The 57,671-nt window shown below is 68.4% G+C and carries 40 protein-coding genes (2 of these 40 running past the window's edge); 11 read left to right on the forward strand and 29 right to left on the reverse strand.

The genetic code is table 11. From position 1 onward, the window contains the following. From ettA to BKE09_RS08080, 4 genes are all read left to right on the forward strand, one after another. Nucleotides 1–604 carry the end of an energy-dependent translational throttle protein EttA gene (gene ettA / locus BKE09_RS08065; protein WP_014035954.1) on the forward strand. It extends 1,061 nt beyond the left edge of the window, so only the last 604 of its 1,665 coding nucleotides appear in the window; its start codon lies beyond the left edge, outside the window; it ends in the stop codon at nucleotides 602–604. A 254-nt stretch (nucleotides 605–858) separates the two neighbouring features. Beyond that, a complete protein-coding gene (locus BKE09_RS08070) occupies nucleotides 859–1,548 on the forward strand; it encodes an outer membrane beta-barrel protein (protein ID WP_075675390.1) in 690 nt (229 codons plus the stop codon). A gap of 64 nt (nucleotides 1,549–1,612) precedes the next feature. Then, nucleotides 1,613–2,929, forward strand: coding sequence for an NCS2 family permease (locus BKE09_RS08075; protein WP_005408048.1), 1,317 nt, complete (start codon nucleotides 1,613–1,615; stop codon nucleotides 2,927–2,929). Nucleotides 2,930–3,032: 103 nt separating this feature from the next. After that, nucleotides 3,033–4,037 (forward strand): DUF4434 domain-containing protein, encoded by a 1,005-nt coding sequence (locus BKE09_RS08080; protein WP_240502888.1) that lies wholly within the window; start codon nucleotides 3,033–3,035, stop codon nucleotides 4,035–4,037. Here the strand turns inward: BKE09_RS08080 and BKE09_RS08085 are convergent. From BKE09_RS08085 to BKE09_RS08120, 8 genes are all read right to left on the reverse strand, one after another. Further along, on the reverse strand, nucleotides 4,031–6,865 hold the full coding sequence (locus BKE09_RS08085) for a hypothetical protein (protein ID WP_075675391.1): 2,835 nt from the start codon (nucleotides 6,863–6,865) through the stop codon (nucleotides 4,031–4,033). The genes BKE09_RS08080 and BKE09_RS08085 overlap by 7 nt on opposite strands. Beyond that, nucleotides 6,862–9,009: a glycosyl transferase family protein gene (locus BKE09_RS08090; protein WP_075675392.1), complete on the reverse strand. Its 2,148-nt coding sequence runs from the start codon at nucleotides 9,007–9,009 to the stop codon at nucleotides 6,862–6,864. Before BKE09_RS08090 ends, BKE09_RS08085 begins: the two co-directional genes overlap by 4 nt. Nucleotides 9,010–9,015: 6 nt before the next feature. Next, nucleotides 9,016–11,217, reverse strand: a complete 2,202-nt coding sequence (locus tag BKE09_RS08095; RefSeq protein WP_075675393.1) for a hypothetical protein — start codon at nucleotides 11,215–11,217, stop codon at nucleotides 9,016–9,018. Then, nucleotides 11,214–12,398, reverse strand: coding sequence for a UDP-N-acetylglucosamine 2-epimerase (non-hydrolyzing) (gene wecB / locus BKE09_RS08100; protein WP_075675394.1), 1,185 nt, complete (start codon nucleotides 12,396–12,398; stop codon nucleotides 11,214–11,216). Before wecB ends, BKE09_RS08095 begins: the two co-directional genes overlap by 4 nt. Nucleotides 12,399–12,664: 266 nt before the next feature. Beyond that, nucleotides 12,665–13,702 carry a fimbrial protein gene (locus BKE09_RS08105; RefSeq protein ID WP_014035948.1) on the reverse strand — a complete coding sequence of 346 codons (1,038 nt, stop codon included), beginning with the start codon at nucleotides 13,700–13,702 and terminating at the stop codon, nucleotides 12,665–12,667. Further along, nucleotides 13,693–16,257, reverse strand: coding sequence for a fimbria/pilus outer membrane usher protein (locus BKE09_RS08110; protein WP_075675395.1), 2,565 nt, complete (start codon nucleotides 16,255–16,257; stop codon nucleotides 13,693–13,695). The genes BKE09_RS08105 and BKE09_RS08110 overlap by 10 nt, the downstream gene beginning before the upstream one ends. Before the next feature lie 93 nt (nucleotides 16,258–16,350). Beyond that, nucleotides 16,351–17,079, reverse strand: a complete 729-nt coding sequence (locus tag BKE09_RS08115) for a molecular chaperone (RefSeq protein WP_075675396.1) — start codon at nucleotides 17,077–17,079, stop codon at nucleotides 16,351–16,353. Between the two features lie 85 nt (nucleotides 17,080–17,164). Then, entirely contained in the window at nucleotides 17,165–17,704 is a 540-nt protein-coding gene (locus BKE09_RS08120) for a fimbrial protein (RefSeq protein WP_049443116.1), read from the reverse strand. A gap of 459 nt (nucleotides 17,705–18,163) precedes the next feature. Here BKE09_RS08120 and BKE09_RS08125 point away from each other — a divergent pair, with 459 nt between their 5' ends. Continuing rightward, on the forward strand, nucleotides 18,164–18,529 hold the full coding sequence (locus BKE09_RS08125; protein ID WP_014645902.1) for a hypothetical protein: 366 nt from the start codon (nucleotides 18,164–18,166) through the stop codon (nucleotides 18,527–18,529). A gap of 16 nt (nucleotides 18,530–18,545) precedes the next feature. Here BKE09_RS08125 and pncB read toward each other — a convergent pair whose 3' ends face one another. The 17 genes from pncB to purL form a co-directional block, all read right to left on the reverse strand. Continuing rightward, nucleotides 18,546–19,727 carry a nicotinate phosphoribosyltransferase gene (gene pncB / locus BKE09_RS08130; protein WP_075675397.1) on the reverse strand — a complete coding sequence of 394 codons (1,182 nt, stop codon included), beginning with the start codon at nucleotides 19,725–19,727 and terminating at the stop codon, nucleotides 18,546–18,548. 95 nt (nucleotides 19,728–19,822) lie between these two features. Beyond that, nucleotides 19,823–20,662: a glycosyltransferase family 2 protein gene (locus BKE09_RS08135; RefSeq protein ID WP_075675398.1), complete on the reverse strand. Its 840-nt coding sequence runs from the start codon at nucleotides 20,660–20,662 to the stop codon at nucleotides 19,823–19,825. Beyond that, nucleotides 20,659–21,510, reverse strand: a complete 852-nt coding sequence (locus tag BKE09_RS08140; RefSeq protein WP_075675399.1) for a glycosyltransferase — start codon at nucleotides 21,508–21,510, stop codon at nucleotides 20,659–20,661. Before BKE09_RS08140 ends, BKE09_RS08135 begins: the two co-directional genes overlap by 4 nt. A 641-nt stretch (nucleotides 21,511–22,151) precedes the next feature. Further along, nucleotides 22,152–24,350 carry a type II secretion system secretin GspD gene (gspD, locus tag BKE09_RS08145; protein ID WP_075675400.1) on the reverse strand — a complete coding sequence of 733 codons (2,199 nt, stop codon included), beginning with the start codon at nucleotides 24,348–24,350 and terminating at the stop codon, nucleotides 22,152–22,154. A gap of 9 nt (nucleotides 24,351–24,359) precedes the next feature. Beyond that, nucleotides 24,360–25,148 (reverse strand): general secretion pathway protein GspN, encoded by a 789-nt coding sequence (locus tag BKE09_RS08150; protein WP_075675401.1) that lies wholly within the window; start codon nucleotides 25,146–25,148, stop codon nucleotides 24,360–24,362. Further along, complete coding sequence (gene gspM, locus BKE09_RS08155; RefSeq protein WP_240502934.1) at nucleotides 25,138–25,851, reverse strand: type II secretion system protein GspM; 714 nt, start codon at nucleotides 25,849–25,851, stop codon at nucleotides 25,138–25,140. The genes BKE09_RS08150 and gspM overlap by 11 nt, the downstream gene beginning before the upstream one ends. After that, on the reverse strand, nucleotides 25,832–26,977 hold the full coding sequence (locus tag BKE09_RS08160; protein WP_075675403.1) for a PilN domain-containing protein: 1,146 nt from the start codon (nucleotides 26,975–26,977) through the stop codon (nucleotides 25,832–25,834). The genes gspM and BKE09_RS08160 overlap by 20 nt, the downstream gene beginning before the upstream one ends. Further along, complete coding sequence (locus BKE09_RS08165) at nucleotides 26,974–27,837, reverse strand: general secretion pathway protein GspK (RefSeq protein WP_014035936.1); 864 nt, start codon at nucleotides 27,835–27,837, stop codon at nucleotides 26,974–26,976. The genes BKE09_RS08160 and BKE09_RS08165 overlap by 4 nt, the downstream gene beginning before the upstream one ends. Beyond that, on the reverse strand, nucleotides 27,834–28,466 hold the full coding sequence (locus BKE09_RS08170; RefSeq protein WP_075675404.1) for a type II secretion system protein J: 633 nt from the start codon (nucleotides 28,464–28,466) through the stop codon (nucleotides 27,834–27,836). The genes BKE09_RS08165 and BKE09_RS08170 overlap by 4 nt, the downstream gene beginning before the upstream one ends. Beyond that, nucleotides 28,463–28,882 (reverse strand): prepilin-type N-terminal cleavage/methylation domain-containing protein, encoded by a 420-nt coding sequence (locus tag BKE09_RS08175; protein WP_075675405.1) that lies wholly within the window; start codon nucleotides 28,880–28,882, stop codon nucleotides 28,463–28,465. The genes BKE09_RS08170 and BKE09_RS08175 overlap by 4 nt, the downstream gene beginning before the upstream one ends. Next, complete coding sequence (locus BKE09_RS08180) at nucleotides 28,879–29,373, reverse strand: GspH/FimT family pseudopilin (RefSeq protein WP_014035934.1); 495 nt, start codon at nucleotides 29,371–29,373, stop codon at nucleotides 28,879–28,881. The genes BKE09_RS08175 and BKE09_RS08180 overlap by 4 nt, the downstream gene beginning before the upstream one ends. A gap of 6 nt (nucleotides 29,374–29,379) precedes the next feature. Then, a complete protein-coding gene (gspG, locus tag BKE09_RS08185; RefSeq protein ID WP_014035933.1) occupies nucleotides 29,380–29,823 on the reverse strand; it encodes a type II secretion system major pseudopilin GspG in 444 nt (147 codons plus the stop codon). A 49-nt stretch (nucleotides 29,824–29,872) separates the two neighbouring features. Further along, the gene (locus BKE09_RS08190; RefSeq protein WP_075675406.1) at nucleotides 29,873–31,093 is read right to left on the reverse strand and encodes a type II secretion system F family protein; all 1,221 of its coding nucleotides are present in this window, start codon (nucleotides 31,091–31,093) and stop codon (nucleotides 29,873–29,875) included. A gap of 24 nt (nucleotides 31,094–31,117) precedes the next feature. Then, on the reverse strand, nucleotides 31,118–32,839 hold the full coding sequence (gspE, locus tag BKE09_RS08195; RefSeq protein WP_014035931.1) for a type II secretion system ATPase GspE: 1,722 nt from the start codon (nucleotides 32,837–32,839) through the stop codon (nucleotides 31,118–31,120). 136 nt (nucleotides 32,840–32,975) lie between these two features. Then, the gene (locus BKE09_RS08200) at nucleotides 32,976–34,829 is read right to left on the reverse strand and encodes a S8 family serine peptidase (protein ID WP_014035930.1); all 1,854 of its coding nucleotides are present in this window, start codon (nucleotides 34,827–34,829) and stop codon (nucleotides 32,976–32,978) included. 157 nt (nucleotides 34,830–34,986) lie between these two features. Beyond that, on the reverse strand, nucleotides 34,987–42,177 hold the full coding sequence (locus tag BKE09_RS08205; protein WP_075675407.1) for an ESPR-type extended signal peptide-containing protein: 7,191 nt from the start codon (nucleotides 42,175–42,177) through the stop codon (nucleotides 34,987–34,989). A 439-nt stretch (nucleotides 42,178–42,616) separates the two neighbouring features. Then, nucleotides 42,617–46,501, reverse strand: a complete 3,885-nt coding sequence (gene purL, locus BKE09_RS08210; protein WP_139319631.1) for a phosphoribosylformylglycinamidine synthase — start codon at nucleotides 46,499–46,501, stop codon at nucleotides 42,617–42,619. 816 nt (nucleotides 46,502–47,317) lie between these two features. On the opposite strand from purL, the gene BKE09_RS08215 reads away from it, so the two are divergent. Then, the gene (locus tag BKE09_RS08215) at nucleotides 47,318–49,417 is read left to right on the forward strand and encodes a glycosyl hydrolase family 18 protein (RefSeq protein ID WP_075675409.1); all 2,100 of its coding nucleotides are present in this window, start codon (nucleotides 47,318–47,320) and stop codon (nucleotides 49,415–49,417) included. A 115-nt stretch (nucleotides 49,418–49,532) separates the two neighbouring features. Here the strand turns inward: BKE09_RS08215 and BKE09_RS08220 are convergent, their stop codons facing one another. Further along, complete coding sequence (locus tag BKE09_RS08220; RefSeq protein ID WP_049443101.1) at nucleotides 49,533–50,315, reverse strand: thioredoxin fold domain-containing protein; 783 nt, start codon at nucleotides 50,313–50,315, stop codon at nucleotides 49,533–49,535. Nucleotides 50,316–50,415: 100 nt separating this feature from the next. After that, nucleotides 50,416–51,393, reverse strand: coding sequence for a site-specific tyrosine recombinase XerD (gene xerD / locus BKE09_RS08225; protein ID WP_075675410.1), 978 nt, complete (start codon nucleotides 51,391–51,393; stop codon nucleotides 50,416–50,418). A 56-nt stretch (nucleotides 51,394–51,449) separates the two neighbouring features. On the opposite strand from xerD, the gene BKE09_RS08230 reads away from it, so the two are divergent. After that, the gene (locus tag BKE09_RS08230) at nucleotides 51,450–51,941 is read left to right on the forward strand and encodes an RDD family protein (protein ID WP_075675411.1); all 492 of its coding nucleotides are present in this window, start codon (nucleotides 51,450–51,452) and stop codon (nucleotides 51,939–51,941) included. A gap of 52 nt (nucleotides 51,942–51,993) precedes the next feature. On the opposite strand, the gene lptG is transcribed toward BKE09_RS08230, so the two are convergent. Together lptG and lptF are read right to left on the reverse strand one after the other, a co-directional pair. Beyond that, complete coding sequence (gene lptG / locus BKE09_RS08235; protein ID WP_075675412.1) at nucleotides 51,994–53,100, reverse strand: LPS export ABC transporter permease LptG; 1,107 nt, start codon at nucleotides 53,098–53,100, stop codon at nucleotides 51,994–51,996. Further along, the gene (gene lptF, locus BKE09_RS08240) at nucleotides 53,097–54,179 is read right to left on the reverse strand and encodes an LPS export ABC transporter permease LptF (protein ID WP_014035922.1); all 1,083 of its coding nucleotides are present in this window, start codon (nucleotides 54,177–54,179) and stop codon (nucleotides 53,097–53,099) included. The genes lptG and lptF overlap by 4 nt, the downstream gene beginning before the upstream one ends. Nucleotides 54,180–54,283: 104 nt before the next feature. Here lptF and BKE09_RS08245 point away from each other — a divergent pair, with 104 nt between their 5' ends. The 4 genes from BKE09_RS08245 to BKE09_RS08260 form a co-directional block, all read left to right on the forward strand. Continuing rightward, nucleotides 54,284–55,762 carry a leucyl aminopeptidase gene (locus BKE09_RS08245; protein ID WP_075675413.1) on the forward strand — a complete coding sequence of 493 codons (1,479 nt, stop codon included), beginning with the start codon at nucleotides 54,284–54,286 and terminating at the stop codon, nucleotides 55,760–55,762. A gap of 82 nt (nucleotides 55,763–55,844) precedes the next feature. Further along, a complete protein-coding gene (locus BKE09_RS08250) occupies nucleotides 55,845–56,270 on the forward strand; it encodes a DNA polymerase III subunit chi (protein ID WP_005415211.1) in 426 nt (141 codons plus the stop codon). A 19-nt stretch (nucleotides 56,271–56,289) separates the two neighbouring features. Then, a complete protein-coding gene (locus BKE09_RS08255) occupies nucleotides 56,290–56,481 on the forward strand; it encodes a YqaE/Pmp3 family membrane protein (RefSeq protein ID WP_014035920.1) in 192 nt (63 codons plus the stop codon). Nucleotides 56,482–56,514: 33 nt separating this feature from the next. Further along, on the forward strand, nucleotides 56,515–57,671 hold the beginning of the coding sequence (locus BKE09_RS08260) for a valine--tRNA ligase (protein WP_075675414.1). The gene runs 1,672 nt beyond the window's last position; the window shows 1,157 of its 2,829 coding nt (coding positions 1–1,157); the start codon lies at nucleotides 56,515–56,517; its stop codon lies off the right edge, out of view.

A 57,671-nucleotide genomic window follows, 5' to 3' on the forward strand; every position in this document is an offset into this window, starting at 1 on the left:
CATCATCGGCCCGAACGGTGCCGGTAAGTCGACCCTGTTCAAGATGATCACCGGCCAGGAAAAGCCGGATACCGGCGAGATCGTGGTCGGCCCGACCGTGAAGCTGTCCTACGTGGACCAGAGCCGCGACGCGCTGGAAGGCAACCACAACGTCTTCCAGGAAATCGCTGGCGGCCTGGACATCCTCAACATCAACGGCATCGAGATCCAGTCGCGCGCCTACATCGGCCGCTTCAACTTCAAGGGCCAGGACCAGCAGAAGATGGTCGGCTCGCTGTCCGGTGGTGAGCGTGGCCGCCTGCACATGGCCAAGACCCTGCTGCAGGGTGGCAACGTGCTGCTGCTCGACGAACCGTCCAACGACCTGGACATCGAAACCCTGCGTGCGCTGGAAGATGCGCTGCTGGAGTTCCCGGGCAACACCTTCGTCATTTCGCATGACCGCTGGTTCCTGGATCGCATCGCGACCCACATCCTGGCGTTCGAAGGCGACTCGCACGTGGAGTTCTTCCAGGGCAACTACCGCGAGTACGAAGAAGACAAGCGCCGCCGCATGGGCGACGACGCAGCGCCGAAGCGCCTGCGCTTCAAGGCGCTGAAGTAAGGCAACCGGAAAGGCCGCGCTCGCGCGGCCTTTCTCCTTTCGGTAGGTCACCACCGTTGGTGGTGACTCGTTACCACTTTTCCCGCGCAGTCCGGCGCTTTTCCACGCTGCCGCCGCCATTTTCACGCCCATCAAGCACGCCTAACGCCTTGTCGCATATAGCCCATTGGCAGCTTGCAACTATTTGTATGTTCCCCCGCACCGACTTCGGTTTTCCTACGCCCCCGCTTCATCCCCCAACGTAGGAAACCGCAATGAAAGCACTGATCATCACCACGGCAGCCCTGCTGCTGTCGGGCACCGCAACAGCCGCGACCACCGACTGGGACGGCTTCTACCTGGGTGCCCAGGCCTCGCATGGCGAGGGCCACAGCAAGGACCGCAGCAATGCCAACGCCTCGGAAAAGAGCGTGCGCGGCTTCACCGGCGGCGTGCAGGGTGGCCGTCGCTGGCAGTTCGACAACAACGTCGTGGTCGGCGTTGAAGGCGCGCTGTCGTTCGGCGGCGTCACACGTGACTGGAAGGATCGCGAGCAGCACCGGTACAGCCCGTACTACGGCAAGGACGCGGTGACCCGATCCGGCACCTTCGATGTGACGCTGGGCCGCGCGATGGGCCGCTGGCTGCCCTACGTCGGTGCGGGCGTGACGGTGGCCCAGCAGGAATTCACCTTGGGCTGCGACAGGTCGCTGGTGGAAGCCACCAACGGCTGCCGCGTGGCCGAGTTCGAGACCCGCGCCTCGCACCTGTCCACCGGCGCCCACGCCACCGCAGGCGTGCTGTACCGCTTCAACGACCGCCTCTCGGCCGGTGCCGAGTACCGCTACACCCACCTGGGTTCCAGCCCGGTGACCCTGGAAGACCCCAACTACCCCGCTGCGGCCCGTCGCAGCTTCCATACCGACTACAGCAGCGTTACGCTGAAGTTGAACTACCACTTCTAACCGCCTGACGACGCACCCGCAGGTCCCCCGGGGCGGCAGGGCGCGCAGGCACGAGAGATCTGCGATGTCCCTGTTCGAGCGCCTGTTCCAGCTGCAGCAGCACGGCACCACCGTGCGTACCGAGCTGCTGGCCGGTGTCACCACCTTCCTGACGATGTCCTACATCGTCTTCGTGAACCCCGAGATCCTCGGCACCACCGGCATGGATGCGGGTGCGGTGTTCGTGGCCACCTGCCTGGCCGCTGCGCTGGGTTCGGCGGTGATGGCGCTGGCCGCCAATTTCCCGGTCGGCATGGCACCGGGCATGGGCCTGAATGCGTTCTTCGCCTTCACCGTGGTCGGTGCCGCCGGCCTGCCGTGGCAGCAGGCCCTGGGGGCGGTGTTCATCTCCGGCCTGGTGTTCCTGGTGCTGTCGCTGACTGGCGTGCGGGCGTGGCTGGTGTCGGGCATTCCTTCGTCGCTGCGCTCGGCGATCGTGGCCGGCATCGGCCTGTTCCTGGCGATCATCGCGCTGCAGAAATCCGGCGTGATCGTCGGCAATGAAGACACGCTGGTGGCGCTGGGCCCGTTGAACACCGCGCCACCACTGCTGGCGCTGGCCGGCTTCCTGCTGATCGCGGTGCTGGAAGCACGCCGGATCCGCGGTGCGATCCTGATCGGCATCCTGGCGGTGACCGGCGCTGGCTGGGCATTGGGCGACGTGCAGTACCAGGGCCTGGTCTCGCTGCCGCCGAGCCTGGCACCCACCTTCCTGCAGCTGGACCTGCCGGGCCTGCTGCACCATGACGGCGGCGCCCCCATCGCAGTGCTGCTGCAGGTGGTGCTGGTGTTCGTGCTGGTGGAAGTGTTCGATGCCACCGGCACCCTGTACGGCGTGGTCGGCCGCGCCGGCCTGCTGAAGCTGCCGGGCGCGCAGAAGCGCTTCGGCCGCGCGTTGCTGGCCGACAGCACGGCGATCGTGGCCGGTTCGATGCTCGGCACCAGCAGCACCACGGCCTTCGCTGAAAGCGCCTCGGGCGTTCAGGTGGGCGGCCGTACCGGCCTGACCGCGCTGGTGGTGTCGGCGTTGTTCCTGGCCGCGCTGCTGTTTTCGCCATTGGCGGCGATGGTGCCCAGCTATGCCACCGCGCCGGCGCTGCTGTTCGTGGCCGGCCTGATGCTGCGCGAACTGGTGGAAGTGGACTGGAGCGACCTGACCGAATCGGTGCCGGCCGCGCTGTGTGCGCTGGCGATGCCGTTCACCTACTCCATCGCCAACGGCCTGGCGTTCGGCTTCATCGCCTATGCCGCGCTGAAGGCCGGCACCGGCCGCTGGCGCGAAGTGCATCCGGCGGTATGGCTGGTGGCGGTGCTGTTCACCCTGCGCTACGCGTTGGAATAAGCGGTAGGCGATGCCGGCCAGCGGCCGGCACTACCAGAGCACGCTTCGGCCTGCGCCCGGTGTGGTTCACCTGCCGCGCACGGTGCTCTGGGATGATGCAGGCATGGTTCCGCCTGTCCTTCCCGCTGATCCGTCTTCGCCGTTGCGCCGCCGGTTGCTGCGCGCGGCAGTGCTGGCACCGCTCGCCGGTACGCTCGCCACCCTGCCCGGCTGTTCGCTGCCGGTGCAGGTGGATGGCACCTTCCTGCAGCCCTGGCGCAGCCACCTGCAATGGGGCCTGGCCGACTGGCAGCGCTCGTTGAAGCTGGCCCATACGCTGGGCTGCCGGCAGCTGGTGCTGCAGTGGACCGGCATCGTCGGTGGCAGCGACGGCGACTGGTCGTTGCCGGACAGCAGCCTGCAGCAACTGTTCACCGCCGCCAACGAGAACAGCCTCCGCATCCGCGTCGGCCTGCCCTTCCAGCAACGCTGGTGGCAGGCCATTGGTGCCGACGATGCCACGCTGCAGGCCTTCCTTGCCGACAGCCTGGCGCAGGCACGCCAGTGGTTGGCACAGGCGCCCTGGGCGCAGCAGCCGGCCTTCGGGGGCTGGTACCTGCCCTACGAACTGGAGCAGTACCACTGGGCCGATCCGGCACGCCAGCAGTGGCTGGCACAGTGGCTGCACGGGCTGGTGCAGGCCGCCGGCGCACGCGGCGGTGACTGTGCGATGTCCTGCTACTTCAGCCGCCTGCAGACCGACGGCGACCTGGTCGCACTGTGGCAGGCAGTGCTGGCACAGGCCGCGCTGCGGCCCATGGTGCAGGACGGCGTGGGGGTTGCCGGCGCCGGCAACGTGCAGCAGCTGCAACCGCTGCTCCATCATTTCCACGCGCACGGCATCGGCTTCGATGCGATCGTCGAACTGTTCCGCGAACTGCCCGGCACCGCCGCCGACGGCAGCGCGTTCAAGGGCGAAACCGCCGATGCCGCGCGCATCCAGCGGCAGCTGGCGTGGGCACGCGACAGCGGCGCGCAGCACGTGCTGGTCTATGCACTGGAGCCGTGGCTGACCCAGGACACGCCGCAGGCCGCGGCGCTGCGACGACGTTGGGGCCTGCCTCAGTAGTAGAGGATGGCGGTGGCGAACAGGCCCTTGGCGCGCTGCGTATCACCGCCGCCGATCGCGAAGCGGTACTGCACGGTCAGGTCCAGGTAGGAGCGCGGTGTGTTGTAGTGGTCCTCGCGAAACCAGTAGCGCACGCCCACGCCCGGGCCCGCGCCAAGGGACCAGCTGCGCTGCGTATCGTTGAGCGCGAACGACTGCGCCGGGAACAGCGGATAGCGGATGTCGCGCACGCGCGAGCGCTGGTCCAGCCAGTCCGCCCCCACCACCACGTACGGCGTGACCACCCAGTGGGTCCGCCCGGCACCAAAGCGGAAGCTGCGGCCGGCGCGCAGTTCACCGGCAGCGAACCACTGCTCGCGATGCAGGCGCCCGTTGGCATCGCCGATCCGCCGCACGGGCGTACCGTTGGCATCGAGCGCGTCGAGGGTGAAGTGGGCGCTGTTGTCGTCCCAGGTGTAGCCGCCCTGCGCGTAGCCGCTGACCATCCACCACTGGTTCACGTCGGTGCGCAGGTCGGTGCCGTGGTAATAGCCGTAGGTCAGGTAGGACATCCAGCCGCCGGAACCACTGGCCAAGCGGTAGCGGGCCAGTGTGCTGGCTTCCAGTGGTGGGTTCAGGGCCAGCTGCAGGCTGCATTGCACGGCCGCCGATGCGGGATAGACATCGCCCGTGCGGGTGGCGCTGCCGAGGAACTGGCGGCGCTCGATGCCGGCGCTCAGGCCGGTCTGGCCGAAGGCGTAGCGCATGCCGAACGAGGCGATGGTGGACGGCCAGCCGGTGGTGGAGCGCGAATGGCTGAGACGTTCAGCGCGTGCGCGTGCATCCGGGGTCGATTCACCAGTGCACGGATCCACCGCGCGGATCGATTCGTAGGTGCCGCCCTGGTCGTACAGGGTGTTGAGCAGGCGTGCATAGAGTTCCAGCGTGCCGTGCTGGTCGTTGAAGGCCGGGGGCCGCCAGAACGCCTCCAGCGTACTGAACACCGAATCACCCGGCGTGCTGATCGCCGCGCCGCCGACATTGGTCGCGGCCTGGCGCGCCCCCCGGAAACCGGCCGAGGCGATCACGCCCCACTCGCGCGAATAGTTGGCGATGGCATTGCGCACGTTGTAGCGTTGATGCTCATCCAGCGGCAGCTCACCGGCGTCGGCGCGGTCGACGGCGCTGCGCAGCAGTGACACCGCCTGTGGATGATCGCCGTTGGCCGCACTCGCGTATGCCTGGTCGAGCACCACGCTCTTCGGTGCCTTGCCGGTGGCCTCGGCGGCACGGAAGTCGGCCAGTGCCTGTGCCGGTTCGTGCGCTTTCTGATTGAGGTAGCCGCGCTGCATCAGCGCCTCCGCATCGTCAGGGCGCTGTGCCAGCGCCGCATCCAGGCGCTGCCGTGCTTCGTCCTGCTGGGCGCGGTTGCCCGACGCCAGCGTGGTGGTCAGCAGGCCTTGCAGCTTCGCGTCGTCCGGCGCGAGCTGCACGGCCTGCCGCGCCTCACCGATGGCCTCGGCGTAGTCCTGGCGCGCGTAGGCAGCGTAGGCACGCTGTGCGGCACCGCCATCGCCCTGCAGGTCGGCCGGCATCAGCTCGCAGCGGTTGCCGGTGTCGCCCGACTGGCAGTGCTGGAACGGCGCCGGGTAGGTCTGTGCGCTGATGCGGGGGAGCGCGCGACCGGAGCGGATCGCCCGGCCGCGCTGCTCGATGCCCTGCTGCAGCAGCTGCTGCGCGCGTGCATCGCCCGCATCCGTTGGCAATGCCGACTGCAGTGGTGCCAGCAGCGCCTCGGCGCGCGTGCGGTCGGCACTGGCCAGCGCCGCATCCACCGCCAGCAGGCGCACGTTGCGTTGCTGCGTTGTTGACCCCGGCGCAGCGAGTGCGGTGTCGAAGTCCTGATTGGCGAGCACGGTATTGCCCTGGCGCTGGCGCAGGTAGCCGCGCATCACCCGTGCATTGAGATCCTGGCCGTCGGCCTGCAACGCCTGGTCGGCACTGCGCTCGGCGTCGGCCAGCTGCCCCTGCTGCAGCTGCGCGGTAATCAGCAGCAACCGGTACGTCGCCACCTCCGGTGCCAGCTCGACAGCGGTACGCGCCTGCGCAACGGCCGCGGCATCATCCTGCGTGGACAGCGACCGATACGCCTGCTGCGCCTGCAGCAGCGCGCGCTGGCGATCCAGCGCCACGCGCCGGGCCTGCAGCGCCTCGGCATTCGGCGCGCCCAGCTGCAGTGCGGTGGCAATGGCGGCGTCGGCCTGTTCGGGCTGCTGCTGTGCTTCCAGCGCGGCCACCCACAGCAACGCCCAGGCCCCCTGCGTCGGCTGCTGCCGGAAGGCCTGTTCGGCCTTGCCGGCCGCCTCTCCCATCCGCCCGGCGTCATAGGCCGCGTAGGCCTCGGTGGCCAGCGCGTAGGCCTTCTGCCTGCTGCGGTCCGCGGCACTGCCGACCGGACGCGATGGGGATGTCGTGCGCGCACCTTCGCCGCCAGTCGCCGCGCTACGTGCAGCGATGGCAGCCGCCAGCGCCGGCAACGCCGGATCCTTCAACCCCGCATCCAGTGCACGACGTGCCTGCTGCTGCGCCTCCGCACCCCGCCCCAGTTTCTGCAGCGCATAGATCTGCAGCAGGCGCAGCCGAACCACGTCCGGGCGCAGCCGGATCGCTTCCGTGGACTGCTGGTAAGCCGCCGGGTAGTCGCCGCGCTCATAGGCAGCAAACGCCTGCTCGGCGATGCGGTAGGCCGCACCGGACAGCGGCAGTGCTGCATCGGCCTGTGCCAGCACCGGCGCGGCGGCGCTGGCCAGTGCCACGGCAATGACGGTGGACAGCAGCGTGGTCTTCATGCCGGCAAGGCTCCGGGAGGCGGTGACTGCAGCGCGGCCGCACGCCGGCGCTGTTCCTGCATGGCCTGGGCCACCGCGTCTTCGGTGGTGATGCCCTGCTTGACCAGGTAATCGCCAATGCGGCCATCGCGCTGCGGCTTGTACGCGTCCAGCGCGATCTCGAAGCGCGCGTGATCGATCAGGCGCATCTCCACCAGCAGGTCACCCAGCAAGGGCACGTTGTCCAGATGCCACTGCCGGTCGCCGCCGATCAGGCGCAGACCGGCGTTGATTTCGCTTTCGCGGGCAATGCTCTGTTCGATGTGCTCGCTGCGGGTTTCCTGCTTCAGCAGTGCCAACGCCTCTTCGGGCAATGGGTTGGCCACGGCCAGCCGCAGGGTGCCCTGCTGGCGCGGTGGCAGCGGCAACATGCGCCATTGCACGCAGGCATCGGCACTGACCGGGAACTGGCACGCGCGCAGGTAGTCCACATCGATCACCGCGCGTTGCAGGTCGCCCTGGAAGGCGATCGCCTCGGCCAGCGTTTCATCATCCAGCCAGCCCTGGGTGAGCAGGATGCGGCCCAGTGGCTGCTGCCGGCCGGCATGCTGCTGGTCCAGCGCCTGCTGCAGCCGTTCCGGTTCCACCGCCTGCCAGGTGGTCAACAGCTCGCCCAGCTGCTTGCGGGTCTGCACCAGCTGCGCGGCATCCGGGAAGCCGTGCATGGTCTTGTCCCAGACCATGCGCTTGCCGAACAGCAGGTAGGCCAGGAACACCTTCCACGCGCGTGCGGTGGCCATGAAATTGATCATGTTGCCGACCACCATGCGCGGGATCGACATCAACGCATGCTCCCAGCCATACAGCCGATTGACGAAATAGAAGCGCTGCACGACCCGGGTCGCCAGTGCCGCGGTGGTCAGCAGCGCCACGTTCATCTGCCAGGTACCGGCCTGGAACACGCTGGGGAACTGCATTGTCCATACCCCGGTCATCTTCAGCACCCAGAACAGCAGCAGCTGCAGGAAGATGAGGTAGGCGATGATGCTGACGAACGAGGTGATGATGCCCTTGCGGTCGCGCGCCAGCAGGTACTTGGTGGCCAGCGAGCCGCGCCAGCCCAGCGATTCCCAGCTCTGCAGGCCGATGCCGAGCACCCAGCGTGCCTTCTGCCGGTACGAGGCACGAAAGTTGTCGGGGAAGTATTCGCGCACGCACAGCGCCATCTGCTGGGTGCGCTCGCGTACCGGCCCCCAGCCGAACCATGACGGCCGACGCACGCGGAACTGCACCGGGAAGCGCGCGAAGATCGACTGCATGCCCATCGCCGCCAGCCGCGCACCGACGTCGTAGTCCTCGGTGAGGCTGTCGGTGTTGAAGGGCTGGTTGTCGGTCTGCGCGCTCAGTGCCAGCAGCGCGCGCCGCGAGAAGCAGGTGCCGACGCCCGCCGACGGCACCATGCCGGAAACACTTTCACGCACCACCAGATCCTTGGCGTGCCATTCGGCGAACTCGTCCATGTAGACACCGGCCACCAGCTCGTACCACTCGCGGTCCAGCGAGGTGACCGGCAGCTGGATCATGTCCTTGCGCGGCAGCAGGTAGTTGTAGAAGCGCAGTTCCATCGGGTGCAGCACGTCCTCGCTGTCGTGCAGGATCACCCCGGCGAACTCGATGTCGTGGCGCTTCTCGTAATCGAAGATCGCCAGGATCAGCCAGTTCAGGCAGTCGGCCTTGCTGGTCGGACCGTCGTGCGGCACCTCCACGCGGCGCAGGCGCTTGTAGCGGCGGCGCATGCGCTCGACTTCGTCGATGGTCTGCTGGTCGTTGGGATAGGTGCCGACGAACACGACGTACTCGCGGTAGTCGAGCACGTTGATCATGTTCTCCACCATCTGCGCGATGACGTCGTACTCCATCCACGCCGGCACCATGATCGCCAGCGGCTGTTCCGGCCGCTGCAGCAGGTCGTCCTGGGTCAGCGGCCGGTACGCATCGCGGCGCTTGATCGTCACCGCGCGCCAGCTCTCGCGTAACCAGTACCAGACATCGATGAACAGGTCATCGAGGCTGGAGATCAGGATCAGCACGGCCACCGCCGCCGCCGTGGCTTCCAGGGCGGCGTAGTAGTTGGCCAGCTGGATGTTCCAGAACAGACCGTCCACGGTGGATCAGTGCCCTGCGTTGGCGGACTTGCGGCGGCGCACCTGGGTGACGCGGGCGGCCAGCAGCGCGAATACGATCACGCCGACCAGCAGCAGCAACCAGACCATGTGCCGTTCCCACTTCGATTGCGGATTGCCGTCCTGCGCGATACGCGTGCCATAGGGATCCTGGCGATCGAATTCGCGCACGGCATCACTGCCGTCAAGCACGGCAAGATCGCCGCGCAGCAGCCGGAACGGCGCGCCGAACGACGGTGCCTGCGCACCGAGGTCGCTGTAGAGAACACCCAGCTGGCCGCCGGATGACCCCACCTGCACCACCGCGGCGCGATCCAGGCCGCTGACATCCAGCAGCGGCTGCGAGGTGCCACCGATCAGCAGGTGGCCGTCCTTCAGGCCGGCCATATCGACACCGGCCGGTGCCACCCCGAAGGCCAGCCACGGCGCGCCCGGGCTGACCGCGGCACCGGCATCGACCACCTTCAGTTCCGATGCCTCCGGCGACGCGCCCACCGCACTGGCCACCGCGATGACCTTGCCCAGCGAGGCCGGTGCATCCTGCAGCCAGGTGCCGGGCACGAACACCTGGTTGCCGCGCGACAGCTGGCTGCTGGCACCAACGAAGTCACTGCCCAGCGAACGCTTGGCCAGGGTCAGGTGGCTGCTGGGCAGGATCGAGACCGGGTAGCCGGTGGCCGGATCGTGGCAGTACGGCCGTGCCGGCTGGCGCAGGAAGCTGACACGGATCTCGTTGCGCGCCGACAGGGCGTAGGTCGGCACCTTGGCCACCAGCCGTTGCGGCTGGCCGTTGGCCGACAACACCTTGCCGCCCAGCAGGTAATCGTTGAAGTAGATCGTCGCCACCGCGCCCTGCCCGGCCGCGTTGGGTGCCGCCGAGACATCGATCACCACTTCCTCGGGCAGGCGCCCATCGGCCGACAGCGCGCCGAGGTCGAAGCTGGCGCTGCGATCGGCGCGGGTCACCACCTCCATCGTGCCGGCGATGTTGCCGAGCCGGCTCAGCAGCACCTGGTCACCGTCGAGCTTCGGCGTGCCCGCTTGGCTGACCTGCAGGCTGCGCCCCAGCGCGTAGCTGCGCCACTGTTCGGCGAACAACCCGGCGACCTTGCCTGCCGCGGCCGGGTCGACCACCAGCGTCGGACGGCCGGCAACGGCGACCACGCTGACCGAGGCGTTGGCGGTGGGCTTTTCCAGTCCAGCCATGTCGGCACTGCGCCAGGCACCGAAGGCCGTGCCCGCATCGGCTCCCGCGGCGCCGACCTGGGCAGCCAGCGCATCCAGCGCCGCGCGTACGCCGGCACGCAGTGCGTCACTGCCGATCATCACATCGGCCGCCAGCGGCCCACTGTCACGCAGCGACAGCAGCGCGCCCACTTCGGCCAGGTCCTTGATCGCGTGCGCGCGCTCGCCCGTGGCCAGCGCGGCGTAGGCCGGCACGCCCTGCAGGCTGGCCGGGATGCTGATGCCGGCCAGGTCGACGCTGTCACCGACCTTGGGCAGTGCCACCACCTGCACCTGCTTGCCGCCGGCCTGCAACGCGCTACCGATGCGCCAGGCGGCATCATAGGTTGGCGCCTGCAGCGCCTTGCCATCCACCAGCAGGCGCACCTGCGGTGGCAGCGCGCCCCAGGCCTTGGCCACGGTATCCACGGCACGCCCGTCGAAGCGGTAGCTGAAGCGCGAATCCGGCGACAGCCGCAGCACGTTGGCCGGTGCGCTCTGGTCGGCACACTGGTAGTCAGACACGATCGACCACCAGCCGACGCCGACCCGCACGAAGCCGTTCTGGCGGGGTTCGCCATCGATGGCCAGCAGCTGGCTGGCATCGCCCTGCGCGTCGGTGATCGAGCGCGCGACGATGGGATCACCATCGACCGACCACAAGCCCGAGGTGCGCCCTGCGTGGCCGCGCACATAGCGCCCGTCCAGCTGCAGCTGCGCATCGCGGGTGGCCACGCCGGCCGGCACCGGCAGGTAGACCTCGCGCTGGCTCTCCTGCCCGCTCAGCACCAGCGGCTGGCGGAAGCCGAGTTCGCGCAGGGTCATCTGCCGGTTCACCGTGCTGTCGCCGCTCCATTCGGCGAACTGGCCAGCGACGCTGTCGGCGGCATGGGCTGTGCCAACCGCGCCCGACAGGACGAACGCGGCAGCGGAAGCAAACAGGGGAGAGCGGCCGGTCTGGGTCATGGCGTCACTTCATGCGGATGGAGGTGGGCGGCACCGCCACTGCGGAGACCGGGCGAGAATTCGGGAAGGGGCGCTCCGCGCAGGGCGGCGACGATGCGGGCGCTGGCGCGGCCATCGCCGTAGGGGCTGGCGTCGGGATCGAAGCGGGTCGGCTGCGGGGGGTGTGCCAAGACCGCGCTGACCGCATCGACGATGCGCGAGGGCGTGGTGCCGACCAGCGTCACCACGCCGGCCTCGACCGCCTCCGGCCGTTCGGTGACATCGCGCATCACCAGCACCGGTTTGGCCAGCGCCGGCGCTTCTTCCTGTACGCCACCGGAGTCGGTGAGGATGACGTCGGCGCGCTGCATCAGGCGCACGAAGCGCAGGTAATCCTGCGGTGGCACCAGGTGCACGTTGTCGAGGTGGCCGAGGTGGGCGTTGACCGGCCCCTGCACGTTCGGGTTGAGGTGCACCGGGTACAGCACCTGCAGGTCCGGCCGCCGCGCCAGCTCGGCCAGCGCACGGCAGATGTCCTCGAAGCCCTGGCCGAAGCTCTCGCGACGATGGCCGGTGACCAGCAGCAGGCGGCGCGCGGGGTCGAGCATGTGGAAGGGTTGGTCGGCCTGCGCGCGCAATGCCGGATCGGCATCCAGCCGCTGCACGGTCTGCTGCAGGGCATCGATGACGGTGTTGCCGGTGACCAGGATCTGCCCGCCCAGATGCTCACGGGCCAGGTTGGCGCGAGAACCGGGAGTGGGTGCATACAGCTGATGGCCGACCACATCGATCACCCGCCGGTTCATCTCCTCCGGCCATGGCCGGTTGATGTCGCCGGTGCGCAGGCCGGCCTCGACATGGCCGATCGGGATGCGGTGGTGGAACGCGGCCAGGGCCGCGGTCATCGCCGTGGTGGTATCGCCGTGCACCAGCACACGGTCGGGGCGGACCTGCGTGTACAGCGCGTCAAGCCGCTCGAACAGCCTGGAACACAGGCCATTGAGGGTCTGGTTGGGCACCATGACATCGAGGTCATGGTCGGCGGTGATCTCGAACAGCGACATCACCTGGTCGAGCATCGCCCGGTGCTGACCGGTGATGCAGACCACCGATTCGATGTCCGCGGCCTGTGCCAGGGCCCGTACCAACGGCCCCATCTTGATCGCTTCCGGTCGGGTGCCAAACACCGACAGGACCTTCACCGGGGCGCTCCCGAAGGCCGGCGCGGGGGGAGACAAACAGCAATGGCCACGTCTGGATCCTTTCGGCGTTCCCGTCCAATACCCGAAGGCAGGAGACGGTCACCTCATGAGGGAACTCCAAATTCGCGACGTACATCACACTCAGTTGACGGTACGTGCGTCGTGGCATCGATCTTCATCGTTGGAAGATCAAGACGCAGTCAACGCCGCCCGTGGAACGGGCGACGTTGCGGTGGAACGCAGCAGTGGCGCGGCCTGGAGCCGGCTTACTCGTACTGGATGGTGAACGTGGCCTGGCCGTTCGCGACACCGGCGCCGACCGTACCGGCCTGGGTCTGCACGTAGCGCGCGCGCAGCGGCAGCGCCATGACGCTGGTACCCGGCGCCGTGGTGCCGACGTTGATGGTCTGGCCGAAGCGCACTTCACGCTCGGTGCTGCCATCGCGCTGGACCATCTGGATGCCGATGCGGGTGGCGCTGTTGCTGGCCGCGCTGAGCTTCAGCACGCCCGGCATGTTCGAGCTGTCCTGGTCGGCATCGAGGCGGATGCCGATCTTGCTCTGGTAGGCGGCGACGTTGCTGCCCTGGCAGTTCAGGCGGATCTCGAAGTCGCGATCAACGGCCTTGGAGCCGACACCGGTGAAGGTGGTGTTGGGCACGCTGCCGAAATCGACGGCAATGTTGCGGCTGCCGGCCTGCACTTCGCAGGTCGGGCTGACCACGGTGGTGCCCGAGCCCTTGAAGGTCGAGGTCAGGACCGGGCGCCCGGGGCCATCGCCGTCGAAGTAGTACGTGGTGAAGCGGCCGTTCGGCGCGATCACGCCCGAACCGGTCTGCGCAGCCGTCTTGATCAGCTGGATGCGGAACTGGCCACCGATGAGGCTGACCACGGAACCGCCACCGAAGTTGATCGAGTGCGGGTAGTAGGTCTGGATCGCACCCGAATCGCGGTACAGGCGGATGCCGACGCCTGCCACATCGGTTTCATAGACGTTCGAGAAGCCGGCCACCGGGCGCTTCTGCGCTGCGTTGACGTACTCACCGATCGAACGGCCGCCGGTCCAGGAATCGCAGCGGGCAACGCTGTTCTGCTGGGTGATCGGTTCGCTGATTTCCTTGATCACGCCGCCGACCGGGGTGCTGGGCAGGATCACGATCTGGCCCATGTCCATGGTCACGTCCTGGGCGATGAACCAGCTGTTCTGGATGCGGCAGGCGGCGCTGGCCTGCTGTGCCAGCAATACGCCGCCCAGTACGGCCAGCGCGGCCAGCGCCTTGCGGCCACGGGAAGAAATCATCGGCATGCTGCCTCCAGCGGGATGAAGCCGGTCTTGGACGCATCGGCGCCCGCCGGAACCTGGTAATCGATGGTGCAGCGCTGGTCGGCACCGGCGCCCCACTCCACCAGCAGGCGGCCCTGGTTCTTTTCACTGCGCACGTACAGGCGGCCGCCCTGGCTGACCATGCCCACCGGCTGGCCCTGCTCATCCTTGACCTGGGCTCCGAACGGCATGCTGCGGCCATCGGCGTTGCGCACCTGGATCAGCAGCGCGTTGCCCTTGCGGGTATCGAAGCGCAGGTAGCTGATGGCACCGGCGAACGGCGCGATCGACTGGCTGGTGCTTTCCAGTTCGACGTCGTGGGCCATGCCCTGCGGATCGAGGGTGACGGTGTTGAGACGGTACGGCGACACGTACGGCACCACGGCGTAGCCGCGGCCATCGACGCGCAGGCCCGGCGCGTTGCTGACGATCGCATCGCGCGCGCCCGGCGCTTCGACCAGCACCATGGTGTCGCCACGCTGCGGGGTGAAGGTGAAACCACCCGGATGCACCACCACGCTGCCGTTGGCGCCGACCGACGCCTGGCGGAAATCACGCGAGTGGCTGTAGGTGGCGTTCAGCGCGGAGTAGCGGCTGCGGTACTCGGCATTGCCGACCGCGGTGGTGCCACCCTCGCGGGAATCGGACAGGGCCACGCCGTAGCTGAAGTTGTTGTCGACGCCCGCCGAACCGGTGATGCCGACGCGGCTGTTGTCGTAGCCACCGCGGTCGCGAGCGCCGAGGTCGGCGCTGAACGACACCGGGTGGGTGCCACGGCCCAGCGGCACGCTCATCGACAGCAGGTACTGGGTGTCGGAACGGCCGAGCACGCCTTCTTCGGTGCGCAGCGCCGAGAAGCCGTAGTTCACCGAGCGCCAGGCGTTGTTGTAGCCCACCTGGTACTGCTTGGAGGTGCCGGAACGATCGTAGAAGTCACGCACCGAACCGGTCACGTACAGCGCACCGCCACGGCGGCCCAGCGGCTGGTTCAGGGTCACCTGGAACTGGCTGCGCTGACGGCCACGGGTGGTCGGATCGATGCCGCGCTTGTCCGAATCACGGCCATACAGCGCGTCCTGCAGGCTGTAGAAGCCTTCGGTCGAATAGCGGTAGGCGGCCAGGGTCAGGTTGGTGCCGGTCTCGCCGATCATGTTGCTGTAGCTCAACCGCACGCTGGCGCCGGTGTGGTCGCCGTAGTGGTCGAACGAGGTCCGTGCGTGGGTGACGTCGGCGGCGAAAGCACCGATGCGCGTGGACAGGCCCACGCCGTACAGCAACGACAGGTAGCCTTCGCTCAGCGCACTGCCGCCGTACAGGGTCAACTGGTTGCCGATGCCACGCTGGTAGGTGCCCTGCACCAGCCACGGCTCATCGGCCAGCAGCTTGTTGCGCACCTGGCCGGCGGTCAGCGAGTAGCGCGACACGCCTTCGCGCAGCATCTGCGGCACCGAACCGAACGGCACCTTGAATTCGCGACGGCGGCCGTCGGCCTCGATCACGCTCACTTCCAGGTCGCCGCCGTAGCCGGTCGGGTACAGGTCGTCGATGACGAAGCTGCCCGGCGATACGGTGGAGGAGTAGATCAGCTGCTGGTTCTGGCGCACTTCGATGCGCGCGTTGGTTTCGGCAATGCCGCGCACGACCGGCGCGTAACCGCGCAGCGAGTCGGGCAGCATGCGGTCGTCGCTGGCCAGGCTGGCACCACGGTAGCCGATCGAATCGAACAGTTCGCCGGTGGTGTAGGCCTCACCAATGGTGAGCATGCCGCGCACCTGCGGGATGCCGCGCTGCGCATAGGTGGCAATGCTCTGCCAATGGCGCCCGTTGCCTTCGGACCAGGTCAGGTTGGAATCGTGGCGGAACTGCCAGCCCCCCAGGTTCAGGCCGGCGTTGAGGCCGAGGTAGGCGCTGCGGTTGCGCTGGCCACCTTCGACGCGGCTGTCGCTGTCGATGGCATTGAAGCTGTAGCCGACGAAGCCGGCATTGATGCCGCGGTCCCACAGCGACGGATTGACGTAGCCGCGCGCCTCGCGGCGCAGGAACACCTGCGGGATGCTGAGGTCGTAGCGCAGGTTGCCGCTGTCATAGATGCCGTAGGCATTGGCCATGCGCTGCTGCACCGGCACGCAGCTGGTCTTGTCGGTCGGCAGCGTCGGGTCCTGCTGCAGCAGCACGGCCTCGCTGTCCACACCCATTTCTTCCAGCATCGGCAGCGGCAGGCAGGCGTCGACGCGGCCCTGCTCATCGGCCTTGAACTGCAGATCGCGACGGCCCTGCCAGCCACCGTTGACGTAGACGTCGACGCGGTAGGTGCCGGCCACCATCGGGTTGCCATTGGTGAAGGACGCCAGATCGACCTGCTTGGCCTGGCCGGAGAGGAAGCTGGAGTTGAACTGGGCCGACTCGGGTGCACGCGCATTGGCCGCACCGCTCTGCGCCATCAGCGCCTGTTCGCCGAGATTGGCCGGTGCAGCCAGCGCCCATCCTGGGCAGGCCACGCCAGCAACCAGCAGGCAGATCGCCTGGTGGATCGACAATGTCAATCTGTTTCCGATCACACTGACATTCCTTCAATTCGCCGCACGGCGGCGGTGGCGGGATGCGCAGGCCCAATGGCCGGCGCGGCGCGTTCAGCCCCCGGTACTGCCGAGGCGGACCTTGTGCTCCACCCGACCGCCGTAATCGTTGATGGTGATGAAGCGCACCTGGTCGGAGCCCGCCGGTGCGGTGAACTCCATGCTCTGCTTCGGCGCGACCATGGCGCCCTTGTCCTCGACGGTCTTTTCACTGCTGCCGGTCACGGCATGCACTTCGGCCAGCGTGACGTGGAAGGGGCTGGGGTTTTCCACCCGCAGGCGATCGCCAGTGCGGGTCCAGCGCAGCGCTGCCGGCGCGTCGTTGGCGACGCCCTTCAGGCCCTGCGGCCGGTAGAACAGTTTCAGGCGCGAACGGAACGCGACCTGCAGGTAATTCTGGTCGCCGCTGTCGGCGTTGTCGGGCGACGGCGGCACATCCAGCACGTTGAGCCAGAACACCGACTCACGGTCGGTCGGCAGCTGCGCACCGGAGAAGATCACGCGCAGCGCCTGGCTGCGGCCCGGTTCGACGCGCGCGATCGGCGGCGTCAGTACGAACGGGGCATCGCTGTTGTCGGCGGTCTGGTTGGCGTCGCCGCTGTCGATCCAGGCCTGGACCAGCGCCGGCGAATCGCCCACGTTGTCGACCTGCACGGTGACTTCGCGCGCCTGCGCCGGATAGATCACTCGCGTGCCGTTGACCACCACGCCGGCCAGAGCGTTCTGGCAGAAGGGCAGCGTGAACGCTGCCAGCAGCAGCGCCCGGGGAAAGATTGCTTTCATCGGAAGTACTACGCTCGAGGGGTGTGGCCAGGGGCCGCGAAGCACTGGCCGGCGCGTACGCCGGCCAGTGCGGGTACGACGACGATCAGTTGTAGATGATCGTGTACTTGACGCTGCTGGTGACGTCGCCCGGGGTGGCGGCGGCAGTGGCGTAGTACTCAGCGTAGTAGTTCAGATCGGCCGAGCCGTCGGTGCCGACGGTGACCCACTGCGAGTTGGTCTGGGCCAGGCCAGCGCCGGCAGCCTTGATCGGCAGGAACTGGTTGTTCGAGCCCAGCAGCTGCAGCTGCACGTTGGTGGCAGCGTTGGCCGAGGCCTGGTTGACCAGGCGGCCGCTGTTGAAGTCGACGGTCGAACCCGGCTCGAAGTAGGTGGCGACGTTGCCGGCGCTGCACTTGGTCAGGTTGATGGCGAACGGGGTACGGCCCGCAACGGCACCGGCGGTGGCCAGGGTGTTCTTGGACACGGTCGGCAGGTTGACGGCGAAGTCCTTGCCGCCCGGGGTCGAGATGGTGCAGGTCTTGTCGGTCACCTTGCCATTGAAGGTGATGGTGCCGTCGGCGGCGTTGGCGGCCAGCGGAGCGGCGGCCAGCATCAGAGCGGCAATGAGATTGATCTTGTGCATTCGCTTTTACCTAACCCTACTGAAGAGATGAGAAGTAGAGGAGGAAGCAAGGAGCACTGCCGGGCTAACAAGACCCATCCTTGCGTCTCACCTGTGGCCGGACTCGGACATACCTTCCCCTGAATCCGTGACGCAAGTATATGCACAACTGTGATGAAAGTCTCATTATTTTTCTGAACGCCAATTCATTGACGCCCTAAATGTGACGTGATAGGCGGAATCGGGGTCAGGGGCGCGTGGAGGATTTGACGGTGGGGCGGCCAGGTCACAGACGACCGTGGATGACGCGTTGAGCGGCGCGTTCGGCAGGCGCAGAAACAGGCCTTTTTCAGGTGGAAATCAGCTTATTTGATGCGCATCACTCTTTCTTGGTGATGGCCCTAGCAGATTCGGATTTGTCCTATTAAAGGCGGATCGAACCTGTCGCTAACTAGGACACACCGAACCAGAGAACGTGTCATGAGGAATTCCATTCTGCTGTGCGTGGCCCTGATGTCCGTCAGCGCGCTGGCTCAGGCCAGCAGCGGCAGCATCCGCTTCAGCGGCCGCATCGCCGAGCCGGGCTGCACGACGAACCTGTCCCAGGGTGAGCTGAGCCTGGCGGCCTGCCCGCCGTCGGCCAAGGGCTCGACGGTGGCCGTGACGGCGCTGGCCGATGGCCAGGCCGCGACGCTGCGCGATGGCAAGCGCCAGGGCCAGAAGCTGTCGGTGTCGGCCAGCGCGATGCGTGCCGGCGATATCGCCTTCTCCGAGCGCTACAGCGTGCAGGCTTCGAAGCAGCAGCCGCTGCAGGGCGCTTACCTGGTGGTCGTCGACTACCTGTAAGCCCTGCAGGCCGGTCTTACTCCGGCTGCGGCAACTCGAAGACCTGGCGCAGGTAGGCCAGGTAACCCGGGTCGTCGCACATGCTCTTGCCCGGCGAATCGCTGAGCTTGGCCACCGGCTGGCCGTTGCAGCGGACCATCTTGATGACGATGTTAAGCGGCGTCGGGCCCAGATCATTGGTCAGGTGGGTGCCGACGCCGAACGCGACCTGGCAACGTCCGCGGAAGTAGTCGTACAGGCGCATCACCTTGGCGATGTCGAGCCCATCGCTGAACACCAGCACCTTGCTGCGCGGATCGACCCGGCGCTGCTGGAAATGCGCCAGCATGCGGTCGCCCCAGTCGAACGGATCGCCGGAGTCATGGCGCACGCCGTCGAACAGCTTGCAGAAGTACATGTCGAAGTCGCGCAGGAACGCGTCCAGGCCGACCACGTCGGACAGCGCGATACCCAGATCGCCGCGATACTCGCGCGCCCACGATTCCAGTGCCGCCACCTGCGAATCACGCAGGCGCGGGCCGAGGGCCTGGAACGCCTGCAGGTACTCATGGGCCATGGTGCCGTGCGGCGTCATGCCGTACAGGCGCGCGAAGTGCACGTTGCTGGTACCGACCAGCTGCGGGCCGAGCGCGTCGCGCAGCAGCGGCAGCAGACGGGCATGCCAATCCCGCGAGTAGCGGCGGCGGCTGCCGTAGTCGGCGATGCGGCACTGTTCGAAGCCGGGGGTATCGCGCAGCAGTGCGGCCTTGGCCTGCAGGCGGCGCTCGCCTTCGGCGAAGTCGGCCGTGGTGGTGTTGCGGAACCAGACTTCGTTGATGATCGCCAGCAGCGGCACTTCGAACAGGATGGTGTGCAGCCACGGGCCGGTGATGTCCAGTTCGATCTCACCGGGCACGGCCTTCGACGCGCGCAGCTGGATGTACTTGCGGTCGAGGTGGAACAGGCCGAGGAAATCGGCGAAGTCCGGCTTCACGAAGCGCAGGCCACGCATGTAATCCAGCTCTGCGTCGCTGAAACGCAGGGCGCACAGGTGGTCGATTTCTTCGTCGATCTGGTCGATGTAGCTTGCCAGGTCGATACCGGGCGTACGGCACTTGAACCGGTACTGCACCTGGGCGCCGGGGTGCTGGTGGAGCACCGCCTGCATCATGGTGAACTTGTACAGGTCGGTGTCGAGCAGGGACTGGATGATAGGCATGGGGCGGATTATGCGCCCGGCGGAGTGAACCGTGGGCGCGCTCGCCTTCCGTAGAGCCGAGGCTGGATTTGCCTGAGCCGAGCGTGGGCTCGGCTCTACAACGACCTGCGCAGCAGCCTCGGCACCAGCATCAGCGCATGCGCCCAGATCGCAGCCCATACCGCCGCGCGCACCGGCAGCGAGCGCTGCCCGGCCTCGAACTTCTGGAAGTAACGCCACAGGCCCCTGTGCTTGTGCCATTCCACGAAAAACGGCCGTGAGCGGCTGGAGACACCACGCACATGGGTGACCTGCAGGTCGTTGGCGATCGCCACCACCGCGCCGGCCTCGCGTGCGCGCCGGCACAGGTCCAGGTCCTCGGCGTGCAGGCGATAGCCCGCGTCCCAGCCGCCGATACGGTCGAACAGCGCGCGCGGCATCATCAGCAATGCGCCGGACAGCGCAGGGACCCGCTGCAGCGCCCGGTGCGGCTCACGCGGAACCGCCAGCTTCGAGCCCTTGCCCGGCGAACGCAGCATCATCAGGAAATCCGGATCGCGGCGGCGCACTGCCTCGTCGGCAAGACCATGCTCGTCCACCTGTTCAACGCCCAGCAGGCAGTCGCCCAGCGCTTCGGCGCGGGAGCGCAGTTCGGCCAGCGTGTCCGGCTCGACCATCAGGTCCGGGTTGATGAAGGCCAGCCAGGGGCTGTGCGAGTCGGCCACGCCCTGGTTGTTGGCGGCGGCGAAACCGGGATTGTCCGGGTTGCCGACGAAGCGTACGCGCGGATCGTGGCTGGCATGCCGCTGCACGATGTCCAGCGTGCCATCCAGCGAACCATTGTCGATCACCCGGATCTCGGCCACATCCTGCGCCTGGCGGAGGCGTGAGAGGCAGGCATCGATGGTGCTGCCACTCTGGTAGGTGACGACGATGGCGGCAATGGCAACATTCAAACGGGTGGCTCCGGCGCGGACGGGACGAACAGGTCGCCCTGTTCCTTCGGCATTATCGCCTGCCGCATGCGCTGCTGCAGGTCGGCGCGCAGCCCGTGCAGCGGGTCGTGCATCAGGAAATCGGCCAGCCGCGGGACCCAGGCCGGCCAGCGCGCGGCCAGGGCCTCCAGATCGCCATCGCGACTGATCGCCTCCCCTGCCCGGCTGACGAAGGCGGTCTCGCACAACACGTTGCGCCACCCCAGGCCGGCCATGCGCAGGCTGAGGTCGACCAGTGCCGCGTTCCAGCCGGCATAGCTGTCCACGTCCAGGCCACCGGCACGACGGCGCGCGTTGCCGCGCACCAGTACCGCGTGGGTGACCGCCGATGGCAGCTCCGGGTGCAGCGTCGGCAACGTGGCACAGGTGTGCGCCAGCAGGGCCGGGTCCTGCGGTTCGGGATTGATCTCGCCCAGCCGTGGCCACGCGGCGGTCTCGCCGGCATTGCACCAGGGGGTTGCGGTGGCGATCGCGGCATCGCGGGCGAAGGCATCCTGCAACTGCTGCAACCAGCCGGGTGATGGCACGCTGTCCGGCGCCAGCACGGCCACGTCCAGGCCATCGCAGGCGCGCAGCATCTCGTCCAGATGGGCGACTTCGCCCAGTGGCCGCGCGCGCCGGGTGTACTCGGCCTGTAGCGGCGTATGCGCCAACCAGTGTTCCACTACCGCCTGCGCGCGCGGCCCGGTCTGTGCGTCATCGGCCAACCAGACCGCGGTCCCTGGCGCCGTGCCGGCATCCAGTGCGGCCAGGCAGCGGTCGAGCGCGGCATCGTCCACGCACAGCGGCAACAACACGATCGCCCCCATCCCGCCTCCGTGGTTGTCGGTGGCCACAGCGTAGCACCGGGAGGGTATCGGCCGGGTTGCACCCGGCACCTGCGGTAGTGCCGGCCGCTGGCCGGCAACAGCAACAGCCGAAGCAGAAGCCGGCCATCCGTGGGTTGGCGGGGTGGGCCCGGTTGCGGGGGACGCCGTAAATACGTCCATGTAGGCTTGGCCGCGGCATCCATGCCGCGGACACCCCCGCAACCGGACCCACCCCGCCTTCGACAGATTTCTTCGATCTGCCAGCAAAGCCTGGGGTCAGATCCGTTTTCCAGAGGAAAACGGATCTGACCCCATTTTCTGATCTCGAAATCTGACAGACAGTCATCCACGCATGGCGTGGATCGTGTCGACCAAGGTCGACACCTACCAACGGCAAGCAGGAAACTGTCGAAGGCGGGGCACTGTGGGTTTGCGGGGTGTGAGCCGCATGGATGCGGCGACCAAGCCCCCATGGATGGGTTTACGGCGTCCCCGCAAACCCACAGTGCCCCGCCATCCCTCAGTAAACCCGCTGTTGCTTTGGCTTTGGCTTTGGCTTTGGCTTTGGCTGTTGCCGCTGCTGTTGCCGGCCAGCGGCCGGCACTACCGCGGGTGCCGGGCGCCGCCCGGCCGTAAACCCCTTACTTCTTTGCGCGCGGCTGGTTCAGCGGCTCCATCGCGCGGAAGCGCTTGCTGTACTCGTCGGTCAGGTTGCGCGACTCCTGGCTGTTGCGGACGATGGTCGGGGTCAGCAGCACGATCACTTCCGAACGACGGCTGGTGCGGGTCTTCTGACCGAACAACGCACCCACCACCGGAATCTTGCTCAGCCCCGGGATGCCGCTGCTGCCGTCGGTGGCCGAATCGGTGATCAGGCCCGCCAGCATGATGGTGTCGCCGCTCTGCACCGCCGCTTCGGTGGACAGCTTCTTGGTCGAGATGCGCGGGTTGCAGTTGCGCTCGGTCGGGTTGCAGGCCTCCGGCACGTCCGAGGCGCTGCTGACTTCCTGCACGATGTCCAGGAACACGGTGCCGTCGCGGGTCACGCGCGGGCGCACCTTGAGGATCACGCCGGTGTCGATGTACTGCACCGAGCTGTAGGTGCTGGTGCCCACACCGGTGTTCACCGTGGTGGTGTTGATCGGCACCTTGTCGCCGACGTTGAGCGTGGCTTCGGCGTTGTTGCGCACGAACACCGATGGCGTCTGCAGCAGGCGCAGGTCGGTCACCTTGTCCAGCGCGCTGACCACGGCGGCGGCGTTGTGGCCGGTGAATGCCCAGCCCACACCGTCATTGCCGGTCACGCCACCCGCGAAGGTATTCCAGGCGCCCGCAGCGGCCGGCGGCAGGGTCAGGCCGCTGAGCGCGCCGGTCAGTGTGCGACCGGCCACGGCATTGTCGAAGAACCAGTTCACGCCGTACTTCAGGTCACCGGTCAGCGCCACCTCTGCCACCTGTGCCTCGATGTGCACCTGCAACGGCATCACGTCCAGCTTCTCGATCACCTCGCGGATCGAGCGCCAGGCCTGCGGCGTCGAGCGCACCAGCAGGGTGTTGGTTTCCTCCACCGCCGACACGCCGACGCGGTCGCCTTCCACTTCCAGGCTGACACTGACGTTGCCGGGCTGGCGCTGCGGCAGGTTCAGGCTGCCATTGCTGCTGCCACTGCCACTGCTTCCGCCCAGCGTCGAACCCAGGTTGCTGCTGTTGTCCATGCCACGGTCGCCGTCACCGCCCAGCTGCGACGGAATGGCGCCCGGCGCCAGCGAGGCCGGGCTGGAGCCGCCTCGGTTGCCACTGCTGGCGAAGGCCTCGCTGAGGCGCTCGGCCAGGTCGCGCGCCTTGATGTAGCGCAGCTCGTAGGAGAACAGGCGGGCGCTGCCACCAGCGGTGTCGATGCGATCCAGCCACTGCTGGATCTGGTCCAGGTAGCGCACCTGCGGCGTGATCACCAACACGGCGTTGGCATTCTCCAGCGGCAGGAAACGGAACATGCCGGCGCTGGGCGTCTTGCTCTCTTCGCCGAACACCTTTTCCAGGTCGGCCGCGACCTGCTCGGCCTTGCCCGACTGGATCGGGAACACGCCCACCGACATGCCGGACAACCAGTCGACGTCGAAGATCTCGACGGTGCGCAGGTAGTTTTCCAGTTCGGCGCGGGTACCACCCAGGGTGATCACGTTGCGGCCACTGTCCACGTTGACGATGGCGTTGGGGCGCGCGTACGGCTCCAGCACCTTCTTCATCTCGGTGGCGGAGATGAACTGCAGCGGGACCACGCGGACTTCGAAGCCGCGCGCGCTGGCTGCCGGTGCCGTGCTCGGCGCGACCGTGCCGGCCAGCGCCTGGTCGGCGGCGACGATGTTGTAGCGCCCACCGCTGTAGACCATCCGCGCGTTGTTCCAGCCCAGCACCATCTCCAGCAGGTTCAGTGCCTGTGCCGGCGAGACCGGCTTGGGCGTGGCCAGGGTGACCGTGCCCTGCACGCCCGGTGCGATCACGTAGTTCTGGCCGAGCATGTCACCAAGGATGGCCTTGACCACCGCATGCAGCGATTCGCCTTCGAAGTTGAAGGTCGCCTCGCCGGTACTGGCACCGTGCAGCGCCGGTGCCGGCGCACGCGCGGCCTCGCGGTTGATCATCGTGCCGGTGCCGCGACGGATCACCGCCTGCGGAGCCCCTTGGCTTTCACGGGCGGCATCGGCAGCGACGTCGGCCGCCTGGCCGGCGTCGGCGCTGGGCGACAGGTTGCCGTTGCGCTGCACGTGCGGCGCGGACACCGTACTGCAGCCGACCAGCAGCGCGAGGGCAAAGGACCAGGGAAGAAAACGCAGGTTCATGCATTCACTCTATCGGTTGGTGCCATCGCCCGGGGGCGGCGACGGTTGTTGCTGCTGTTGCTGCAGCTGGCGGCGACGGGCCTGGATGCGTTCGCGGATGGCCTGCATCTGCGCTTCGCTGGGACCGTTGTTGTTGGCCGGTGGTGTTTTTGCAGCGGCCGCCGCAGGCGCTGGTGCATTGCCAGCGGGCGACGGCGATGGGGTTGCCGCGGCCGGGGGCGGCGCCGGCGGGGCGCCCGCCGGGGGCGGCACAACGATCGCGCCTGCAGGCGGTGCACCATTTGCACCGCGCAGCACGGTCGGCGGTTCACCGCCCTGGCCGTTGAACACCGCCAGTTCGAGGACCTGGTTGCCACCGGGGCCGATCACCGTGGCCTGGCGCGGCTGCAACGCCACCAGCTGCCAGCCATCCACGGCTTCGCCGTTGAGGCGCAGGCGCAGCGAGCGGTTCTGTTCGGTGGTGAACGTGGCCATGCCGAAATCGCCGGTCAGCAGCACACCGGTCAGGCGCAACGCGGCGCTGGCCGCCGGTTCGCTGCCACCCAGCAGATAGGGCCGCGGCCTGCGGTCTTCGGCGAACAGCGGGCGCTCACCGATGGCGCTGTAGCTGTCGGCGCTGGCCATGCGCTCGGCCGCCAGCGGCGGCAGCGTTGGCAGCGATGGCGCGGCGTCGGCATCACCGCCGGCACCCGGCAGATGGCTGCCCAGCCCGAAGCCGGTCGCCAGCCAGACGGCGGCCGCCCAACCGGCCAGCGCCAGCAGGAAGCCGGTACGCAGGCTGATCTGCTCAAGCTTCATCGGCCACCTCCTGTCCTTCGGACGGGGGCGCCGGATGGGGCACAGGTGGGGCCTCGGCCGGCGACGCGGGCGGTGCCGGTGCCGGTGCCGCCGATGGTGCCGGTACCGTGCCATCGGCGGCGGCGCCTGGCAGCAGGTAGCCGGCCAGCTCGAAGGACACGTCCAGGCCCAGCCCCGATTCGTTCGGCGATTGCTGGAAGCGCTGCGCGATCAGGTTGAGGTTGTCGACGAACAGGCGTGGGCTGCCGGTTTCCAGGCTGTGCAGCACGGTGGCCAGTTCGGCCACGCCACAGCGCAGGCGCACCTGCATGGCGACGCGCACGAACTCGGCGTCGCGCCGGTTGTCGGTCAGCGGCGTGCGGTTGCTGATGGTGCAGCTGCGGTTGCCTGGGCTGGCCATCGCCACAGCATCCTGCAGCCGCGCGCCCAATGCAGCGGCGGCAGCTTCGGCAGTGGCTTCGCGCAGGAAGCCCGGCCGCTGCTGCAGTGCCTCGCGGGTAGCGCGAAGGCGCTGTTCGATCTGCGGCTGCTGCTGCAGCTGTGCCTGCACGCGCGACTCGCGTTCGCGCAGGGCGGCGACATCGGCATCGATCGCACGCAGCGGCTGGGTGAACCAGGGGTGCACCAGCAGCAGATAGGCCAGGCCCAGCACTGCCAGCAGCAGTGCCAGCGCCAGCCAGCGGTCACGGCGTGCGCTTGGCATCGGCATCGGCCGCCTCCGGGGTCGGTGCGGCGGCCGGCAACGGCTGCAGTTCGGCGGTCATGGTGAAGCGGTCGCGGCCACTGGCGGCGCCATCGGCCTGCAGCACCCCGGTCAGGTTGACCTTGCGCCACTGCGGTGCGTCCTGCAGCAGCTGCACCAGCTGCGATGCCTCGCGGCTCAGGCCGATCAGCTGCAGGTTGTTGTTCTCGATCGCCAGCTTTTCCAGGTAGGTACCTTCCGGCAGGCGCCGGGTCAGTTCGTTCCAGATCTCGACGGTACCGGCGCGCTGGCTGCGCTGCTTCTCCAGGAACGCGGCGCCATCGATCAGCGCCTGCAGCTGCGCGCGTTCGCTGGCCACACCACGCGCACTGCGCGCGCTGCGCTCGACCTGTGCACGCAGCTCATCGGCTGCGGCCTGGCGGTTGTCGAGCAGCTGCACCGCGGCCAGTACCAGCATCACGACGGCCGCCACGGCCAGCAGCAGGTTCCAGCGCCGCATCGGGTCTGGCCGCAGTTGGCGCTGCGCGGGCGGCAGCAGGTTCACCTGCAGCACGTTGCCCTGCGCATCGACGGCATCGACGCCCGCCAGCGCATCGGCCCATGGGCCCACACCGGTGCGCCATGCTTCCAGTTGCCGCAATGGCCACGCCACCAGTTCGACCTGCAGCTGGCCTTCGCCGCCCGCGCCGAGTTCACGCACGTCATAACTGACCTGGGACGATTCGAACGGGGTCTGCCTGTCGATCTCGAAACCAACCACGGCACGCAGGCGGTCGGCCGCTGCAGCGGGCAGGCGCAGGCTACGCCGCAGGACATCCGCCGCCGGCAGCAGCCACACCCGCGGCAGAGTGCGCAGGCGAGGCTCCAGCACGCGGTCCAGGTCCGCCGGTGACAGCGGCCACGGCAAGCGCGCCACCGCTTCGCGGCGTTCGCCGGCTTCACGCCAGACCTGCAGCTGGTCGCCCTCGTGCTGCAGCAGCAGGCGTGCCTGGCCCCAGCCCAATGCCCATTGCCAGCGCACCGGCACCCAGGCCAGCAGCGACTGCCGCCACCAGCGCAGGAAACGGCCAGCGCCCGGGCCGATCCGGCCCTGCACCTGCCGCAGACTGTCCTGCCACGCCGTCATCTTGCTGTCATTCCCTGCTCCCAGCGAAGCACTGTGTAGGTCCGCCCGGGAACCCCGCCCGAGCCACTGCGTACCACTGCCTGCAACACCGACCTGCGTCCACTGCTGTCGATGGCACCGGACTCGATACTATAGGTGCCGCTGCTGCTGGCAAGCGTTGTCGTGCCACCAGCGGAATCTGCATCACGCTCCTGCTGTGCGCGCTGCGCCATCACCATGTCCGCATCCAGGCCCAGCGCGGTCAGCACCGGCGCGCTGGCGAACTGCGGATCCGGCCGTGCCTGGCGGCTGTACAGGGTCAGGTGCGGCAGCATCGCCCGGTACAGCGGGCCGCGCATGCCCAATACCCGCTGCAGCTCGCCCAGGGTCTCGAACCGCTTGTTGCGCGGGCCGTAGGGCAATCCGGCTGCGGCGTAGTCCTGCGCTTCGGCGCCACCGCCCGGCTGCAGCAGGCTGTCCTCGTCGCGCCAGTCGATGATGGCCCCGGCCAACTGCCGGGCCTGTGCATCGTCTTCGCCCAGCGCCTTGAGGAAGGCGGTCAGCAGCGCCGCATCGGCCAGGTTCAGGTTGATCTTGCCGTTCTCGTCCAGCACCTTGATCTCGATGCTGGCGTCGTCGAACTGCCAGCGGTAGGTGCGGCCATCGGCACGCCAGGGCGCCCGTTGCGGATCGGCTGACAGACGCAGCAGGGCATATTCGAGGCCGGCGCGCGCACGTTCCTGCCCGCGTGCATCGTCATCCAGCACGCGCTGCTGCAGGTGCTCGACCCGTGCGCTCAGCGCGAACGCACCGACCAGCGCCGTCATCAACGCGATCAGCCACAGCACCAGCACCAATGCCGCCCCGCGCTGACGGCTCATCGCGCGCCTCCACTGCCACCGGCACGCGGCGCCACCACCAGCGGCGGCCACGGCGCGCCCCGGGACGGCACGATCTGGATTTCCACCAGCATCGGCAGGCGGCGGGTGTCATCCCAGCGCGGCAGCCAGTCGGTCACCTGCCCGGTGCTGGCATCGATGCCGCGATAGCGCAGCTGCACCGACTTCAGGTTCTCCACCAGCACCTCCGGCGGGCGCGGCGGATTCTCGGCGATGCGCTCGCCTTCCTGCAGCAGTACCAGGTCCAGCAGCAGGCGCTGCCGGCCATCGCGTCCGTCCACCTGCAGCGCGTGCAGGTAGGGGCCGCCACGGCCGAGGTAACCGGGCAGGTCGGCAGCGAACAACATGCGTTGCTCCTCGCCCTGGAAGAAGACCGGTTCGCGGGTGGGGTCCGGGACCTCCAGCGGGATGCGCAGCGCGCCCGCCAGCTGCCTGCGCAGCAGCGACTCAACCGCGCGCATGCGTTCGCTTTCGGCGGCGATCTGCTCGCCGCGCTGGCTGACCGCCATCGCCGAGCGCACGCTGGCAAAGGCCAGTGCCAGGCCGCCGGCCAGCAGCACGGTGGCCAGCATCACTTCGACCAGGGTGAAACCTGCGGCGCGGCGCCTCACCGTGCATTCTCCAGGTCGGGCGGCAACAGGCGCAGGCTGCGCCAGCGCAGCTGCTCGCGCTCGCCGTCGCCCCAGCGTACCTGCAACTGCAGCTCCGCCAGCCATGGGGTGCCGGGTGACGTTGCCTGCACGACGTTGCCGGCGCGTGGCTCCACCCACGGCTGAACCTGCAGTTCCCAGTGATAGCGCCCCTGTTCCCAGTCACCCTGCTGGCTACCCACCTGCAGCGGCGCGTCGACACCGGCCCCGGCCAGCAACGACTGTGCATGCAGCACCGCGCGCGTGCGCAGCTCGGCATCACGTACCTGCTTCGCGCCGCCGGACAGGCTGCCCAGCAGCAGGGTCAACGCCAGGCCCAGCAGGGCGAAGGCGATGATCACTTCCAGCAGGGTGAAGCCACGCGCGCGCCGCTTCATTGCGCCCGCCAGGGGCCGGAGCGGACCTCGCCGGTCAGCCAGCCAACGTCGACGCGCCATTCGGCACCGTCGCGCTGCAACCGGATGCGGCCACCGCTGGAGCCGCCATCGGGATGGAATTCGATCACCCCCTGCCCCGGCGCGGTGGCCAGCTGGGCGGCACCTTCGAACTGCACCTGCAGCTGTGCCGGCACCTCACCGTGGCGATTGTTGGCCCCCTCCCAGCGACGCCGTGCCGGTTCGATCACGAAGCGCTGCGGTTCGCCGCGGGCAATTGCCTGCGCGCGCACCATGCGCAGCTGGTTGGCGATGTCCTTGCCGGCGCTGCGCAGCTGCATGCCGGCGAAACCACGCGACAGGCCGGCGGCGGTGATCAGCCCGATCGCCGCGATCAGGGCGATCACCAGCAGCATTTCCAGCAGCGACAGTCCGGCCGCGCGCCTGCCGTGCAGGCGCGGGCGTGGCAACCGGCGCGGCAGGAAATACGTCATGCGTGGTTACGGCTGGTAGCGGATGTCAGCGTCGACGCTGCTGCCGCCGGCCTTGCCATCCTTGCCCAGGCTGACCAGCTCATACGGCTGGCCTTCGCCCGGCGCGCGGTACTCCAGCGCGTGGCCCCACGGGTCATTCAGGTCGGCCGGCTTGGCGTACGGGCCGAGCCAACCGCCGACACCGGCCGGTGCCGTCACCAGGTCGTTGAGCGTGCCCGGCAGCTTGCCGGTGTCGATCTGGTAGTTGTCGATCTTGGACGCGACGGTCTGCACCTGCGCCTTGGCGATGTTGGCCTTGCCACGGTCGGCGCCGCCCAGCACGCGGCTGGCGACCAGGGTCAGTACCGCGCCGATCAGCACGATGACAATGATGATTTCCAGCAGGCTCATGCCCGACTGGTTGCGCGCGGCGGTGAAGGAAAGGCGGATCGGTCGGCGACGGGCAATCATGGACGGTCCTTTCAGTTGCGGAGTGTCGGGGTTGCAGGGAGTGCCATCGTCAACCGATGGCGTTGGTCAGGTCGTACAGCGGCACCAGCACGGCCACGATCACCGCGCCGACCACCGAGGCCAGCACCAGGGTGATCGCCGGCACCATCGCCGCCAGCATGCGGTCGATGCGCCGGGCGCTGTCCTGTTCGAACGTATCGGCGGCTTTCAGCAGCATGGTATCGAGCGCGCCGGATTCCTCGCCGACCTGGATCATCTGCAGGGTCAGGCGCGGGAACCGCTTGCCGCGCGACAGTGCCAGCGACAGGCCGGCACCGTTCTTCACTTCATCGGCAGCTGTTTCCACGTCGGCGGCCAGCGCGCGGTTGCCCAGCACGTTGCGGGCGATGCCCAGCGCACCCAGCAGCGGTACGCCATTGCGCAGCAGCGTGCCCAACGTACGCGCCAGCCGCGCGGTTTCCAGCTCGCCGACGAGGCGGCCGATACCACGCCGCTGCAGCAGCCAGCCATCCAGCGCCAGCCGGAACGCGGGTTGCCGTGCCTTGCGCTCGAAGAACAACGCCACCAGCGCCGGCACCACCAGCAGCAGCACCCACCAGTCGCGCACGAACAGGCCCAGCTGCAGCACGGCGTTGGTGAACCACGGCAGCGCCACGTCCAGGCTCTCGTACATCTGCGCGAACTGCGGCACCACATAGCCGAGCAGGAACAACAGCGCACCACCGACCACCACCAGCAGGATCGCCGGGTAGACCAGTGCGTTGATGACCTTGCCCTGCAGCGCGCGGCTACGCTCGAGGTAGTCGGCCAGGCGCTGCAGGGTTTCATGCAGGCTGCCACCGGCCTCGCCGGCACGCACCATGTTCACGTACAGGCGCGAGAACAGCCCATGCTGACGTTCCAGCGCGGTGGACAGCGGTGCACCTCCGCGCACTACGTCGCGGATGTCGGTGATCGCGCGGCGTGATCGTTCGTCCTCGGGCAGGCCCAGCAGGATCGACAGCGCGCGATCCAGCGGCTGGCCGGCACCAAGCAGGGTCGCCAGCTGCTGGGTGAACTGCAGCAACGCGGCACCCTGCAGCGGGCGCTGCTGCAGCAGGTTGCGCCAGCTGCTGCCACCGATCGCGCCGGCATCGGCCAGCTGCGTCTCCATCGGCAGGTGGCCCTGGTCCTGCAGGCGCGCGATCAGCTCGGCCTCGCTGGCCGCTTCCATCTGCCCATCGAAGACCTCGCCATGCGGATTGAGCGCCTTGTAGCGATAGTTCGGCATGTCAGCCCCGGCGTCCTGCGCGCATCAGCTTTCCTCGGTCACGCGCAGTACTTCCTCGATGGTGGTCTGCCCGCTCAACGCCTTGGACAGGCCATCCTCGTACATGGTGCGCATGCCCGCCTCGCGGGCGATGCGCTCGATCTCGCCCATGCCATCGCGACGCATCACCGCGCGGCGCAGCGCATCGTTCATCACCAGGAATTCCATGATGGTGGTACGCCCCAGATAGCCGGTCGGCGCCAGTGCCGACGGCTTCGGGCGGTACAGGTGGATCGGCCCTTCCGGCTGCAGGCGGCGCAGCTCGAACCGCTCGATCTCTTCCGGCGAGGCTTCGTAGCGCTCGGCGTGGGTCGGTTCCAGCCGGCGTACCAGGCGCTGCGCCAGGATGCCGTTGATGGTGGAAGTGAGCAGGTAGTCTTCCACGCCCATGTCGAGCAGGCGGGTGATGCCACCGGCGGCATTGTTGGTGTGCAGGGTGGAGAGCACCAGGTGGCCGGTCAGCGCCGACTGGATGGCGATGCGCGCGGTTTCCAGGTCGCGCATTTCGCCGATCATGATGATGTCCGGATCCTGGCGGACGATGCTGCGCAGCGCGTTGGCGAAGTCCAGGCCGATCTGCGGCTTGGCCTGGATCTGGTTGATGCCCTCGATCTGGTACTCGACCGGGTCTTCGACCGTGATGATCTTGACGTCGGCGGTGTTGAGCTGGCTCAGCGCGGTGTACAGCGTGGTGGTCTTGCCCGAGCCGGTCGGGCCGGTCACCAGCAGGATGCCGTGCGGCTGTTCCAGCACCTTGCGGAACTGCGGCAGGAAGGCGTCGGTGAAGCCGAGCCGGTGGAAATCGAACACCACCGTTTCGCGGTCGAGCAATCGCATCACTACGCTTTCGCCATGCGCGGTCGGCACGGTGCTTACGCGCAGGTCCAGCTCCTTGCCCTGCACGCGCAGCATGATGCGGCCGTCCTGCGGCAGGCGGCGCTCGGCAATGTTGAGCCGGGCCATGATCTTGATGCGGCTGATCACCGCGGCGGTGAGGTTGGCCGGCGGGCTTTCACCCTCCACCAGCACGCCATCGACGCGGTAACGGACCTTCAACCGGCTCTCGAACGGTTCGACGTGGATATCCGAAGCGCGCAGCTCCACCGCACGCTGGATCACCAGGTTGACCAGGCGGATCACCGGCGCTTCCGAAGCAAGGTCGCGCAGGTGCTCGATATCGTCGACCGCACCACCCTCGCCATCCGCGGTTTCCACGATCGCGCCCATCGCGCTGCGGCCCTGGCCGAACCAGCGCTCGACCAGGTCATCGATCTCCGCGCGCATGCCCAGCACCGGTGTCACCGGAACCCCAAGGGCCAACTGCACGGCCTGCTGTGGATAGGCGTCATGGGCATCGGCCAGCCACAGCCGCACCCCGTGTTCATCCAACTCCAGCGGGCACACATGGAACTGCTTCAGGAAGCGCAGCGACAGCGGCAGTCCCTCGGCCAGCGCCTGCGGCGGCGCCTCCGGCACCTGCTTGCCTTCCAGCAGCGGCAGGCCCAGCACCTCGGCGCTGGCCTGTGCCTGGTCGCGTTCAGACACCAGGCCCAGGCGCACCAGCAGGCCCAGCAGGCTGCCACCGGCCTCGGCGTGCAACGGCCGCGCGCGTGCCAGGTCTCCTTCCTTGAGCCGGCCGCGCGCCAGCAGCGCATCCAGGATGCGGCCTTCGGCGTCGTCGGTAACGGTTGCAGCGAGCGCGTTCACGTGACTCTCCTGTCAATCGGCCCGACTTTAGCAGTTAAGCCGTGATTTCCGCCGCCCTGCGGCCACCTTTCGTAAAAAGACGAAGCCCGTCACACAGGATGACGGGCTTCGGCCATTCAACTACGACACAAGGTACTTACTGCGTGGCGAGAATGCTCACACCGTTGTAGGCGGCTTCGCCCACCACCTTGATGTAGTAGGTGCCGGCGGTCGGTGCCGTCACCCGCACCGTTTCCGAGGTGCCCGGACGCGTCGAGCGGGCGTCGCTGTCAGTGGCACTCGGCTCGCGGCCCTTGGCCAGGTATACCGAGACGTTGCCGGTGCCACCGTAGGTGATCACGCTGAGCTGCTTGCCGGCGACGGCTTCGAAGCTGTACAGCTTGCTGCTGCCGGCGGCGCCGTTCAGGCCACCGATCGCGGCCTTGTTGGTCAGCGGCGTGGCCACCGGCCCGCAGTTCTCGGTGCAGGGCTCTTCCAGTGCCTTGGCCAGCGCGGCCTTGGCATCGACGATACCGGTGCCGATCGGGGTGGCGGCCGGGATCGCGACCGGGAACGGACGCGCGGTTTCCTTCAGCAGGGTACGCATCGCGGCCGGGGTCAGCGGATCCTTGCCCTTGGCGATCAGCGCGCTCTGCACCAGCGCAGCGACGGCCGCGACATGCGGCGACGCCATCGAGGTGCCGCCCAGGCCCATGTAGCTGGGCGTACCCGACTCCGGCGTGGTGGCGGCGTTGGAGCCGGCCTGCCAGATGTAGCCGCCCGGGTTGCCGTCGACGCTGCCGCCACCGCCCGGACCGGACAGGTCCACGCGGGTGCCGTAGTTGGAGTAGTAGGTGATGCCGCCGGTGATGCGGGTGGCTCCGACGGTCACCACGCCGTCGCAGCTGGCCGGCTGGTACTTGGACGCGTTGTCGGTTTCATTGCCGGCGGCCACCACCACCGTGGTACCGCGCGAGATCGCGCCGCTGATCGCATCCTGGTAGGTGCTGGCGCAGGCGCCACCGCCACCCAGGCTCATGTTGATGATCTCGGCCGGATTGGTGTTGGCCGGGATGCCCGATACGGTGCCGCCGGAGGCCCAGGTCACGGCGTCGGCGATGTCGGAGAGGTAGCCACCGCACTTGCCGAGCACACGGACCGGCAACACCTTGGCCTTGTGCGCGACACCGGCCATGCCGACACCGTTGTTGGTCTGCTCGGCGACAGTGCCGGCCACGTGGGTACCGTGCCAGGAGCTTTCCTCGGCCAGCGAGCCGTCATAGCACTCGTTGTCGTTCTCGACCCAGTCACCGTAGTCCTGTGCGCCCGGCACGCGATCGTTGGTCGGGCGCCGCGAGGTCTCCGCATCGCTGATGAAGTCGTAGCCTTCCAGCAGGTTGCCGACCAGGTCGGGATGCTGCGGCAGGATGCCGGTGTCGATCACCGCCACCACGATGCCCTCGCCCTTGGAGACATCCCACGCCGACGGCGCGTTGATGCCGCCAGTGGCGTTGTAGTAGTGCCACTGGTACTGCTGGTACAGCGGGTCGTTGGGCACCAGCGCCGGCTGCACGTCACCGGCACGCAGCTCGGTGCGGCGCAGCTTCACGTCCGCTTCGGCGTACTGCACCGACGGATCGGCCTTCAGTTCCTTCAGCACACGCTGTAGTTCGGCAGGCGCCAGGCGGCCCTGCACACGGATGAGATCCGCACCGGTAGACAGCTTGCGGACCACCTGCGGGCCGAGCGTGCTGGCGCGGGACGTACCGCCGGAGAGGCTGGCACGGCTCAGTGCGGACTGCACGGTGGACAGCTTCGCCGAGCGGTCGGTGGCGGCAGCAGCACCGGCCCGGTACTTGACGATGATGCGCTGGGTGCCCGGCTCGGCGGTGCTGGCCTGGCGCACCGGTTCACGGGTCGGCAACCCGGCGGCGTGGACGGCACCGACCGCGGTCATCGACAGCACGGCGGCGGCAAGCACATTGATGCGAAGGTTCTGCTTCTTGATCACGTCGAATTCCTCTTCTGGGTCATGGATCGAACCAACACTGCGGCCATCATTCCTTGACGACTCCCGGCCGGCCCAGCCGGGATTGCCGTGACCTCCCCCCAGGCCCTCACTGCAGGTACGGCGCCGGCGTGGGTGGCCGCCGGCGCAATGGAGTGGCTTACCAGCCGAAGCCAGCACCGACGCCGACCGAACTGTCGTCGCTGCTGAAGGCGCCGCCGAAGGTGACCGTGGCGCGATCGCTGATCGCACGCTGGTAACCCAGCGACAGCGCCGATTCGCCGCCCTGGAAACCGATGCCGACACCGACACGGTTCTGGGTGCGGATACCGGCGGCACTGGTGGCCATGTTGAGCATCGCTGCGCTCATCGCGCCCTGGCGGTCGATGCGGCGGTCCATGTGGCGCAGGCGTCCATCGATCTCGCCCTTGAACACATCGAAGCTGTCGGCGACGGCTTTGACGCGGCTGTCGGTGTAGCTGTTCGCCGTCGCCATGCCACGGTCCAGCTGGCCCTTGTTGACGGCGTCGGTGGCGGTGGTGCCAGCGGCGACGTTGGTGACCTGGCGTTCGTTGCCTTCGCTGCCCACCGAGACCGTGTTGGCACGATCGGCAACCGAGCCCTGGCCCAGCGCCACGGCATTCGCTGCAGTGGCATTGGCGCCCTGGCCGATGGCCGTGGACGAAGCACCGCTGGCCACTGCGCCATCGCCCATGGCTACGGCGTTGAAGCCGGTGGCCGGGGTGCCGACCGGAATGCCCGCCCCCGCCGCAGCCACCGTCGGCGTGCCCTGCACGCGTGCGGTGCCCGCAGGTGCGGCGGCCGGTGCGGCATCGGCCGCCGCGGTTGCGTCGGCAAGGCTGGCCGAGGTGTCATCCAGCGACGCACTCATTGCCCGCAGGCTGGAGGTGCCGGCACGCGTTCCACCAGCACTGCGGCGGTCGATCTCGCTGACCTTGCGGTCCAGCGCACCAAGTGCATCGCCGACGTTGCTGTACGTCGCGCCCTGGATCACGTAGTTCGGCGCCACGAACACACCCTGCATGCCGACACTGGCGCCACCGCCGAGGAAGCTGGCGGCATCACTGAGCGACTGGAACAGCTGGCCGCCATTGATCGCCTGGCGACTGCCGGCGGCGATGCTGCCGGCACCGACGTTGTCGATGGTGGTGCCCTGGAAGCCGGACAGGGTCAGGCGATCACGGCTGGCGTCGTCATAACCGACTGCGCTGGCCGCGGTGGTTTCAACGGTGGCGATACGGGAATCAAAATCGCCCACACGGGTTTCCACCGCCCCCACCCGCTGGTTGGTGACGTTGAGCTGCGAACCGGTGATCGCATCGGTGCTGCCGGCGGCGATGCGACCGTCGGCCACATTGACGATGCGACGCGTGGCTGGGCCATCGGTGGGGTTGCCACTGCCTACCGACACAACATTGGCATCCAGCGCACGCGCTCCAGCACCGATTGCAACCGAATTGACGCCGACCGCACCCGCGCCGGCGCCAACGGCCAGTGCGCCGGAGGCAGACACCGTGGCATTGGCACCCAGCGCGATGCTGCGTGCGCCAGCCGCGTTGGCCACCGAGCCCATCGCTACCGAATCGGTACCGATGGCGTTCGCGGTTCCCGTGCCATTGGCGCGGAAATATCGGTTGGTGGTGTTGGCGGTGAACGCAACGGCGTCCAGCTGCCCGCGATTCACTGCGTCATTGATTTCGGTACCGTTGGCGACATTGGTGACCTGCCGGTTGTTGACGGCACTGCCGACGGACACGGTATTGGCACGATCGGCCACCGAGCCTCCACCCAGTGCGACACTGCCGGCAGCCGAAGCGTTGGCACTGACACCCACCGCGGTGGCATTCAAACCGGTGGCCTTGCTGCCGTAGCCGACCGCGGTACCGAGGCGGCCGCTGGCTTCGGCATAGCTGCCCAGCGCCGAGGCGCCATCGGCCGAGGCATTGGCGCGGAAACCACTGGCCTGCGACTGCGTGCCGCTGGCCGTGGCCTGCGCACCGCTGGCGGTGCTGTAGGCGCCCTTGGCCTGGGCACCGGCGCCGCTGGCGCTGGCGCCGAGTTCGCTGGCGCTGGCACCACTGCCTACCGCCACACTGTCGACACCACTGGCCTGTGCGTTGGTGCCCAGTGCCGCCGCGTTGTTGCCGGTGGCCAGGGCATCGACGCCGACGGCGGTGGCGTTGGTGGCCATGGCGTTGGCCCCGCTGCCCAGCGCGGTGGCGCCGTTGCCGATGGCGTTGGCCGCGTTGCCGGCGGCCAGCGCATTGTCACCATCGACCAGGGCACCGGCCTCGCCATCGGCATTACCGCTGGCCTGGAACTGCCGGCTGGTCTTGTCGGCGACGCTGGCGACCGCATCCAATTGGCCCCTGTTCACCGCATCGGTGGCTTCGGTACCAGCCGCGACGTGCGTCACCTGGCGCTCACCGCCGGCCTTGCCGACGGCCACGGTGTTGTCACGGTCAGCCTTGGAGCCGGCGCCGAGTGCAACGCTGTTGCTGCCATTGGCGGTGGCGTTGGCACCCAGCGCGGTGGCGCTGCTGCCGGCTGCCCACGAGTTCCAGCCAATCGCGGTCGCGTAGTCTTCGGTGGCCCATGCACCGGCGCCGAAGGCCGCCGCACCGGTGCCACTGGCACGCGACGGGATCAAGCCGAAGAAGGTGCTGCCGCCGATGGCCACGCTCTCCTCGCCACTGGCCTCGCTGGACTGACCCACGGCAACGGCACCGGTACCGGCCGCAGCGGCACCGAAGCCGACTGCAGTGGTGTTGGCACCGCTGGCTGCCGAGCCGTAGCCCAATGCGGTGCCGAGGCGGCCGCTGGCTTCGGCGTAGCCACCCACTGCGGTGGTGCCATCAGCCGAAGCCGCGCTGCGGAAACCGCTGGCGAGCGCCTGCCCGCCGCTGGCATTGGCTTCTGTACCCGTGGCCGTGCTGTAGGCGCCGCTGGCCTGTGCACGCGCACCCACCGCGCTGGCGCCGACCTCGCTGGCGCTGGCGCCGGTGCCGAGCGCAAGGCTGTCTTCACCGGTGGCCTGTGCGGTACTGCCCAGTGCTGCGGCGTTGTTGCCGGTGGCCAGCGCATCGATGCCGACCGCCGTGGCGTTGGCCGCCAGTGCATTGGCGCCGCTGCCGAGTGCGGTGGCACCGTTGCCGATCGCGTTGGCCGCATCACCGGCCGCCAGCGCGTTGTCGCCCTCGACCAGTGCGCCGGTTTCACCATCGGCGTTGCCACTGGCCTGGAACTGCCGGCTGGTCTTTTCCGCTGCGGCGGCTACGGCGTCGAGCTGGTTCTTGTTGACCGCATCATTGCCCTGCGTGCCATCGGCCACGTTGGTGATCTGGCGGGTGTTGCCGCCGCCACCCACCGACACGGTGTTGTCACGGTCCGCGATCGAATCGGCACCCAGCGCCACGCTGTTGGCACCGCGCGATTCAGCGGCGTTGCCCAGCGCGGTGCTGTTGATGCCACCGGACCAGGCGCCGCCACCGACGGCGGTGGAGTAGTTGCCCGAGGCCTCGGTGGCCAGCACGCCGAACAACGAACCGCCGACGGCAACGCTGTTGGTGCCGGTGGCCAGGCTGCCCTGGCCGGTGGCGGTGCTGTAGGCGCCGGACGCCTCGGAGTCGCCGCCCAGCGCCACGCTGTTGGAACCGGAGGCATTGGCGAAGTTGCCGAAGGCGGTGGCGTTGAACGCCGATGCCTGGGAATAGCCACCGATGGCGGTGCTGTAGCCACCGGTCGCTTCGGCGCCGATGCCGAAGGCTGCCGACGCGGCGCCGCTGGCGACGCTTTCGCTGCCGACCGCGGTGGAGCCGCTGCCGCTGGCGTTGCTGAAGTAACCCACCGCCACGGCCTCCTCGCCGGAGGCTTCGGACAGCACGCCGCTGGCGGTACTGCCGGCGCCACTGGCGATGCTGGCTGCACCGAACGCCGCGCTCTGCTCGCCGCTGGCCTCGCTTTCCGCACCTTGCGCGGTGGCATACTCGCCAGTGGCCTGTGCGTTGGCACCAATGGCGCTGGCGTTGGCTGCGGTCGCCAAGGCGTTGAAGCCCAGCGCCTGCGCATTGTTGGCCAAGGCGTTGGCGCCGCTGCCGAGTGCGGTGGCACCGTTGCCGATGGCGTTGGCCGCATCACCGGCGGCCAGCGCGTTGTCACCGTCCACCAGTGCACCGGCCACATCACCGCCATTGCCGCTGGCCTGGAAGAAGCGGCTGGTGGTGGCTGCTGCGCCTGCCACGGCATCCAGCTGCGCCTTGTTCACCGCATCGGTGGCCTGGGTACCGGCCGCCACGTTGGTCAACTGGCGCTCGTTGCCGGCGCTGCCGACCGAAACGCTGCGAGCGCGGTTGGCAACCGAGCCGGCGCCCAGTGCAACGGCGTTGCTGGCGCTGGCGTTGCTGCCGGCGCCGAGTGCGATCGCGCTCTCACCACCGGCCACCGTGTTGGTGCCGATGGCGATGCTGTTGAGGCTGTTGCCCAGCGCCTGGAACCCCAGCGCCACGCTGTTGTCGCCATAGCCGAAGGCACCGCGGCCGACCGCCGTGGAGCTGGCACCATTGGCCCAGCTGTTGTAGCCGATGGAGGTGGCGCCACTGCCGCTGGCCCACGCCGCGTTGCCGAACGCCGAAGCGTTGGTGGCCGTCGCCCATGCACCGGAACCGAAGGCACTGGCACCACTGGCCGTGGCCCAGCTGTAGCCACCGACAGCGGTGCTGTCGTCACTGCTGGCGAAGGCGCTGTCACCGACCGCGACCGCGTAGCCGCCGGTCGCACGCGATTTGCCGCCGGCCGCGAAGCTGTTGTCCCCGCTCGCCTTGGCGGCATTGCCGAACGCGCTGCTCGCAGCACCGGTGGCCTGTGCACCACTGCCCACTGCCGTGGCATCGGCAACAGCGGTAGTGCCCACCTGCTGCGCCGTGCCGTCGGCACCGATGATCGGCTGGTTGAACTCGTCGTAGGCCTGGCCGAGGCCACCGATGGCGACACCGCCATTGCCGGTGGCGCTGCTGTTGCGCCCCACCGCCACGGCATCGTCACCGACGGCCGAAGCCGCTGCGCCATGCGCAACTGCGCCGGCGCCGATCGCATTGCTTGACGAACCGGCCGCCACCGCGCCTTCGCCCTCGGCGAACGCACCGGCATCACTGCCCGCTTCCGGTTGTGCCTGGAAGAAGCGCGCGGTGCTGTCGGCGGTGCTGGCCACGGCGTCCAGCTGCGCCTTGTTCACTGCATCGGTGGCTTCGCTGCCAGCGGCAACACTGGTGATCTGCCGTTCGTTGCCGGCGCTGCCGACCGCCACGCTGTTGGCGCGGACGGCTTCGGAATTCGCGCCCAGTGCAACGCTGTTGGCGCCACGTGCGGTGGCGTAGTACCCGACGGCGGTACTCTGCGCGCCGCTGGCCCAGGTCTGTGCGCCGAGTGCGCTAGCATTCTCACCCGGGGCATAGGCGAAGTAGCCGACGGCAGTGGATTCCGCACCGGAGGCTTCGGTCAGGCTACCGTTGGCCACCGCGCGATCACCGCTGGCGATGGCGCCGGCGCCGACCGCGGTGGCCGCTTCGCCGCTGGCCTGGGTCTGCACGAAGAAGCCCAGGCCCGGAATCAGGTCGGCCGGGCCACCGATGGCCACGCTGCTGGTGCCGGTGGCGTTGCTCTGCGTACCCAGCGCGGTGGAGTAATCACCGATGGCATTGGCAACGGCACCGAACGCGGATGACTGCGCACCGGCGGCATATGCACCAACGCCGTAGGCCGACGCGGCAAAACCACCGGCCTCGGCACTCGCGCCCACGGCCGTCCCACCGACACCGGCACTGGTGGCGCCGGTTTCCACCGGCACGCCGCCACTGGTGATCAGCGGATTGCCATCGGCATCGACAGCGGCACCACCCACAGCGACACTGCCCGGGCCGTTGGCCTGTGCGTTGTTGCCGAACGCGGCGCTGTTCTGGCCCGACGCCAGCGCGTTGTTGCCAACGGCGGTAGCGTTCTGCGCAACGGCAGTGGCGCCCGCACCCACGGCGGTGGCGCCCGTGCCGATGGCATTGGCCGCCTCGCCCGCTGCCAGCGCCTCGTCACCTTCGGCCAGCGCGCCGGCATCGCTGTTGCTGCTGCCATTGGCCTGGAAACGCTTGGCAGTGGCGTCTGCAACGGCGGCAACGCCCTTCAACTGGCCGACATTGACCGCGTCGGTATCTTCAGTGCCCGCAGCGACGCTGGTGATCTGTCGGGTCAGGCCATACGCGGCCGCACCGACCGACACGGTATCGACACGGTCAGCCAGTGAGCCGGCGCCCAGCGCCACGCTGCCGGTGGCGACCGCCGCCGAATTGGAGCCCAGCGCAGTGCTGTATTCACCCACGGCGGTGCTGAACGCACCCACCGCGATCGATGCTTCGTTGGCGGCGGTAGCGCCGCGGCCCAGCGCGGTGCTGCCCGGGCCCATCGCCACGGCACCGCCGCCGACAGCCGTCGCGCCATCAGCGGTCGCTTCGGACAACGCACCAAGTGCGGTGGCCGCGCCGTTCTCGCTGGCTGCGGTAGCGCTTGCGCCGACTGCGGTGTCGCCGAGACCGAATGCCGCCGCGCTCTGCCCGACCACCACGCTGGCGTCGCCGATGGCCAAGGCGCCCTGGCCGAAGGCACTGGCACCGAGACCGGCGGCAATGGCCTGCGTGCCAATGGCGGTGGTGGCGTTGGCCAGCGACTGTGCACCGGCGCCGGCCGCGACTGCGCCCTGCCCCTCGATCTTCGCCGCGTCGCTGTCATCGCCTGCGCCGTCGGCCTTGAAATAGCGGTTTCCATCCGCGGCGACATCCGCCAGCGCGGCCTGCGTGGCGCGCGCCTGCGCATCCAGCTGCGCCTTGTTCACCGCATCGGTGCCCTGGGTACCAGCAGCCACGTTGGTGATCTGCCGCTCCTTGCCGGCATCGCCGACGGACACGGTGTTGGCCCGCGTGGCCTTGGAGCCAGCGCCCAGCGCCACGCTGTTGGCGGCGCTGGCGCTGCTGTTGCTGCCGATCGCCACCGCGTTGCTGCCCTTGGCCGTGGCCGAGCCTTCGATCAGGCACTTTTCCAGCAGCTTGCCGCTGAATGCAACGCAGGTGGCGCTGCCGCCGATCTGCACCGACTGTGCCGTCGCGCTGCCGCTCATGCCCAATCCCACTACCAGGCCCAGTGCCACCGCCAGCAGAGCGGGCGTGGCCTGTGTCGCATTGCGGCGCTGGTCGACGACCCCGCCACTGCTGCTGTCGGAGGAGGCCAGTTCCGAGGCCACCACCAACTGACCCAATGCTTTGTTCCAGACCTTGCGATAAATCCGATTCATCGGTACGGCTCCTGATTGGACTGGTTTTGGGCAAAGCAACGCCACCGCTGGGCTTTCCGGCCCAACGTCCCCTGGGGGCGTTTATTCGCGTGATTTACTGCGGGGTATTGCCGAACGGCGCGCAGCGACAGAAAACCGAGCGCGTGCGCCAACCGGTTACTGCGAAATGAATGATTCTGAAACGGGGTTCAAGTGTTAACGGCAACTTTGCAGATCGTCAAGACTTTGACACGACAAATCCTATTGCCGTGAAGCAGTTCACTATTTCACGTGTTTATAAAAGCATTTTGTTAGGTATACGTGACGAACTGTTGGCGCATGAAAACGGATGTAACTAGCGGGCAGATCAGGAATTTCACGCGCGCAAAGAAAAACCCGCCGACACAGCGGCGGGTTTCTCCATACGCGATGGCATTGCGGCCTGCGCGGAACGACGCGATCAGCCGCACCACACCCGCGCGTTGCGGAACATGCGCATCCACGGCGAATCACCCTGCCACTCGGCCGGGGCCCAACTCATGTTGAGCGCGCGCGGGGTGCGTTCCGGGTGCGGCATCATGATGGTCACGCGGCCGTCGGTGCTGGTCAGGCCGGTGATGCCGTCCGGCGAACCGTTCGGGTTCAGCGGGTACTGGCTGGCGACGTTGCCATGGCCATCGATGTAGCGCAGCGAGACGCGGGCGGCAGCCTGGTCGACGGCATTGTCGAATACGGCCTGGCCTTCACCATGCGCCACCGCCACCTGCAGGCGCGAACCGGCCATGCCACGCAGCAGGATCGACGGCGATTCCACCACTTCCAGCAGTGCGGTGCGGGCTTCGAACTGCTCGCTGGCGTTGCGACGGAACTGCGGCCAGTGCTCGGCACCCGGGATGATGTTCTTCAGCTGGCTCATCATCTGGCAACCGTTGCACACGCCCAGTGCGAAGCTGTCTTCGCGCGCGAAGAACGCGGCGAAGGCATCACGCAGTGCGCCGCGCTCCAGGATCGAGGTGGCCCAGCCACGGCCCGCACCGAGCACGTCGCCGTAGCTGAAGCCGCCGCAGGCGACCAGCCCGGTGAAGTCCTGCAGTGCCACGCGACCTTCGATCAGGTCGCTCATGTGCACGTCGAAGGCGCGGAAGCCGGCACGTTCGAAGGCGTTGGCCATTTCGATCTGGCCGTTGACGCCCTGCTCGCGCAGCACGGCCACGCGCGGGCGCGCACCGGTGCTGATGAAGGGTGCAGCCACGTCTTCGTTGAGGTCGAAGCTGAGCTTGGGCTTCAGGCCCGGCGCAGTGAAGGCACGGGCGACCTCGCGCTCGGCATCGGCGTTGGCCGGGTTGTCGCGGCGCTTCTGCATCGCGTGGGTGACCGACCACCAGGCGTCGAACAGCGCGTCCCAACGCCATTCGGCCAGGTTCTCGCCGCCCAGCGACACGCGCACCACCGGCGCGGTGGTCGGCTTGGCAATGCGCTGTGCGCATTCGGTCAGTGCGTGGCGTTCGACCAGGTCGGCGAACGCAGCGCGGTCTTCGCGCGCGATCTGCACCACCGCACCCAGTTCTTCGTTGAACAGGCTGCGGAACGGATCATCGCCCCAGGCATCGAGAGTGATGTCCAGGCCCAGGCGCGAGGTGAACGCCATTTCGCACAGGGCGGCGAAGGCACCACCGTCGCTGCGGTCATGGTAGGCCAGCAGCAGGCCGGACTGGCGCGCATCGCGGATCAGTTCGAAGAAGCCACGCAGGCGCTGCGGGTCGTCCAGGTCCGGAGCGGCACCGGCGAAGGCCGGCAGCTCACCGTGGTCGGCATGCACCTGGGCCAGGATCGAACCACCCAGGCGCTGCTTGCCGGCACCGAGGCCGATCAGCCACAGCTCGCTGTCCACGTCGCGGTCGAGCAGCGGGGTCAGCTGCTGGCGCACGTCGGCCACCGGCGCGAACGCCGAGATCACCAGCGACACCGGCGACACGCTCTTGTGCGCTTCGCCCTGGTCGTGCCACTGCGCCTGCATCGACAGCGAGTCCTTGCCTACCGGAATGCTGATGTCCAGCTGCGGGCACAGTTCCATGCCCACTGCCTTCACCGCGTCGTACAGCAGCGCGTCTTCGCCCGGGTGGCCGGCCGCGGCCATCCAGTTCGCCGACAGCTTGATCTCGTCCAGCGCATCGACCGGGGCCGCGCACAGGTTGGTCAGCGCTTCGCCCACCGCCATGCGTGCCGACGCAGCGGCGTCGAGCAGGGCCAGCGGGGTACGCTCGCCGATCGACATCGCTTCACCGGCCACGCCATCGAAGTCGGCCAGGGTGATCGCCACGTCGGCCACCGGCAGCTGCCACGGGCCGACCATCTGTTCGCGCGCGGTCAGGCCGCCGACGCTGCGGTCACCGATGGTGACCAGGAAGTTCTTCGAGGCGACGGTCGGGTGCGCGAGCACGCGCAGCCCCGCTTCCTGCAGGTCCAGGCTACCGGTCTTCAGCGCCGGCCAGCGCGGGGCCGGCGGGTGCGCGGTGTCGCGGTGCATCTTCGGCGGCTTGCCGAACAGCACGTCCATCGGCAGGTCGATCGGCGCATCGGCCGGGGTGTGGCCCGGCACGGCACCGTAGGCCACCACCAGGTGTTCCTCGGCGGTGGCCACGCCAACCGCAGCGAACGGGCAGCGCTCGCGGGCACACAGCGCGGCGAACTCGGCCAGGCGCTCCTGGGCCACGCCCAGCACGTAGCGCTCCTGCGACTCGTTGCACCACAGCTGCATCGGCGACAGCGACGGATCGTCGGTGGGCACCTTGCCCAGGTCGATGACACCGCCGACCTTGGAGTCGTGCAGCAGTTCCGGGATGGCATTGGACAGGCCACCGGCGCCGACGTCGTGGAAGAACTTGATCGGGTTGTTGGCGCCCATCGCCACGCAGCGGTCGATGACCTCCTGGCAGCGACGCTCCATTTCCGGGTTGTCGCGCTGCACGCTGGCGAAGTCCAGGTCCTCGGCGCTCTCGCCCGAAGCCACCGAACTGGCCGCACCGCCGCCCAGGCCGATCAGCATTGCCGGACCGCCCAGCACGATCACCGCGTCACCGGCCTGCAGCTGGATCTTGTCGACCTGCACGCGATCGATCGCGCCGAGGCCACCGGCCAGCATGATCGGCTTGTCGTACGCACGCACCAGATCGGCGCCCTCCGGCAGCTCGAAACTGCGGAAGTAGCCGAGCAGGTTCGGGCGGCCGAACTCGTTGTTGAACGCAGCACCGCCGAGCGGGCCGTCGGTCATGATTTCCAGTGCCGGTGCCATGCGCGGGTTCAGCGCGCGCGGCGCTTCCCACGGCTGCGGCAGCTCGGGAATGCGCAGGTGCGAGACCGAGAACCCGGACAGGCCCGCCTTCGGCTTGCCGCCGCGGCCGGTCGCGCCCTCGTCGCGGATCTCACCGCCGTTGCCGGTCGATGCGCCCGGGAACGGTGCGATCGCGGTCGGATGGTTGTGCGTTTCCACCTTGATCTGGAACGCGCTGGGCACCTGCGGCTCGCGGCGGTATTCGCCACTGGCCGGATCGGGGCGGTAGCGCGAGGCCGGATGCCCTTCGATCACCGCGGCATTGTCGCTGTACGCGCTGAGCGTGTGCTGCGGAGTCTGCTGGTGGGTGTTCTTGATCATCCGGAACAGCGAGCGGTCCTGTTCCTGGCCGTCGATGGTCCAACTGGCGTTGAAGATCTTGTGGCGGCAGTGCTCGGAATTGGCTTGCGCGAACATCATCAGTTCGACGTCGGACGGCGCGCGGCCGAGCGCGGTGAAGCGTTCGCGCAGGTAGTCGATCTCGTCCTGGGCCATGGCCAGGCCGAGGCGCTGGTTGGCGGCCTCCAACTGGTCCACCGGCACGCGCTCCAGTTCACCCCGGGCCGGCGCCGAGAACAGCGCCTGGCCCTGTTCCACGGTCTCCAGCACCGACTGCGTCATCGGGTCGTGCAGCGCCTTGGCCAGCGCCTGCTGGGCGGCGGCATCGGCCGGCCAGCCCTGCACGTCGATACGCAGGCCACGCTCGACCCGGATGACCGGCTGGCCGGCACCGCGGACCAGTTCGGTGGCCTTGCTCGACCACGGCGACAGCGTGCCCAGGCGCGGCACCACGATGCGGCTGACCGCGCCCTCGGCCACGGCTTCGGCCTGCGGCGCAGCTTCGAGGATGCGGCACAGGGTGGTCAGGTCGGGGGCGGCGCTGCCTTCGGGCTGCACGAAGTAGACGTGCCAGGCGCCGCTGATGCGCAGGGAGGGAGCGATGGACTGCAGGCGGGATTCAAGACGTTCGCGGCGGAACGGCGACAGGGCGGGCGCGCCCTCGAGGACCATCATGTCCGGGGAACCGTAGTTGGGAAACGGGCCCGACATTGTACCGGAAGCGGGGGGTGGGCTTTGGCCGGGCGGCGCCCGGCACCCGCCGAAGCCAAGGCAACGGCAACAGCAACTGCCAAAGCAAAAGCGGGGTTCCCGTGGAATGGCGGGACGGGTCCGGTTGCGGGGGACGCCGTAAATACGTCCTTGTAGGCTCGGTCGCGCCATCCATGGCGCTCACGCCCCCGCAACCGGACCCACCCCGCCTTCGACAGATCTCTGCGATCTGCAGTAGATCCACGCCATGCGTGGATGCTCCGGTAATGCCGGCCGCTGGCCGGCAACCAAGGAACATCGGAAATCAGGCATTGAAGAGCGCAGCGACCGGCTTCTGCCTTTGATTTTTTGTTCTGTCTTTCGTGGCTGGCCGCGCAGGAACCTGTCAGGGGCCGGGTGGGTGGGGGCAGGCGGGGTGTCCGCGGCATGGATGCCGCGGCCAAGCCCCCAGGGACGGGTTCACGGCGTCCCCGCCTGACCCCACCCGCCCGGCCAACCCCCATAAATCCGCTGTTCGCGGAAAGCCCCAGCCACGAGGGGCTCCGCCGATGGCCGCCGACCGCGCGCAGGCCGCCCTCCGCCCGAATCCCCGAACCATGCGCTTGCTCACGGATTGACCACGCGATTGATGACAACGTTGTCCCCACCTGGCGCCGGACTCTCTCCCCGGCCTCCCAGGTACCCCGTCCGCCCCCTCCGTCGCCTTCCCGGGCGACGCCCGGACCTGCGTCACGCGCGGCGCCATCGGGGCCCGCGCGCCCTTTGATCGGAGACTTACCCATGTACGACCCGATTGTGCGCAGTGCCGAACGTGCGACCCGAAGCTGTCGTCCCCGCCGCCTGGCCTGGCTGCTTGCCCTGGCCGCCGGTACCGCCGCCCTGCCCGGCCTGGCGCAGGCCGCCAGCTGTGCCGGCGTGGCCCAGTGGGACCAGGCCAAGATCTACCGGGCCGGCGATACCCTGCAGAAAGGAGGCGTCCTCTATCGGGCGAACCAGGACATCTGGAACGCGCCGCCGGACCATCCGGCCGGTGCGCCCTACTACACCAACCTCGGTGCCTGCGATGGCAGCGGCAGCAACCAGCCGCCGGTGGTCAGCCTGACCTCGCCGGCCAACGGTGCCACCTTCAGCGCCGGCAGCACCGTCAACGTGACCGCCAACGCCAGTGACCCGGACGGCAGCGTCGCCAAGGTCGAGTTCTTCCGCGACGGCAGCTCGCTGGGTGTCGCCACCAGTGCGCCCTATGCGGCCAGCTGGGCCAATGCCAGCGCCGGCAGCCACACCCTGCGTGCGGTCGCGACCGACAACAACAACGCCACCACCAGCACCCCGACCATCACCATCACCGTCAACGCCGCCGGTGGCGATACCACCGCGCCGAGCGTGCCGGGCGGGCTGGTGGTTGGCACCCGCACCGCCAACAGCATCGCGCTCAGCTGGAGCCCGTCCACCGACAACACCGGTGGCAGCGGCATGGCCGGCTATGACGTGTACCGCAACGGCAGCCTGGTCGGTTCGCCGTCCAGTGCCAGCTATGTGGATGGCGGGCTGACCGCGTCGACCACCTACCGCTACCGCGTACGTGCCCGCGACAACGCCGGCAATGCGTCGGCACAGAGCACCGAGATCAGCGCCACCACGCTGGCCGGTGACGGCGGCACCACCGGCAAGCGGGTCATCGGCTACTTCACCCAGTGGGGCATCTACGGCCGCAACTACCGGGTCAAGAACATCGACAGCAGCGGCTCGGCCGCACGCCTGACCCACATCAACTACGCGTTCGGCAACGTGCGCAACAACCGCTGCGAAGTGGGCATCACCCAGCCGTCGGATCCGAACAGCGGTGCCGGTGGCGATGCCTTCGCCGACTACACCAAGGCCTTCAGCGCCGCCGAGAGTGTCAGCGGCAGCGCCGATACCTGGGACCAGCCGCTGCGCGGCAACTGGAACCAGCTCAAGCAGCTCAAGGCCAAGTACCCGGGCATGAAGGTGCTGATCTCGCTGGGTGGCTGGACCTGGTCGCGCGGCTTCTCCAGCGCGGCGCGCCCGGAAAACCGCCAGGCCTTCGTCGCCTCGTGCATCGACGCCTACATCAAGGGCAACCTGCCGGTGACCGACGGTGCCGGTGGTGCGGGCGCCGCGCTGGGTGTGTTCGACGGCATCGACATCGACTGGGAATACCCGGTCGCCTGCGGCATCGAATGCGGCAAGCCGGAGGACAACGCCAACTTCACCGCGCTGATGGCCGAATTCCGCCGCCAGCTCGATGCGGTGCGCCCGGGCCTGTTGCTGACGGTGGCGGTGGGTGCCGGCATCGACAAGATCCGCGTCACCGATCCGGCCGCGTACCACCCGTACCTGGACTACATCAACGTGATGACCTACGACTTCCACGGCGCGTGGGATGCGAAGACCAATCACCAGTCGGCGCTGTTCGATTCGCCGAATGATCCGTCCACCGGCGACCAGAAGCTCTACAACAGCAACGACGCCATCGAGGCCTTCATCAGCCGTGGCGTGCCCGCCGCCAAGCTCAACCTGGGCATCGGCTACTACGGGCGTGGCTGGACCGGTGTGGCCAACGCCAACAACGGCCTGTACCAGACCGCGACCGGCGCCGCCCCGGGCACGTATGAAGCCGGCATCGAGGACTGGAAGGTACTGAAGAACCTGGCGTGGCCGGGCTACACCGACAACACCGCCGGTGCCACCTGGATCTACAACGGCAGCACGCTGTGGAGCTTCGACACCCCGGCCAACATCACCCGCAAGATGGGTTACGTGAAGACCCAGGGCCTGGGTGGCGCGTTCGTCTGGGAGTTCAGCGGTGACGATGCGCAGGGCACGCTGACCAAGGCGGTCAGTGATGGCCTGAAATAAGCAAAAAGCCGGGGATGCGACACGCATCCCCGGCCTCGAATCTGTAGAGCCGAGCCATGCTCGGCTGCCACATGCGGAACCGCAGTCGAGCATGGCTCGACGCTACAGGTCCGCGTCAGCGCTTCTCGGACAGTTTGTCCAGCGCCGCACGCAGCTGTGCCGGCGGCAGGTAACCGCCCAGCTGGGTACCATCCGGCGCGAAGATCGCCGGCGTGCCATTCACGCCCAGCTGCTGGCCCAGCGCGTACTGCATCGCCACCGGGTTGGTGCAGTTCTTGGCCGGCACGCTGCCACCGCGCTTGGCGTTGGTCAGGGCCTGGCGACGATCCGCTGCACACCAGACCGAAATCATGTCGGTGTAGTCCTTGCTGCCCAGGCCCATGCGCGGGAACGCCAGGTACTCGACGGTGATGCCGTTGCGGTTGAGCTCGGCGATGTCCTGGTGCAGCTTGCGGCAGTAACCACACTCGATGTCGGTGAACACGCTGATGGTGTACTTGGCGTTCGGCGCGGCGAACACGATGCGATCGCCGTGGTTGGCCTTGGCCAGCAGGCCACGACGGTAACCGAGCAGGCCTTCACTGTTGGCCGGGCCCTTGGCGCGGGTGTCGTAGGGCTGCGACTGGAACAGGTAGCGACCGTCATCGGACACGTACAGCAGCTGTCCGGAGACCACCACTTCGCGGAAGCCGGGGAACGGCGCGGCACCGATGTAATCCACCTGGAAACCCGGATTAAGCGCGGTCAGCGCGGCACGTACCGCCTGGTCGGCCGGCGCGTTGGCGGCCGGGCCGGCCTTGGCCGCAGCGGCAGGTGCCTTGGCGGCCGGCGGGGCCGGCTGGGCGCAGGCGGTCAGGCTGAGCGCACCGAACACGGCGGCGATGGCAAATCGGAGCATGGAGCGATCCGCAACAGAAGAAGATCCCGGATTCTGACACAGCCACCGGAACCGGGCCGCGACGCCCGGCACGGCCCCGGGCAGCGATTCAGCCCGGTGCTCAGCCGCGCGGATGGTGGCGGGCGTGCAGCTTCTGCAGATGCTCGCGCGCCACCAGGGTGTAGATCTGGGTGGTCGACAACGAGCTGTGGCCGAGCAGCATCTGCAGCGCGCGCAGGTCGGCACCGCGGTTGAGCAGATGGGTGGCGAAGCTGTGGCGCAGGCCATGCGGGCTGATCCGCGCCGGGTCGATGCCGGCCACCTGTGCGTGACGTTTGACCAGATGCCAGAAAGACTGGCGGGTCAGCGCATGCAGCGTCGGCTCGATGAACAACGGGGTCTGCCCATCGGCCAGGGCGTGCACCTTGCCCTTGCCGACCAGCAGCGGGCGCGACTGCTGCAGGTAACGCTCCAGCCAGTGCTGCGATTCCTCGCCCAGCGGCACCAGCCGTTCCTTGCTGCCCTTGCCGGTGACCCGCAACACGCCCTGGCGCAGGTTGACTGCAGTCGCCGGCAACAGCACCAGCTCGCTCACGCGCAGGCCGGCGGCATACATCAGTTCCAGCATGGCGCGATCGCGCAGGCCCAGCGGGCTGTCGATGTCCGGTGCCGCCAGCAGCGCATCGATCTGGCTTTCGGCCAGCGCCTTGGGCAACAGCCGTGGCAGCTTCGGCGGGTCGAGCAGCGCACTAGGGTCTTCGCTGCGTTCGCCACGGCGCACGCCATCGGCGAAGAACGCCCGCAGCGCCGACAGCAGTCGCGCATTGCTGCGCGGCGACCAGCCATGCCGGGTGCGCCAGGCCAGGTAGTCGAACAGCCCGGGCCGTTCGATGCCGGCCAGGCCGCCGTCGCGCCCATCCATCCAGCGCGCCAGCCCTTCCAGGTCACGCCGGTAGCTGTCGAGGGTGGCGCGGGCCAGGCCGTTCTCGGCCCAGATCGCATCGAGGAAGCGCTGGATGCGCACGCTGTCGTCGGCGCGAAGCTCGGGCAGTTGCTGGACCAGCTGGCGGCGTTCGGCGGGGGTGGAAACAAGGGCCATGCGTGCAGGATACGAGGGCCACTGCGGGCACGGCCAGCTTTGCGTATGCTCGGCGCATGTCCCGCCCTGCCACCGACACGGCCCCTGCGGCCGCTACCGAAATGCCCCGCCCACGTGCCTTGTTGGCCTGGCGCGTGCTGGCGATGGTCTACGACGCACTGCCGGTGCTGGCGCTGTGGATGCTGGCCGGCACGCTGTTCACCCTCGCCTACACCTTCAGCGGCCACGCGCAGCGCGAGAACATCGCACCGTTCAGTGCCTGGCAGTGGCTGCTGTGGGCGGTGTGCTGGGGAATCACGGGGTGGTACGCCACGGCCAGCTGGCGCCGTGGCGGACAGACGCTGGGCATGCGCCCGTGGCGGCTGAAACTGCAATCGAGCGATGGCACACCGCTGCGGCGCGGCCAGCTGTGGCTGCGCTACGCAGTGGGCACGCTGTCACTGCTGCTGGGCGGGCTGGGATTCTGGTGGGCCTGGGTCGACCGCGACCGCCTGACCTGGCATGACCGCGCCAGCAGCACCCGCGTGGTGCGCCTGCCGAAGCGGTAAGGCGCTGTCCGTAGAGCCGAGCCCGTGCTCGGCTGCTCTACAACAACCAGAATCAGCCCGATTTGCGCCGGAACAGCAGGCCGGACACCGCCAGCATCACGATCGGAGGCAACGCATAGGCGATGCGGTAGTCGAACTTCAGCGCACCGGCCATGCGGCCGAAGAACAGCTGCAGCAGCCAGAAGCCCAGGGCGAACAGGATGCCCAGGAACAGGCGCTTGCCCATGCCGCCGCTGCGCAGCGACCCGAACGCGAACGGCACCGCCGCCAGGCACAGCGCTAGCACGTTCACCGGGTAGAACCAGCGGCTCCAGTACACATCCTCGAAATCGCGCGCATCCAGCCCGTTGCGCTGGCGGTAGGCAATGCTGGTGCTCAGTTCGGCCACGCTGAGGTTTCGCGGCTTGGCGATGCCGGTGGCCAGCGCCGCCGCATCCAGCTTCGAGCTCCATGGCTCGCGCGCCACTTCCTGGCGGGTCGCCGAGCGCTCGCCGAAGGTGTCGCGGCGTACCCCGGTCAGCACCCAGCCGTCCTTGTCGTGCTCGGCGGTGGCGGCATGGGTCAACGAGGCGATGTTGCCGTCTTCGGCGATCCGGTACAGGCGCACGTCCCGCAGGATCAGCCGCGTGCCCTTGTCGCCCACCAGCTGTTCCTCGCCGCTCTGGGCGTTGAGGAAGGTGTCGCCTTCGCGTGCCCATAGGCCGGAGTAGCGGGTGGTGGAGATGTCCCGTCCCCACTTGGCACTGGCCTTCAATGCGTCGGCACGGTCCTGGCCCCACGGGCCGAGCGTCTCGGCGCTGAGCACCATCACTGCGGTCAGCAGCGACAGCGCGATCGCCACCGACACGCTCAGGCGCTTGCGCGACAGGCCCAGCGCACGCAGTGCGGTCAGCTCCGAGGTCGCGGCCAGCTGGCCCAGGCCCATCAGTGCGCCGATCACCGCGGCCGTCGGAAACATCGTGTAGGCGCGGCGCGGCACCGTGTACAGCACCCACGCGGCGGCATGGCCCAGGGTGTAGCCGTTCTTGCCGATGTCCTTGAACTCGCCGGAGAAGGCCATCACCACGTCCAGGCCGACCAGCACCGCCCAGGTCAGCAGCACCGTGGTGAACACCGACTGGCCCAGGTACAGGTCGAAACGCATCGGGCGCAGCCTCATGCGCGGGCTCCCTTCGGGCGGCCCAGGCGGCCATCACGTGCATACATCCAGATCGACAGCGCCAGCAGCGGCAGGGTCAGCCACCACAGGCCCAGCGCAGGGGGAATCTTGCCGTTGGCGATCCAGCCACTGCCGATGAACATGAGGTTGGTGCCCACCATGTAGGCCATCAGGGCCAGCATCATGCGGCCGTAGCGCTGCTGGCGCGGCGAGCTGCGGCCCAGCGGCACGGTCAGCAGGGCAAAGGCCAGCGCGATCAGCGGCGGTGCCAGGCGGCGGTGCAGCTGCGCCTGCGCCTGCGGGCGCTCATCGCCGATCAGCTTCAGGGTCGGCATCAGTTCCGGGTCGTCCTCGGTGCGGGTCTGTGCGCCATCGGGCAGGGCCACGTCGTTGCGGGCAAAGGTGGCCAGGCGGTAATCCAGCGCGCCGGCCACCGGGCCTTCCACCTGGTGGCCGTCGTCCAGTTCCAGGAAGCGCTGGCGGGTGCCCTCGAAGTACATGCGGCCGCTGTTGGCCGACACCACTTCCAGGCGGTCGTCCTTCTGCCGCTGCAGGAACACCTTGCCCAGCTCGGTGCCGTCGGGCGAGATCGAGGACAGGTAGACCACGCCACCGTTGGGCAGCGGCGTGAACCGGCCCGGCTCCAGGCCGGCCATCAGCACGCTGCGGTTGGCCTCGATGATCATCTGCTCGGCCACCCGGCCGGCCCACGGGCCCAGCCACAGCGAGCAGGCGCCGACCAGCAGCACCACCGGCACCACCAGCATCAGCAGTGGCCGCAGCAGCCGCTTGGGCCCCACGCCGATGGCGGTGATGACCGCCATCTCCGAGTCGCGGTACAGCCGGGCCACGGCCAGCAGCAGGCCCAGCATCAGCGCCAGCGGCAGGATCAGCGGCAGGTAGGCGATGAACTGCAGGCCCAGCTGCGAGAACAGCAGCTTGGCCGGCAGGCGCCCGTCGGCGATGTTGCCGAGGATGTCCACCAGCACGCCGCCCACGCTGACCACCAGCAGGACGATCAGGGTAGCCAGGAAACTCTGGACGAAATCGCCCAGCAGGTATCGGTCGAGCTTCAGCATGGGGCGGTGGTTTAAACTCTGGGGTTCGTTCGCGGTGCCGCCCAGTCTACTGTCTGGGCGTAAACGGCCTGCGATTGTACGGACTCGCCAATGGAATCTGCTCAATGGCCCTCGAATTCACCCTGAACCACGTTGCTCCGGCCGCCGCCACCGTTGATTGCCTGGTGGTCGGCGCGTATGCCGACCATACCCTGACCCCGGCCGCGCAGGCCCTGGACGCCGCCAGTGGTGGCCGCCTGGCCGCCCTGGCCCAGCGCGGCGACCTGTCCGGCAAGACCGGCGCCACCACCCTGCTGCACGACCTGCCGGGCGTGACCGCCCCGCGCGTGCTGGTGGTCGGCCTCGGCGAAGCTGCCCGCTTCGGCGTGCCGCAGTACCTGAAGGCCGTCGGCGACGCCGTGCGCGCGCTGAAGGCCGGTGCCACCCGCAGCGCGCTGTTCACCCTGTCCGAAGTGGCCATCAAGGACCGCGACGCGGCCTGGGCGATCCGCCAGGCGGTGATCGCCGCCGATCACGCTGCCTACCGCTACACCGCCACCCTGGGCAAGAAGAAGGCCGACGATGCCGGCCTGGCCCAGCTGGCCGTTGCCGGTGACGACGCCCAGGCGCTGGCCCAGGGCCAGGCCATCGCCGCCGGTGTCGAGTTCGCCCGCGAACTGGGCAACCTGCCGCCGAACTACTGCACCCCGGCCCATCTGGCCGAGGTCGGCGTGAAGTTCGCCGGCGAGCACGATGGTGCCGAAGCCGAGATCCTCGACGAGCACCAGATGGAAGCGCTGGGCATGGGCTCGCTGCTGGCCGTGGCCCGCGGTTCGGCCAACCGCCCGCGCCTGGTCGTGCTGAAGTGGAACAATGGCGGCGACGCCAAGCCGTATGTGCTGGTCGGCAAGGGCATCACCTTCGATACCGGTGGCGTCAACCTGAAGACCCAGGGCGGCATCGAGGAGATGAAGTACGACATGTGCGGTGGCGCCAACGTCATCGGCACCTTCGTCGCCGCGGTCACGGCCAAGCTGCCGCTGAACCTGGTGGTGGTGGTGCCGGCGGTGGAGAACGCCATCGACGGCAACGCCTACCGTCCGTCCGACGTGATCACCTCGATGTCGGGCAAGACCATCGAAGTCGGCAACACCGACGCCGAAGGCCGCCTGATCCTGTGCGACGCGCTGACCTACGCGCAGCGCTTCGAGCCGGCCGCGCTGGTCGACGTCGCCACCCTGACCGGTGCCTGCATGGTCGCCCTCGGCCACCAGACCGCCGGCCTGATGAGCAAGCACGACGACCTGGCCAACGAGCTGCTGGCCGCCGGCGAACACGTGTTCGACCGCGCCTGGCGCCTGCCGCTGTGGGACGAATACCAGCCGATGCTGGATTCGACCTTCGCCGACGTCTACAACATCGGCGGCCGCTGGGCCGGCGCGATCACCGCCGGCTGCTTCCTGTCGCGCTTCGCCGAAGGCCAGCGCTGGGCCCACCTGGACATTGCCGGCGTCGCCAGCGATGAAGGCAAGCGTGGCATGGCCACTGGCCGTCCGGTCGGCCTGCTGAGCCAGTGGCTGCTGGACCAGGTCGCCCGCGCCTGATGCCGTACCCGACCCTGGCCGGCCTCTGCCGGCCAGGGCCTCGCCCGGCACTGCCGGGCCCCTGCCTGACCCGGACCCTGCCATGCCCCGCGCCGACTTCTACCTGATCGCCAAGCCCCGCTTCCTGACCGAGCCGTTGCGCCTGGTCTGCGAACTGGCGCGCAAGGCCAACGACGCCGGGCTGTTCACCCTGGTGCTGGCCCGTGACCAGGCCCAGGCCGAGGAACTGGACGAGCTGCTGTGGGCGTTCGACAACGATGCCTACATCCCGCACCAGATCGCCGGGGAAGACATGGACGAGGAAGAGGCCCTGGTGCTGATCGCCGTGCCCGGCACCGAGGCACCGGCGCGTCCGCTGGTGATCAACCTGCGTGACGAGCCCTGGCTGGGCCAGTGCGAGCGCGTGCTGGAAGTGGTTCCAGCCGATCCGGAAGCACGCGAACCGCTGCGCGAGCGCTGGCGCCAGTACAAGGCCGCCGGGTACGACCTGAACAAGCACGACATGTAAGCCCAGCGAGGACCCCTTGATGCGCCTGCTGATCGCCCTGATCCTTCCCTGGCTGTCCTTCTTCACCATCGGCCGACCGCTGGCCGGCATCGTCTGCCTGATCCTGCAGATCACCCTGATCGGCTGGCTGCCCGCCGCCATCTGGGCCGCCTACGCGGTCAGCCAGTACCACACCGACCAGAAGATCCGGCGCGCCCTCGGGTCGCGCTGATCTCCCTTCCGCCTTGATTACCGGTTCCCCCGCATGACCCAACTCGCCTCCAGCTACGACCCGAAGTCCTTCGAGACCGACCTCTACGAGGCCTGGGAGAAGGCCGGCCACTTCAAGCCGTCCGGCACGGGCGAGCCGTACACCATCCTGCTGCCGCCGCCGAACGTGACCGGCACCCTGCACATGGGCCACGCCTTCCAGCAGACCCTGATGGACGCGCTGGTGCGCTACCACCGCATGCGCGGCTACGACACGCTGTGGCAGGTCGGTACCGACCATGCCGGCATCGCCACCGAAATGGTGGTCAGCCGCAACCTGGCGCTGGAAGGCAAGGGCGAGACCCGCGATTCGCTGGGCCGCGAAGGCTTCATCGGCAAGGTCTGGGAGTGGAAACAGCAGTCCGGTGACACCATCGAACGCCAGATGCGCCGCCTCGGCACCTCCGCCGACTGGTCGCGCAGCACTTTCACCATGGATCCGCAGCCGTCGGCGGCGGTCAACGAAGCCTTCGTGCGCTGGTACGAGCAGGGCCTGATCTACCGCGGCCAGCGCCTGGTCAACTGGGACCCGGTCCTGAAGACCGCGATCTCGGACCTGGAAGTGGAGAGCGCCGAGGAAGACGGCTTCCTGTGGTCGATCGCCTACACGCTGGATGAGGGCCTGAGCTACGAGCACGTCGAGCGCGATGCCGACGGCGTGGAAACCCTGCGCGAAACCCGCGACTACCTGGTCGTTGCCACCACCCGCCCGGAAACCCTGCTGGGCGATACCGCGGTGATGGTGCACCCGGAAGACGCACGTTATGCGCACCTGATCGGCAAGAGCGTGGTGCTGCCGCTGACCGGCCGCCGCGTGCCGGTGATCGCCGATGACTACGTGGACCGTGCGTTCGGCACCGGCGTGGTCAAGGTCACCCCGGCGCATGATTTCAACGACTACGAAGTCGGCGTGCGCCACAGCCTGCCGATGATCAACCTGTTCACCCCGGTGGCGGCGCTGAATGAAAACGCGCCGGAACGCTTCCAGGGCCTGGACCGCTATGCCGCGCGCAAGGCCGTGCTGGCCGAGCTGGAAGACCTGGGCATCCTGGTCGAGACCAAGGCGCACAAGCTGCAGGTGCCGCGCGGCGACCGTACCGGCCAGGTGATCGAGCCGTACCTGACCGACCAGTGGTTCGTGAAAATGGACGA

It is taken from the genome of Stenotrophomonas sp. TD3, from assembly GCF_001939825.1.
Taxonomy (GTDB): Bacteria; Pseudomonadota; Gammaproteobacteria; order Xanthomonadales; family Xanthomonadaceae; genus Stenotrophomonas.

Excerpts from the sequence above, each read along its gene's own strand:
- BKE09_RS08070 (WP_075675390.1), top strand. The coding sequence starts at position 859 with ATGAAAGCACTGATCATCACCACGGCAGCCCTGCTGCTGTCGGGCACC.
- BKE09_RS08075 (WP_005408048.1), top strand. The coding sequence starts at position 1,613 with ATGTCCCTGTTCGAGCGCCTGTTCCAGCTGCAGCAGCACGGCACCACC.
- BKE09_RS08080 (WP_240502888.1), top strand. The coding sequence starts at position 3,033 with ATGGTTCCGCCTGTCCTTCCCGCTGATCCGTCTTCGCCGTTGCGCCGC.
- BKE09_RS08085 (WP_075675391.1), bottom strand. The coding sequence starts at position 6,865 with ATGAAGACCACGCTGCTGTCCACCGTCATTGCCGTGGCACTGGCCAGC.
- BKE09_RS08095 (WP_075675393.1), bottom strand. The coding sequence starts at position 11,217 with ATGACCCAGACCGGCCGCTCTCCCCTGTTTGCTTCCGCTGCCGCGTTC.
- BKE09_RS08105 (WP_014035948.1), bottom strand. The coding sequence starts at position 13,702 with ATGCCGATGATTTCTTCCCGTGGCCGCAAGGCGCTGGCCGCGCTGGCC.
- BKE09_RS08115 (WP_075675396.1), bottom strand. The coding sequence starts at position 17,079 with ATGAAAGCAATCTTTCCCCGGGCGCTGCTGCTGGCAGCGTTCACGCTG.
- BKE09_RS08120 (WP_049443116.1), bottom strand. The coding sequence starts at position 17,704 with ATGCACAAGATCAATCTCATTGCCGCTCTGATGCTGGCCGCCGCTCCG.
- BKE09_RS08125 (WP_014645902.1), top strand. The coding sequence starts at position 18,164 with ATGAGGAATTCCATTCTGCTGTGCGTGGCCCTGATGTCCGTCAGCGCG.
- pncB (WP_075675397.1), bottom strand. The coding sequence starts at position 19,727 with ATGCCTATCATCCAGTCCCTGCTCGACACCGACCTGTACAAGTTCACC.
- BKE09_RS08140 (WP_075675399.1), bottom strand. The coding sequence starts at position 21,510 with ATGGGGGCGATCGTGTTGTTGCCGCTGTGCGTGGACGATGCCGCGCTC.
- gspD (WP_075675400.1), bottom strand. The coding sequence starts at position 24,350 with ATGAACCTGCGTTTTCTTCCCTGGTCCTTTGCCCTCGCGCTGCTGGTC.
- BKE09_RS08150 (WP_075675401.1), bottom strand. The coding sequence starts at position 25,148 with ATGAAGCTTGAGCAGATCAGCCTGCGTACCGGCTTCCTGCTGGCGCTG.
- gspM (WP_240502934.1), bottom strand. The coding sequence starts at position 25,851 with ATGCCAAGCGCACGCCGTGACCGCTGGCTGGCGCTGGCACTGCTGCTG.
- BKE09_RS08160 (WP_075675403.1), bottom strand. The coding sequence starts at position 26,977 with ATGACGGCGTGGCAGGACAGTCTGCGGCAGGTGCAGGGCCGGATCGGC.
- BKE09_RS08165 (WP_014035936.1), bottom strand. The coding sequence starts at position 27,837 with ATGAGCCGTCAGCGCGGGGCGGCATTGGTGCTGGTGCTGTGGCTGATC.
- BKE09_RS08175 (WP_075675405.1), bottom strand. The coding sequence starts at position 28,882 with ATGAAGCGGCGCGCGCGTGGCTTCACCCTGCTGGAAGTGATCATCGCC.
- BKE09_RS08180 (WP_014035934.1), bottom strand. The coding sequence starts at position 29,373 with ATGACGTATTTCCTGCCGCGCCGGTTGCCACGCCCGCGCCTGCACGGC.
- gspG (WP_014035933.1), bottom strand. The coding sequence starts at position 29,823 with ATGATTGCCCGTCGCCGACCGATCCGCCTTTCCTTCACCGCCGCGCGC.
- BKE09_RS08190 (WP_075675406.1), bottom strand. The coding sequence starts at position 31,093 with ATGCCGAACTATCGCTACAAGGCGCTCAATCCGCATGGCGAGGTCTTC.
- BKE09_RS08205 (WP_075675407.1), bottom strand. The coding sequence starts at position 42,177 with ATGAATCGGATTTATCGCAAGGTCTGGAACAAAGCATTGGGTCAGTTG.
- purL (WP_139319631.1), bottom strand. The coding sequence starts at position 46,501 with ATGATGGTCCTCGAGGGCGCGCCCGCCCTGTCGCCGTTCCGCCGCGAA.
- BKE09_RS08215 (WP_075675409.1), top strand. The coding sequence starts at position 47,318 with ATGTACGACCCGATTGTGCGCAGTGCCGAACGTGCGACCCGAAGCTGT.
- BKE09_RS08220 (WP_049443101.1), bottom strand. The coding sequence starts at position 50,315 with ATGCTCCGATTTGCCATCGCCGCCGTGTTCGGTGCGCTCAGCCTGACC.
- xerD (WP_075675410.1), bottom strand. The coding sequence starts at position 51,393 with ATGGCCCTTGTTTCCACCCCCGCCGAACGCCGCCAGCTGGTCCAGCAA.
- BKE09_RS08230 (WP_075675411.1), top strand. The coding sequence starts at position 51,450 with ATGTCCCGCCCTGCCACCGACACGGCCCCTGCGGCCGCTACCGAAATG.
- lptG (WP_075675412.1), bottom strand. The coding sequence starts at position 53,100 with ATGAGGCTGCGCCCGATGCGTTTCGACCTGTACCTGGGCCAGTCGGTG.
- lptF (WP_014035922.1), bottom strand. The coding sequence starts at position 54,179 with ATGCTGAAGCTCGACCGATACCTGCTGGGCGATTTCGTCCAGAGTTTC.
- BKE09_RS08245 (WP_075675413.1), top strand. The coding sequence starts at position 54,284 with ATGGCCCTCGAATTCACCCTGAACCACGTTGCTCCGGCCGCCGCCACC.
- BKE09_RS08250 (WP_005415211.1), top strand. The coding sequence starts at position 55,845 with ATGCCCCGCGCCGACTTCTACCTGATCGCCAAGCCCCGCTTCCTGACC.
- BKE09_RS08255 (WP_014035920.1), top strand. The coding sequence starts at position 56,290 with ATGCGCCTGCTGATCGCCCTGATCCTTCCCTGGCTGTCCTTCTTCACC.